62 protein-coding genes, 2 pseudogenes and 1 riboswitch (2 of these 65 only partly in view) are annotated in these 56,336 nt (G+C 43.0%); of the genes and pseudogenes, 43 read left to right on the top strand and 21 right to left on the bottom strand.

Features of this window, described 5'->3' with window-relative positions; translation table 11 throughout:
* The 14 genes in view from P7F88_RS03115 to P7F88_RS03050 are tightly spaced (at most 27 nt apart) and all read left to right on the top strand, a layout consistent with a single transcriptional unit that may run on beyond the window.
* On the top strand, window positions 1-1,438 hold the 3' portion of the coding sequence (locus tag P7F88_RS03115; RefSeq protein WP_277821890.1) for a diol dehydratase reactivase subunit alpha. Its footprint begins 386 nt before the window's first position; 1,438 of the gene's 1,824 nt are visible here — the last part of the coding sequence; its start codon lies beyond the left edge, outside the window; it ends in the stop codon at window positions 1,436-1,438.
* On the top strand, window positions 1,438-1,812 hold the full coding sequence (locus tag P7F88_RS03110; protein ID WP_277821889.1) for a glycerol dehydratase reactivase beta/small subunit family protein: 375 nt from the start codon (window positions 1,438-1,440) through the stop codon (window positions 1,810-1,812). The genes P7F88_RS03115 and P7F88_RS03110 overlap by 1 nt, the downstream gene beginning before the upstream one ends.
* A 2-nt stretch (window positions 1,813-1,814) precedes the next feature.
* Window positions 1,815-2,432, top strand: a complete 618-nt coding sequence (locus P7F88_RS03105; RefSeq protein ID WP_277821888.1) for a BMC domain-containing protein — start codon at window positions 1,815-1,817, stop codon at window positions 2,430-2,432.
* The gene (locus P7F88_RS03100) at window positions 2,429-3,082 is read left to right on the top strand and encodes a phosphate propanoyltransferase (protein WP_277821887.1); all 654 of its coding nucleotides are present in this window, start codon (window positions 2,429-2,431) and stop codon (window positions 3,080-3,082) included. The genes P7F88_RS03105 and P7F88_RS03100 overlap by 4 nt, the downstream gene beginning before the upstream one ends.
* An 11-nt stretch (window positions 3,083-3,093) precedes the next feature.
* A complete protein-coding gene (gene pduM / locus P7F88_RS03095; RefSeq protein WP_277821886.1) occupies window positions 3,094-3,609 on the top strand; it encodes a PduM family microcompartment protein in 516 nt (171 codons plus the stop codon).
* A 3-nt stretch (window positions 3,610-3,612) separates the two neighbouring features.
* A complete protein-coding gene (locus P7F88_RS03090; RefSeq protein WP_277821885.1) occupies window positions 3,613-3,900 on the top strand; it encodes a EutN/CcmL family microcompartment protein in 288 nt (95 codons plus the stop codon).
* A 3-nt stretch (window positions 3,901-3,903) separates the two neighbouring features.
* A complete protein-coding gene (locus P7F88_RS03085) occupies window positions 3,904-4,938 on the top strand; it encodes a cob(I)yrinic acid a,c-diamide adenosyltransferase (RefSeq protein WP_277821884.1) in 1,035 nt (344 codons plus the stop codon).
* Between the two features lie 2 nt (window positions 4,939-4,940).
* Window positions 4,941-6,344: an aldehyde dehydrogenase family protein gene (locus tag P7F88_RS03080; protein ID WP_277821883.1), complete on the top strand. Its 1,404-nt coding sequence runs from the start codon at window positions 4,941-4,943 to the stop codon at window positions 6,342-6,344.
* Window positions 6,345-6,364: 20 nt separating this feature from the next.
* Window positions 6,365-7,480 (top strand): 1-propanol dehydrogenase PduQ, encoded by a 1,116-nt coding sequence (locus tag P7F88_RS03075; protein WP_277821882.1) that lies wholly within the window; start codon window positions 6,365-6,367, stop codon window positions 7,478-7,480.
* Window positions 7,477-7,917: a hypothetical protein gene (locus tag P7F88_RS03070; protein ID WP_277821881.1), complete on the top strand. Its 441-nt coding sequence runs from the start codon at window positions 7,477-7,479 to the stop codon at window positions 7,915-7,917. The genes P7F88_RS03075 and P7F88_RS03070 overlap by 4 nt, the downstream gene beginning before the upstream one ends.
* Window positions 7,851-8,861, top strand: coding sequence for a 4Fe-4S dicluster domain-containing protein (locus P7F88_RS03065; protein ID WP_277821880.1), 1,011 nt, complete (start codon window positions 7,851-7,853; stop codon window positions 8,859-8,861). The genes P7F88_RS03070 and P7F88_RS03065 overlap by 67 nt, the downstream gene beginning before the upstream one ends.
* Before the next feature lie 3 nt (window positions 8,862-8,864).
* Window positions 8,865-9,413, top strand: a complete 549-nt coding sequence (locus P7F88_RS03060) for a BMC domain-containing protein (protein WP_277821879.1) — start codon at window positions 8,865-8,867, stop codon at window positions 9,411-9,413.
* A gap of 13 nt (window positions 9,414-9,426) precedes the next feature.
* Window positions 9,427-9,786 (top strand): BMC domain-containing protein, encoded by a 360-nt coding sequence (locus P7F88_RS03055; RefSeq protein WP_277821878.1) that lies wholly within the window; start codon window positions 9,427-9,429, stop codon window positions 9,784-9,786.
* Window positions 9,787-9,813: 27 nt separating this feature from the next.
* Window positions 9,814-10,248 carry a EutP/PduV family microcompartment system protein gene (locus P7F88_RS03050; protein WP_277821877.1) on the top strand — a complete coding sequence of 145 codons (435 nt, stop codon included), beginning with the start codon at window positions 9,814-9,816 and terminating at the stop codon, window positions 10,246-10,248.
* A 10-nt stretch (window positions 10,249-10,258) separates the two neighbouring features.
* Here the strand turns inward: P7F88_RS03050 and P7F88_RS03045 are convergent, their stop codons facing one another.
* Window positions 10,259-10,561: a hypothetical protein gene (locus P7F88_RS03045; RefSeq protein WP_277821876.1), complete on the bottom strand. Its 303-nt coding sequence runs from the start codon at window positions 10,559-10,561 to the stop codon at window positions 10,259-10,261.
* Between the two features lie 257 nt (window positions 10,562-10,818).
* Between P7F88_RS03045 and P7F88_RS03040 the strand changes: the two genes are divergently transcribed.
* A complete protein-coding gene (locus tag P7F88_RS03040; protein WP_277821875.1) occupies window positions 10,819-11,283 on the top strand; it encodes a GNAT family N-acetyltransferase in 465 nt (154 codons plus the stop codon).
* 9 nt (window positions 11,284-11,292) lie between these two features.
* Window positions 11,293-11,610 carry a MazG nucleotide pyrophosphohydrolase domain-containing protein gene (locus tag P7F88_RS03035; RefSeq protein ID WP_277821874.1) on the top strand — a complete coding sequence of 106 codons (318 nt, stop codon included), beginning with the start codon at window positions 11,293-11,295 and terminating at the stop codon, window positions 11,608-11,610.
* Between the two features lie 33 nt (window positions 11,611-11,643).
* On the opposite strand, the gene P7F88_RS03030 is transcribed toward P7F88_RS03035, so the two are convergent.
* From P7F88_RS03030 to P7F88_RS03020, 3 genes are all read right to left on the bottom strand, one after another.
* Window positions 11,644-12,153, bottom strand: a complete 510-nt coding sequence (locus tag P7F88_RS03030) for a lipocalin family protein (RefSeq protein ID WP_277821873.1) — start codon at window positions 12,151-12,153, stop codon at window positions 11,644-11,646.
* A 115-nt stretch (window positions 12,154-12,268) separates the two neighbouring features.
* Window positions 12,269-12,367: a homocysteine S-methyltransferase family protein gene (locus P7F88_RS03025; RefSeq protein ID WP_277824526.1), complete on the bottom strand. Its 99-nt coding sequence runs from the start codon at window positions 12,365-12,367 to the stop codon at window positions 12,269-12,271.
* Window positions 12,357-13,181, bottom strand: coding sequence for a homocysteine S-methyltransferase family protein (locus P7F88_RS03020; RefSeq protein ID WP_277821872.1), 825 nt, complete (start codon window positions 13,179-13,181; stop codon window positions 12,357-12,359). The genes P7F88_RS03025 and P7F88_RS03020 overlap by 11 nt, the downstream gene beginning before the upstream one ends.
* Before the next feature lie 246 nt (window positions 13,182-13,427).
* Between P7F88_RS03020 and P7F88_RS03015 the strand changes: the two genes are divergently transcribed.
* The 7 genes from P7F88_RS03015 (at window position 13,428) to P7F88_RS02985 (ending at window position 19,062) form a co-directional block, all read left to right on the top strand.
* Window positions 13,428-14,225 (top strand): transporter substrate-binding domain-containing protein, encoded by a 798-nt coding sequence (locus P7F88_RS03015; protein WP_277821871.1) that lies wholly within the window; start codon window positions 13,428-13,430, stop codon window positions 14,223-14,225.
* 48 nt (window positions 14,226-14,273) lie between these two features.
* Window positions 14,274-15,221, top strand: coding sequence for an ABC transporter permease subunit (locus tag P7F88_RS03010; RefSeq protein WP_277821870.1), 948 nt, complete (start codon window positions 14,274-14,276; stop codon window positions 15,219-15,221).
* A gap of 22 nt (window positions 15,222-15,243) precedes the next feature.
* Entirely contained in the window at window positions 15,244-15,969 is a 726-nt protein-coding gene (locus P7F88_RS03005; RefSeq protein ID WP_277824524.1) for an amino acid ABC transporter ATP-binding protein, read from the top strand.
* An 87-nt stretch (window positions 15,970-16,056) separates the two neighbouring features.
* Window positions 16,057-16,818, top strand: coding sequence for a DUF4344 domain-containing metallopeptidase (locus tag P7F88_RS03000; protein WP_277821869.1), 762 nt, complete (start codon window positions 16,057-16,059; stop codon window positions 16,816-16,818).
* A gap of 457 nt (window positions 16,819-17,275) precedes the next feature.
* Window positions 17,276-17,539 (top strand): hypothetical protein, encoded by a 264-nt coding sequence (locus P7F88_RS02995; RefSeq protein ID WP_277821868.1) that lies wholly within the window; start codon window positions 17,276-17,278, stop codon window positions 17,537-17,539.
* A gap of 8 nt (window positions 17,540-17,547) precedes the next feature.
* A complete protein-coding gene (locus tag P7F88_RS02990) occupies window positions 17,548-17,994 on the top strand; it encodes a transporter substrate-binding domain-containing protein (protein ID WP_277821867.1) in 447 nt (148 codons plus the stop codon).
* A gap of 291 nt (window positions 17,995-18,285) precedes the next feature.
* Window positions 18,286-19,062, top strand: coding sequence for an SDR family NAD(P)-dependent oxidoreductase (locus tag P7F88_RS02985; protein ID WP_277821866.1), 777 nt, complete (start codon window positions 18,286-18,288; stop codon window positions 19,060-19,062).
* A 143-nt stretch (window positions 19,063-19,205) separates the two neighbouring features.
* On the opposite strand, the gene P7F88_RS02980 is transcribed toward P7F88_RS02985, so the two are convergent.
* From P7F88_RS02980 to P7F88_RS02965, 4 genes are all read right to left on the bottom strand, one after another.
* Window positions 19,206-20,333 carry an ABC transporter substrate-binding protein gene (locus P7F88_RS02980; RefSeq protein ID WP_277821865.1) on the bottom strand — a complete coding sequence of 376 codons (1,128 nt, stop codon included), beginning with the start codon at window positions 20,331-20,333 and terminating at the stop codon, window positions 19,206-19,208.
* Window positions 20,334-20,456: 123 nt separating this feature from the next.
* Window positions 20,457-20,627: a hypothetical protein gene (locus tag P7F88_RS02975; protein WP_338405524.1), complete on the bottom strand. Its 171-nt coding sequence runs from the start codon at window positions 20,625-20,627 to the stop codon at window positions 20,457-20,459.
* A 257-nt stretch (window positions 20,628-20,884) separates the two neighbouring features.
* Window positions 20,885-21,559 carry an oligogalacturonate-specific porin KdgM family protein gene (locus P7F88_RS02970; protein WP_277821864.1) on the bottom strand — a complete coding sequence of 225 codons (675 nt, stop codon included), beginning with the start codon at window positions 21,557-21,559 and terminating at the stop codon, window positions 20,885-20,887.
* Between the two features lie 13 nt (window positions 21,560-21,572).
* A complete protein-coding gene (locus P7F88_RS02965) occupies window positions 21,573-22,754 on the bottom strand; it encodes an alginate lyase family protein (protein WP_277821863.1) in 1,182 nt (393 codons plus the stop codon).
* Window positions 22,755-23,366: 612 nt separating this feature from the next.
* Between P7F88_RS02965 and P7F88_RS02960 the strand changes: the two genes are divergently transcribed.
* The gene (locus P7F88_RS02960) at window positions 23,367-23,831 is read left to right on the top strand and encodes a NanQ anomerase/TabA/YiaL family protein (RefSeq protein ID WP_277821862.1); all 465 of its coding nucleotides are present in this window, start codon (window positions 23,367-23,369) and stop codon (window positions 23,829-23,831) included.
* A gap of 310 nt (window positions 23,832-24,141) precedes the next feature.
* On the opposite strand, the gene aldA is transcribed toward P7F88_RS02960, so the two are convergent.
* Window positions 24,142-25,575, bottom strand: coding sequence for an aldehyde dehydrogenase (aldA, locus tag P7F88_RS02955; protein ID WP_277821861.1), 1,434 nt, complete (start codon window positions 25,573-25,575; stop codon window positions 24,142-24,144).
* 361 nt (window positions 25,576-25,936) lie between these two features.
* On the opposite strand from aldA, the gene P7F88_RS02950 reads away from it, so the two are divergent.
* Window positions 25,937-26,248 (top strand): NIPSNAP family protein, encoded by a 312-nt coding sequence (locus P7F88_RS02950; RefSeq protein ID WP_277821860.1) that lies wholly within the window; start codon window positions 25,937-25,939, stop codon window positions 26,246-26,248.
* A gap of 276 nt (window positions 26,249-26,524) precedes the next feature.
* On the opposite strand, the gene P7F88_RS02945 is transcribed toward P7F88_RS02950, so the two are convergent.
* On the bottom strand, window positions 26,525-26,728 hold the full coding sequence (locus tag P7F88_RS02945) for a hypothetical protein (RefSeq protein ID WP_277821859.1): 204 nt from the start codon (window positions 26,726-26,728) through the stop codon (window positions 26,525-26,527).
* A gap of 467 nt (window positions 26,729-27,195) precedes the next feature.
* Window positions 27,196-28,380, bottom strand: a complete 1,185-nt coding sequence (locus P7F88_RS02940) for an acetate/propionate family kinase (RefSeq protein WP_277821858.1) — start codon at window positions 28,378-28,380, stop codon at window positions 27,196-27,198.
* A 424-nt stretch (window positions 28,381-28,804) separates the two neighbouring features.
* Window positions 28,805-28,994, top strand: a riboswitch (cobalamin riboswitch).
* A 109-nt stretch (window positions 28,995-29,103) separates the two neighbouring features.
* Here P7F88_RS02940 and P7F88_RS02935 point away from each other — a divergent pair.
* From P7F88_RS02935 to P7F88_RS02905, 7 genes and pseudogenes are all read left to right on the top strand, one after another.
* Window positions 29,104-30,084 carry a sirohydrochlorin cobaltochelatase gene (locus P7F88_RS02935; protein WP_277821857.1) on the top strand — a complete coding sequence of 327 codons (981 nt, stop codon included), beginning with the start codon at window positions 29,104-29,106 and terminating at the stop codon, window positions 30,082-30,084.
* Between the two features lie 40 nt (window positions 30,085-30,124).
* Window positions 30,125-31,012: an ABC transporter ATP-binding protein gene (locus tag P7F88_RS02930; RefSeq protein ID WP_277821856.1), complete on the top strand. Its 888-nt coding sequence runs from the start codon at window positions 30,125-30,127 to the stop codon at window positions 31,010-31,012.
* The gene (locus P7F88_RS02925) at window positions 31,005-31,742 is read left to right on the top strand and encodes an ABC transporter permease (RefSeq protein ID WP_277821855.1); all 738 of its coding nucleotides are present in this window, start codon (window positions 31,005-31,007) and stop codon (window positions 31,740-31,742) included. The genes P7F88_RS02930 and P7F88_RS02925 overlap by 8 nt, the downstream gene beginning before the upstream one ends.
* On the top strand, window positions 31,739-32,689 hold the full coding sequence (locus P7F88_RS02920) for a FecCD family ABC transporter permease (RefSeq protein ID WP_277821854.1): 951 nt from the start codon (window positions 31,739-31,741) through the stop codon (window positions 32,687-32,689). The genes P7F88_RS02925 and P7F88_RS02920 overlap by 4 nt, the downstream gene beginning before the upstream one ends.
* A complete protein-coding gene (locus P7F88_RS02915) occupies window positions 32,682-33,422 on the top strand; it encodes an ABC transporter ATP-binding protein (protein WP_277821853.1) in 741 nt (246 codons plus the stop codon). Before P7F88_RS02920 ends, P7F88_RS02915 begins: the two co-directional genes overlap by 8 nt.
* Entirely contained in the window at window positions 33,373-34,146 is a 774-nt protein-coding gene (locus P7F88_RS02910; RefSeq protein WP_277821852.1) for an ABC transporter substrate-binding protein, read from the top strand. The genes P7F88_RS02915 and P7F88_RS02910 overlap by 50 nt, the downstream gene beginning before the upstream one ends.
* Window positions 34,147-34,246: 100 nt before the next feature.
* Window positions 34,247-35,126: pseudogene (locus tag P7F88_RS02905) on the top strand (sensor domain-containing diguanylate cyclase).
* Window positions 35,127-35,135: 9 nt separating this feature from the next.
* Here P7F88_RS02905 and P7F88_RS02895 read toward each other — a convergent pair.
* Entirely contained in the window at window positions 35,136-36,329 is a 1,194-nt protein-coding gene (locus P7F88_RS02895) for an MFS transporter (RefSeq protein WP_277821849.1), read from the bottom strand.
* 197 nt (window positions 36,330-36,526) lie between these two features.
* On the opposite strand from P7F88_RS02895, the gene P7F88_RS02890 reads away from it, so the two are divergent.
* Window positions 36,527-37,711: an MFS transporter gene (locus tag P7F88_RS02890; RefSeq protein WP_277821848.1), complete on the top strand. Its 1,185-nt coding sequence runs from the start codon at window positions 36,527-36,529 to the stop codon at window positions 37,709-37,711.
* A 34-nt stretch (window positions 37,712-37,745) separates the two neighbouring features.
* Here P7F88_RS02890 and P7F88_RS02885 read toward each other — a convergent pair whose 3' ends face one another.
* The gene (locus P7F88_RS02885; RefSeq protein ID WP_277821847.1) at window positions 37,746-38,510 is read right to left on the bottom strand and encodes a substrate-binding periplasmic protein; all 765 of its coding nucleotides are present in this window, start codon (window positions 38,508-38,510) and stop codon (window positions 37,746-37,748) included.
* Between the two features lie 305 nt (window positions 38,511-38,815).
* On the opposite strand from P7F88_RS02885, the gene P7F88_RS02880 reads away from it, so the two are divergent.
* Entirely contained in the window at window positions 38,816-39,016 is a 201-nt protein-coding gene (locus tag P7F88_RS02880; RefSeq protein WP_277821846.1) for a hypothetical protein, read from the top strand.
* Between the two features lie 47 nt (window positions 39,017-39,063).
* Here the strand turns inward: P7F88_RS02880 and P7F88_RS02875 are convergent, their stop codons facing one another.
* The 6 genes from P7F88_RS02875 to P7F88_RS02850 form a co-directional block, all read right to left on the bottom strand.
* Window positions 39,064-39,495, bottom strand: coding sequence for a GNAT family N-acetyltransferase (locus P7F88_RS02875; protein WP_277821845.1), 432 nt, complete (start codon window positions 39,493-39,495; stop codon window positions 39,064-39,066).
* A 62-nt stretch (window positions 39,496-39,557) separates the two neighbouring features.
* The gene (locus tag P7F88_RS02870) at window positions 39,558-40,166 is read right to left on the bottom strand and encodes a sugar O-acetyltransferase (RefSeq protein WP_277821844.1); all 609 of its coding nucleotides are present in this window, start codon (window positions 40,164-40,166) and stop codon (window positions 39,558-39,560) included.
* A gap of 90 nt (window positions 40,167-40,256) precedes the next feature.
* Entirely contained in the window at window positions 40,257-41,291 is a 1,035-nt protein-coding gene (locus tag P7F88_RS02865) for an FAD-binding oxidoreductase (protein WP_277821843.1), read from the bottom strand.
* A gap of 84 nt (window positions 41,292-41,375) precedes the next feature.
* Complete coding sequence (gene hcp / locus P7F88_RS02860; protein WP_277821842.1) at window positions 41,376-43,037, bottom strand: hydroxylamine reductase; 1,662 nt, start codon at window positions 43,035-43,037, stop codon at window positions 41,376-41,378.
* 194 nt (window positions 43,038-43,231) lie between these two features.
* Window positions 43,232-44,764: a nitric oxide reductase transcriptional regulator NorR gene (norR, locus tag P7F88_RS02855; protein ID WP_277821841.1), complete on the bottom strand. Its 1,533-nt coding sequence runs from the start codon at window positions 44,762-44,764 to the stop codon at window positions 43,232-43,234.
* 57 nt (window positions 44,765-44,821) lie between these two features.
* Entirely contained in the window at window positions 44,822-46,003 is a 1,182-nt protein-coding gene (locus P7F88_RS02850) for an NnrS family protein (RefSeq protein WP_277821840.1), read from the bottom strand.
* A gap of 413 nt (window positions 46,004-46,416) precedes the next feature.
* Here P7F88_RS02850 and P7F88_RS02845 point away from each other — a divergent pair, with 413 nt between their 5' ends.
* The 8 genes and pseudogenes from P7F88_RS02845 (at window position 46,417) to P7F88_RS02810 (ending at window position 52,500) form a co-directional block, all read left to right on the top strand.
* Window positions 46,417-46,869: a hypothetical protein gene (locus P7F88_RS02845; protein WP_277821839.1), complete on the top strand. Its 453-nt coding sequence runs from the start codon at window positions 46,417-46,419 to the stop codon at window positions 46,867-46,869.
* Between the two features lie 6 nt (window positions 46,870-46,875).
* Window positions 46,876-47,118 (top strand): hypothetical protein, encoded by a 243-nt coding sequence (locus tag P7F88_RS02840; protein WP_277821838.1) that lies wholly within the window; start codon window positions 46,876-46,878, stop codon window positions 47,116-47,118.
* Window positions 47,119-47,366: 248 nt separating this feature from the next.
* Window positions 47,367-48,479, top strand: coding sequence for an HD-GYP domain-containing protein (locus P7F88_RS02835; RefSeq protein ID WP_277821837.1), 1,113 nt, complete (start codon window positions 47,367-47,369; stop codon window positions 48,477-48,479).
* A gap of 16 nt (window positions 48,480-48,495) precedes the next feature.
* Window positions 48,496-48,908 (top strand): annotated as a pseudogene (gene arfB, locus P7F88_RS02830) (alternative ribosome rescue aminoacyl-tRNA hydrolase ArfB).
* 82 nt (window positions 48,909-48,990) lie between these two features.
* On the top strand, window positions 48,991-49,806 hold the full coding sequence (locus P7F88_RS02825) for a Cof-type HAD-IIB family hydrolase (RefSeq protein WP_277821836.1): 816 nt from the start codon (window positions 48,991-48,993) through the stop codon (window positions 49,804-49,806).
* Window positions 49,807-49,912: 106 nt separating this feature from the next.
* Entirely contained in the window at window positions 49,913-50,698 is a 786-nt protein-coding gene (locus P7F88_RS02820; RefSeq protein ID WP_277821835.1) for an SDR family NAD(P)-dependent oxidoreductase, read from the top strand.
* A 25-nt stretch (window positions 50,699-50,723) separates the two neighbouring features.
* A complete protein-coding gene (locus P7F88_RS02815; RefSeq protein WP_277821834.1) occupies window positions 50,724-51,719 on the top strand; it encodes an AraC family transcriptional regulator in 996 nt (331 codons plus the stop codon).
* A 100-nt stretch (window positions 51,720-51,819) separates the two neighbouring features.
* On the top strand, window positions 51,820-52,500 hold the full coding sequence (locus P7F88_RS02810; RefSeq protein ID WP_277821833.1) for a haloacid dehalogenase type II: 681 nt from the start codon (window positions 51,820-51,822) through the stop codon (window positions 52,498-52,500).
* A gap of 20 nt (window positions 52,501-52,520) precedes the next feature.
* Here the strand turns inward: P7F88_RS02810 and lpdA are convergent, their stop codons facing one another.
* Entirely contained in the window at window positions 52,521-53,927 is a 1,407-nt protein-coding gene (gene lpdA / locus P7F88_RS02805) for a dihydrolipoyl dehydrogenase (RefSeq protein WP_277821832.1), read from the bottom strand.
* 224 nt (window positions 53,928-54,151) lie between these two features.
* The gene (locus P7F88_RS02800) at window positions 54,152-54,403 is read right to left on the bottom strand and encodes an HPr family phosphocarrier protein (RefSeq protein WP_277821831.1); all 252 of its coding nucleotides are present in this window, start codon (window positions 54,401-54,403) and stop codon (window positions 54,152-54,154) included.
* Between the two features lie 497 nt (window positions 54,404-54,900).
* Here P7F88_RS02800 and P7F88_RS02795 point away from each other — a divergent pair, with 497 nt between their 5' ends.
* Window positions 54,901-56,336, top strand: the 5' portion of a protein-coding gene (locus P7F88_RS02795) for a sucrose-specific PTS transporter subunit IIBC (RefSeq protein ID WP_277821830.1). 10 nt of this gene lie beyond the right edge of the window; only the first 1,436 of its 1,446 coding nucleotides appear in the window; the start codon lies at window positions 54,901-54,903; the stop codon falls past the right edge of the window.

Raw genomic sequence — 56,336 nt, 5'->3', positions numbered from 1 at the left:
ACCATACATTTTGGTCGTGCCAAAAGAGGTCGACTTTGCCGATGTTGCGGCAATGATTAATGCCTCTTCAAACGCTGGCTATCAGATTGTCGGCGCTATCTTACAAAAAGACGATGGTGTACTGGTAAACAACCGCCTGGATAAAGTCATTCCGATTATTGATGAAGTGAGTTATATCGACAAAATTCCAATGGGAATGAATGCTGCGATTGAAGTAGCAGCTCCGGGGCAAGTGATTAAGTCCCTGTCGAACCCATATGGCATAGCTACAATGTTCGACCTAACCTCCGATGAAACCAAAAGTGTTGTTCCTATCGCTCGTGCATTAATTGGTACACGCTCTGCTGTAGTAGTAAAAACACCAGAAGGTGATGTAAAAGCCCGCACTATACCCGCGGGAGCACTGTCTATATTCAGTGAAAATAAAACACTCACTGTAGAGATCACCGCCGGTAGTGACGCAATAATGGATGCTGTCGGCTCTTGCAGCAAGATAGATAACGTAACCGGAGAAACTGGTACTAATATTGGCGGTATGCTGGAAAACGTTCGCCAAACGATGGCTGAGCTTACCAACAAGCCAACCAATGAAGTCTTTATTCAGGACCTTCTTGCTGTAGATACCTTTGTTCCTGTGACTGTAAAAGGCGGTCTTGCGGGTGAGTTCTCGCTGGAACACGCTGTTGGCATCGCATCAATGGTGAAATCAGACCACCTACAAATGGCGCGCATCGCCGAAGAAATACACAACACACTAAACATAGACGTACAAATTGGTGGTGCGGAAGCCGAAGCCGCAATTTTGGGCGCATTAACTACACCAGGAACCGATAAGCCGATGGCGATCCTGGATCTCGGAGCAGGTTCTACCGACGCATCTATTATTAATTCCAGCGGCGATATCATTGCTATCCACCTTGCAGGCGCCGGTGAGATGGTCACCATGATTATCGCCGCTGAACTGGGACTAGAAGACCGTTATCTGGCTGAAGATATAAAGCGTTACCCTCTTGCGAAAGTTGAAAGCCTTTTCCACATTCGCCACGAAGACGGCACGGTACAGTTCTTTGAAAAACCACTTCCCGCAGATGTATTTGCTCGCGTGGTAGTGGTGAAGGAGGACAAGTTTATCCCGCTAAGTGGTGACCTACCGCTAGAGCGAATTAAAGCCATTCGACGTTCAGCTAAGTCCCGTGTTTTCGTGAAAAACTCTATACGTGCACTGAAGTCCGTAAGCCCAACAGGCAATATCCGAGATATTCCGTTTGTGGTTCTGGTTGGTGGTTCATCGCTTGATTTTGAAATACCACAGTTAGTTACCGACTCATTAGCACATTACAACCTGGTAGCAGGACAGGGTAATGTTCGCGGCTGTGAAGGTCCACGTAATGCTGTAGCAACAGGCTTGATCTTGTCTCACATTAAAGGAGACAAATAATGAACCTTTTTGTCGACAATAAACCTTCGATCCACATTCGCTACAACAGTAGTGAGTTTCCCTCTGAGTGGCAGGAAGTACTGTTTGGCATCGAAGAAGAGAGCATCCCTTTTCAACTTGAGGAGATCGCAAACCAAGAGCTCATCAGTCAGGCCTATGAAGCTTCTCAGCTTTCAGCTCTTTCGGTCGGCATTGCATGTACAGAACAAGAGATGGTGATTCATCAAAAGAATCTGCCCGAAGAAGCACCTCTATTTACTGCAAATACAAGAACAATTCATAACAGTGCTGCACTTAGAGCACTTGGGAACAACGCCGCCCGTTTAGTAAAAGGCATTCCATTTAAAAACACATTTGACCAGACAGGAGAATAGACGTGAAAGTTTCTCTAGGTTTATTAGAAGTAAAAGGGCTGGCACTAGCGATTAATACCGCTGATGCAATGGCCAAGTGCGCAGCAATCAACATGGTTGGTATCGATACTGCAAAAGGTGGTGGTTGGATGACCATCAAAGTCACTGGAGATGTTGCGGCAGTTCAAGCTGCGGTTGCAACCGGCGCAGCACTAGCAGAGCAAAGCAACGGGTTTGTCGCACAAAAAGTGCTCTCACGCCCAGACGCAAAACTGCTAGCCACTATTGTCCCACAGGATAAGCCGGATCCAATTTCTGAAGTAGAAGCTCCTATCGCCCCAGAGTCTTCGGAAGAAGAGCAGCCCGAACAAGAAGACGAAGATCCTGAGCCTGAAGCTGTTTTAGAGGAATCTGAATCTGAATCTGAATCTGAATCTGAATCTGAATCTGAATCTGAAGTTAGCGTAGCGGAAGATATCGAAGAAGCACAAGAAGAAACACCTTTCTCAGAGAGCGCTGAACTGCCTTCTGCCCAAGAAGAGCCCAAAAAGGCAACTTGCAACTTATGTCAGGACCCAGAGTGTCCGCGTATGAAAGGCGAACCACACGTAGACTGTATTCACGAAGGTAAGAAAAGATGACCTCAGAAACAACGATCAGCGAACAAAAGGTTCGCGATTCCATAGAAACTGTATTTGAAGAGATGCGTCATCGCCCTATTCCGGTTGGTATTTCTAATCGTCATATCCATCTTTCAGAGCCCGACTTTAAGGCACTGTTTCCTGGTAATGATTTGACGGTAAAGAAAATGCTGCTTCAACCAGGGCACTACGCAGCTGAAGAGACCGTAACAGTAAAAGGTCCTAAAGGACAACTGGAACGTGTACGGGTACTTGGCCCTCTTCGCAGTGCTACTCAAGTAGAGCTTTCTGCAACAGACGCGCGAATTTTGGGTGTAAAAGCGCCACTACGTATGTCCGGGGCACTTGATGGAACTCCAGGTGTAACCTTAATTAGTGAATTTGGTGAGATAGAACTGTCTCAGGGAGCCATCGTTGCAGTAAGACATATCCATATGTCTCCATTAGACGCACTTGTCTACAACGTTAAGCATGGTGATACGGTAAAAGTTTCGATTCAGGGAACCCAACGTAAAACAGTATTTGACGATGTCGCTATTCGTGTTGCTCCCGAATTAGTTCTGGAAATGCACATAGATACCGATGAAGCGAATGCGGCTGATGTAGGAAACAATTCAGCGTTTGCCATATTGCTTAATTCTGTTGAGTAAGGAGCCTGAGTGTGAGTTATAGCCCCGACCAAAGTAAGAATGCTCCCGATATCTCGATGATTGTCGAAGCAGTCATAAAGATGTTGGAAAAGCGAGAAGGTGCCGTTTATAAGACCAATGTCACCACGCTTGGAGAAGGTTTATCGCCATCCATTTTTACCGGATATAGCGTGTTATCCATAACACTTGCTGACCTGTCGTTCCTATGCAAACTCGCCTCTTCAGATGACAGTAATCCAGCGGTTAAAACCGTGATGGATGCAGTTTCGTATGGCATGACTCTTCAAATAAGTATTCACGAAAATTTACTGGCACGCATTCCGATAACCAGTTTGTCAGGGCTGCCCATCGCCTATTTTGACCAGCTAGGGCAAGAGATTAATGTCACTACATCCAAAGTGATTGATTACTCCCTTGCCGTGGTTCTAAAGGGACGTTGGTTGGTAGCCCCTTCCCGCTCTCTGATTACCGCGTTAGCAACTGAAATGCTGAACCAGAGACAAATAAAATTGATCAAGGCGGAGTAAATTATGCAATTAGCAAAAGTAGTTGGGTCCGTTGTTTCCACTCAAAAAACACCATCATTGGTTGGCAAAAAGCTACTGATCATCCGCCCTATTCGTGGTGACGGTTCTTATCCTGAAGATGCACACCTCTCCGATGAAATCGCTGTTGATTCAGTAGGTGCAGGTGAAGGTGAACTGGTTTTTGTTACACGCGGTTCTTCGGCACGCCATGCTATCGATGGCATGGGCGATGCGGTTGATGCTGCCATTGTCGGCATTGTTGACTCGCTAACCTATCAGGAGGAGATGTAAGTCATGGCTATCTACACTAAAAAAGGCGACGCAGGACAAACTTCTCTGATTGGTGGCGTAAGAGTTTCGAAATCTGATGAACGAGTCGATACATACGGCACGATTGACGAATTAAACTCATGCCTTAGTTTCGCTGCTAAAGCGGTAAAAGATGAGTACAACCGCCAGCTTCTTGAAGATATTCAACATCAGCTTTTCTATCTAGGCGCTGAAATCGCAGACTCTGGCAACGGCAAAAACAAACAAGAACGATTTGTAGAAATACAGGACATAGAGGCACTAGAAAAAGCAGTAGATCGCTGTATGTCTGCACTGCCTCCAGTAACGAGTTTTGTATTGCCTGGCGCTACCGAATCAGGTAGCCGTCTGCATCTGGCGAGAACCATCGCTCGTCGAGCTGAACGTCGCCTTGTAGAGCTAAGTCAAACCACTAATGTTCGTTCAGTTGCCCTTAAGTATCTGAATCGAATGTCAGATTTTCTTTATGCAGTATCTAGATTAGAAGATCACATTGCATACAAAGAAGGCATCGTTAAAACCGTTGTCGAAAAATATCAACAAGCGGTTTCCGACAACAGTTCAAAAACAAGTGAAACAAACATGAATACATTAAAAGAAGACCCGTCATCACTTGGGTTTATACGCGTGCACAAAATGTTACAACAGGCTGTTGATGCCGCATTAAAAATTAACGTACCTATGGTTATCTCAGTGATGGATGAACACGGTCACCTCATCATCACTTATCGTATGCCAGATTCTCTGCTAGCTAGCATCGAACTGGCACCTAAGAAAGCATACACAGCTATTGCACTTAAATGTGCGACACACCAGCTACCCGGCTTGATTCAACCAGGCAGCGATCTTTATCAGTTGGAAGCCATCAGCGAAGGACAGCTAGTCACATTCGGTGGGGGTCTTCCTCTTTATCACAACAACAAAATAATTGGTGCAATAGGAATCAGTGGGGGCTCTGTTGAACAAGATATCAATATCGCCACCGCCGCTATTGCCGGATTAGAGTTAGAGGAAAAATAAACATGAATACAACCGAACTAGAGACCATTGTTCGTAACATACTGGTAGAGAAGCTATCATCAGATACTTCAACACCAGCATGTGATGCATCTGAACAAGTGGCGATTTTCAGTGATGTGGACAGTGCAGTTAAAGCAGCACAAAAGGCGTATCAGCGTTATTTCCAAAGTCCTCTAAAAACACGTATGGCAATCATTTCTGCTATACGAAAAGAAGTTGCACCACTCATTCCTAAGCTTTCTGCTGATGCAGCGGCCGAAACAGGAATGGGCAACACAGAACACAAGATCTTGAAAAACACAGCTGCATTGGAAAATACACCTGGCGTTGAAGACTTGACGACAGAAGCCCTAACCGGCGATGATGGTATGGTTTTGTTTGAATACTCTCCATTTGGTGTTATCGGCTCTATCTCGCCAAGTACTAACCCGACAGAGACTATCATCAACAACTCAATCTCAATGCTAGCAGCAGGTAACACCGTTTACTTCTGCCCTCACCCTGGCGCTAAAATGATTTCGATTTGGCTAATCGAAAAGCTGGAAGAGATCGCCTTTAAAGCGAGTGGTATTCGTAACCTGATCGTTACATTAGATAAGCCTACATTTGAGTCTACTCAGGAAATGATGGTCCATCCGGGAATTGCACTTCTTGCAGTAACTGGTGGCCCGGGTATCGTAGACGCAGCAATGAAAACCGGTAAAAAAGTGATCGGTGCCGGTGCTGGTAACCCACCATGTCTGGTTGACGAAACTGCCGAAATCACAACGGCTGCTCAAAGCATCGTTGCAGGCGCATCGCTGGACTACAACGTGCCTTGTATCGCAGAAAAATCTGTTGTTGTTGTAGAAAGCGTCGCTGTTCGTCTTATTGAACAGATGAAAGTGTTTGGCGCGCATCTGCTTACTGATCCGGCTGACATTGAGAAGCTTCGCAACGCTTGCTTCAACGGCACCACTGTTAATAAGAATATGGTTGGTCGTAGCCCTGCAACTATCCTAGAAGCAGCTGGCCTACATGTTCCAGAAAACGAACCAAAACTGATTATTTTCGAAGCAGACAAAGACGACTTGTTTGTTATTGAAGAGCAGCTTATGCCAGTAATTCCTGTTGTGCGAGTTAAAGACTTTGAAGAAGGCCTTGAGCTTTCTCTTAAGATAGAAAACAACCTGCACCACACAGCAATCATGCACTCTCAGAACGTGTCTCGCCTCAACAAAGTGGCCCAGCTAATGCAAACCTCTATTTTTGTTAAGAACGGCCCTTCATATGGCGGTATCGGTGTAGGCGCGGAAAGCTTCAACACATTTACTATCGCAACTCCAACAGGGGAAGGCACAACATCAGCTCGATCGTTCGCACGCACACGACGCTGTGTACTGCATAACGGATTCTCTATCCGTTAACATCAGGACAAGGAAAAGATATGACCCATTTTTCAGTCAAAACAAAGGTATATAGTGGCGTTGGCAGTTTGAGCTACTTAAATAAGTTCAGCGGTAAAAAGATCTGGATAGTGTGCGATGGCTTTTTAGCAAGCAGTCCTCTTTTTGCGCGACTTGAAAATCAGCTTAAAGAAAAAAATGAGGTCTATCTTTTTTCAGATATCTCGCCAGATCCAGACATTGAAACTGTCGTAAAAGGCATTGAGCAACTGCATAAGATAAAACCTCAGGTAATCATCGGGTTTGGGGGTGGTTCAGCTATTGACGCCGCCAAAGCAATGAATTTTATCGCATCACAGCATCAAGATTTAGGTCTTGAGTACTGTATTGCAATTCCGACAACTAGTGGTACAGGCTCTGAAGTCTCATCAGCAACGGTCATAAGTGACAAGCAGCAGGGCAAAAAACATCCGATCTTCCACCCTGATATTTTCCCAGATGTCGCCATACTCGATCCAGAACTGACTGTAACCCTGCCTGACAACATCACGGCAAATACTGGAATGGATGTGCTAACACACGCTATTGAAGCTTATGTATCAACTGGAGCTGATGACTTTACGGATGCTCTGGCAGAGAAAGCAACTTACATTGTCTTTAAGTACCTTCCCATTGCTTTCCGGAATGGGAAGTGTGTTTCTACACGGGAAAAAATGCACAACGCCTCAGCTATGGCGGGCATGGCGTTCACACAGTCAGGTTTGGGTATAAACCACGCACTGGCTCATCAGCTAGGTGCTCAATACCATATGCCACATGGACTGGCGAACGCCCTATTGTTACCCCATACAATTAAGTTAAACGCAAAAGATATCCGTGCTCGTAAACGCTATGCTCGATTGGCTAAATTCTGTCAGTTATGCCCAAAAGGGGTAAACGATAATGTGGCGGTAAACCAGCTTGTTTATCAAATTCGACAACTGCTCAAGGAAATCAACATCAAGGGTACTATGCGTGCCAACGGTGTCGATCATAGGCAATTGAGAGAAAAGCTGCCTGAGATGGTAAAAGCAACGCAAGCTGATAAAACTTTTGAAACTAATCCATACCGGGCTTCCGAAAATGAAATCCGCAAGTTATTTGAGGCAGTAGTATGACTCCATTTTTAGACACGGCAGACCGAAATGTTGAACTGGCAAACCAGACTTTTGTCCAGCATGACAAGCCGACCCTCTTACGGAAAATCCGCGACGCTGGCATCGTGGGAGCAGGTGGCGCGGGTTTTCCAACTTACGTAAAAATGCAGGCAGAAGCAGAGATCTATCTGGTTAACGCGGCTGAATGCGAACCCATGCTCAAAGTCGACCAGCAGCTTATGGCACAAACTCCGGATAAACTAATCCGCGGCCTACTCTATGGCATGATGATGACCAACGCCAAAGAAGGCGTGATAGCACTTAAGCAGAAATACCAGCCAGCGATTGATGCGCTGACTCTCTACTTCCCGAAAACGTTAGAATTCATATTTTGCCTGACGTCTATCCTGCGGGTGATGAAGTTATTACTATCTGGATGGCGACAGGACGCCGAGTAGCCGCAGGCGCGCTACCCGCTTCTGTTGGCGTGATGGTAAACAACGTTCAGACTTTGATTCAGGTTGCTGATGCACTTGAAAGTGAGGCCTCTGTTACTCATCGCACACTAACGATAAACGGTGCCGTCGCTAAACCCGTAACACTGACTGTACCAATCGGTATATCACTGCAGGAAGCACTGGACTTAGCCGGTGGAACGACGATTCTAAATCCGGCATTTATCTCCGGTGGTCCTATGATGGGCAAACTGGTTGAAGACCTTTCGACTCCAGTAACCAAAACAACGGGTGGTCTGTTAGTGTTCCCGGATGACCATATTCTAATAAGAAGACAAAAACAGTCTGACCAAAGCGTCATCAATATGGCGAAAACCGTATGCGAACAATGCCGTCTATGTACTGAGCTTTGTCCTCGTCATTTGGTTGGTCATGAACTTCCACCAAGTGAACTCGTTAAAGCAATCAGCTACGAAAACGTAGCGAAACCGTCGGTGCTTATGTCTGCCCTAACCTGTTCAGAGTGTGGTGTCTGTGAAGCTTATGCCTGCCCAGTAGATATCTCCCCTATGCGAGTAAATAAGATACTAAAGAAAAAACTTCGCGAACAGGGAGCACGATACGAAGGAGAACTTAGACCTGCAGATCCTATGGCAGAGTATCGTATGGTGCCGGTAAAACGCCTGGTTGCTAAGTTGAATATAGAAAACTACGCAAAAGCGGCACCACTAGAACCTCTGGATTGGCAACCAGATCAGATCGTTATTCCGGTTCAACAACATATCGGGGCACCTTCAAAACCGGTTGTATCTATTGGTGATAAGGTCTCTCTCGGACAATGTATTGCCCAGCCAGATGACGAAGCTCTAGGTGTCTCTATTCACGCCAGTATCAATGGCACTGTTAGCAATATCAGCGATTCCGCTATCACAATTATCAGGGAGTAAATTATGTATCACGCAATTGGTCTGGTAGAGCTAACCAGTATTGCCCGCGGCATAGAGGTAAGCGATGTAATGCTTAAAAGTGCCAATGTTAGTCTGCTTGTGACAAAAACAATCTGTCCTGGTAAGTATATTGTGATGATTGGCGGTGAAATTGGTGCAGTAAAACAAGCAGTAGAAAATGGTCGAAAAGCCGGTGAACATATGACGGTGGATCACTTTGTTATCCCGAATGTACACGCCTCCATTCTTCCTGCATTAAGCGGCGTTAACGAGGTACCAAAGAAACAATCTATTGGTGTGGTAGAAACCTACAGTGTTGGTGCGTGTATTACGGCAGCGGATCGTGCAGTTAAATCGGCAAATGTTCAATTGGTTCGCATACATATGGCGTTTGGTATCGGTGGTAAATGTTACATGGTGCTAAACGGTGATATTGCCGATGTGAAAGCCGCGGTAGCTAACGCCTCTCAGGATGCTGGCGAGAAAGGTCTGTTGGTACAGAACAGTGTGATTGCAAAACCAGATGCCGCACTTTGGCAGCAATTGATGTAATCAGAGGTTACACATGCATAGTGATGACAAAGAAAGAGTGATTCAGGAATACGTACCGGGTAAACAGATTACCCTGGTACACCTGATTGCCAACCCTAATAAAAACCTGTTTAAAAAGCTGGGATTAACCACTGAAAATGGCAACTCGGGTAATGCGATTGGCATTATGACCATTACTCCAAGTGAGGCATCCATTATTGCAGGTGATATCGCAACCAAATCAGGTGCCGTTGACCTAGGCTTTGTGGACCGCTTTACAGGCTCAGTGGTTATCACTGGCGATGTATCTGCTGTGGAGTACGCACTTAAACAGGTTATTTATACACTGGGCGATATGATGAAATTTAGCTCTTGTCAGTTAACGAGAACGTAATACGTTTTATTTGGTCACATATAGCCTATGAGTAGTAAGCGCGTCATGTTGGTGGGTCAAAGCGAGTGTGGTAAGACAACGCTCATACAATCCCTAACCCACCAACCTATTCAATATCAAAAAACTCAGTCGCTGGAATTCTGTTTTTCCGCGATTGATACTCCCGGTGAATATCTGGAAAATCCTCGCCTCTACAGTGCACTAATTAACACGTCATACGATTCAGATATTGTGGCTTTGGTGCAAAGTGCTGATACAGACTATAGTATCTTTGCCCCTCTATTTGCACAGGTATTTAACCGCCCGGTTATTGGTGTAGTGACCAAGTCGGACATGCAACAAACCCGTTCAGAAAGAGCTTGCGAGTTCCTCCATGCTGCTGGGGTAAGCGAGATATTTACTACCTCGGCAATCGAAGGAATAGGAATTGAACCTTTAAGATCTTATTTAGGTTGGGAGTAGCGAGTTACCGTTAGCTCGCTGCTTTCACATTCAGATAATATTTGATTTCTTCTAAAGGGAATGCGCGCTCTTTTTTATAACCTTCGTCATCAGTATGTGCTGGTACCCGAACACTAACAACATCTGAGTTTACTAGCGCCATACTCGTTTCCGATACCGGTAATTGATGGTTAAAGTTTTGATTAAACGCTGAAATCGACGTTAAAGTCATGCCATCCTGACTAACATAAGAACCATTAGGAAGTTTCTTTAACTTAAGTGCATACCCTAAATTTGTTTTAAATACAGCGTAGCGTGTTGTAAATTCCTTCATATCTTTAGTACCTATATACACCGACATCCTTTGTCTGGCGGGGGAGAGATTAAAACAATAAACTTATTAAACACAGCTTGTTTATATGTAATAAGCTCAACTTTATTATTTATTTATGGTTCGATAAAAACGATTATTTAGAAGTAACACTTCTATTTTTTCGAAGTTATCGTTTGAGGTAGTTAAGTAAAAAACATATCTTAACGCGTTAATCAGTGGCTATAATGTCGTAAAATAAGCGCTAAAAGGGAGTAAAAGTGAAGATTAAAGTTGACGATCTATCGGGAGGAGAAGTGCTTGCACTTCTTGAAGAGCACCTTGCCGACATGTATGCGACATCACCACCCGAGAGTGTTCATGCTCTAGATATCGATGAACTTAAATCACCTGAGATCACTTTTTTTAGCGCTTGGATGAATGATGAACTAATGGGCTGTGTGGCTATTAAACAACATTCCCAAGAGCTCGCTGAGATCAAATCGATGCGAACCTCTACCAATGCACGAAAAACTGGCGTTGGCAGTAAGCTACTTCAGCATGTTATCAAGGAGTCATCGACGCGAGGTTATAAGCAAATTAGTTTGGAAACAGGCGCAGAAGATTACTTCGGCCCAGCAAGATCTTTATATGAAAAGTTTGGCTTTAGCTACTGCGAACCTTTTGCTGCTTATAAACCAGACCCAAATAGCTGCTTTATGACACTTCAATTAGCTAGTGGATAAGGAATTATTGTGCCTGAGTTAAAGAAAAGCCCCACACTGACTGATTTTCAAAAATACGTCTCAGAGCTAGAAACAGAACGAGGTTTTGCAGATCAAAATGCCAAAGACAAGTGCCTATTACTTGGCGAGGAAGTGGGAGAACTATTTAAAGCCGTCCGAAAAGCCGAAGGGATAGCTATTGACGCAAATTCGAAAGTTGGCGAATTGAGCGGCGAACTCGTTGATATTTTTATCTATCTTTGCTCCATAGCTAATCGATATAATATTGATCTTGAAAAAGCGTTTTTAGCAAAAGAAGAACAGAATAAACAACGTAAGTGGTCTTAGGTATACTAAAGTGACCGCTAAAACTTTAACTAACTAATGCTCTACCCAAATAACATTGTTCACATCAAAACCAAGTACCTTTGATTTGTTTATGAACTTATCTTTAAGTTCGTTATCTACACTTGGAGTTCTGGATAATAGCCACAAATAATCATTATTTGGACCAGAAACAAAAGCGTACTCATACTTCTCTCCTAATTCAAAAACCACATAAGAGCCATAAAAAGGTCCAAAGAACGACACCTTTAGATAGCCTTCTTGCTCAGAGTCGACAAAATAGGCTTTGCCTTCTGCTTGTTTCCATTCGTCCTGCTCAGCTAAATACCCTCTGTTGATAACTGAAATTTTACCGCTTTCCTTAATTGCATACTCAGCTGTGACTTTCGTTAATCCGCGTTCAAAGCTGTGGTCGAGCCTAGCAACCTCATACCATTTCCCCATATAGCGCTGAGCATTAAACTCCCCTACTGGCTGGATGTTTTCTGGCATACCAAGGCAACCCGTTAACACCACAGCCAATACGATCATAAAAAGATTTCTCATGTGGGCGTTGCCTCCAGCAAAAATAAGTTGGTAATGATCCCAAATAGCAGCGAGCTCGCAACATATCTATAAGTCTAGTTACTATTTAAATTATATGTTACCGAGTCTCCATTGTTTATTGAAACTGCTTGGCAAGAGCAGCAATATACTCTGGTCCTATTCCACAACACCCACCAATAATCGTAGCGCCACATTCAGACCACTTAACCGCCATATCCAGTATAGGTAGATAAGTTGAGATCTTCACGCATTTCACTCAAGCCATCATTCGCTGCTTCATCTTGTGTCGTTGGAGGGAATGCATTGGCATATACCCCTAGCTCAACCTCATTATTACCTGACGAACTCAACACCTTTTTAGCCACCTTTAAAGCGCTTTCCATCACCTCAGGTTGACTGCAGTTAAATAGAATAGCTGCAACATTCAACTGCAACATTGCCTCTACCGCCTGCTTAACTGTTTCACCAGAACGCAGTTGAGGTTGAACTGTTGGAACACTGTCTTCAATAGTGAACGCGACCCAAAATGGCTTTTCGTCACCATCAAGTTTACGTACATATTCATGTACAGCGAAGGTTTCAGCCATCAGGCTTTGTGTTTCTGCAAGCCAAATATCTGCGTAGGGTGCCTGGCCTTTAATAAGTGATGTGACCACCTCTTCGGCTCGTTCAGGCTGATAAAGATCCGCGCGATACGAACCAAATAACGGTGGTATCGATGCAGCGACTAGGGTTCCGTTATCTTCAAGTTTTGAAGCTTTTTTTGCCATTTCACCGGCGCTAGCCGCCAGCGATAATCCTTGCTGTTTAAATTTTTCTTCACCTATATGGAAAGGTACTAAGGCGTAGCTGTTGGTAATTATTATTTCAGCTCCACTCTGAATAAAAGCTCTGTGCGCATCACATACAACTTCAGGAGTTTCCATCATGGCCAACGCCGACCACTCTGGTTGACGAAATGGCGCGCCTCGCTTCTCTAGTTCTCTTCCCATCCCACCATCAAGGATTTTGACTTTCTTCTCACTCATTACTTTTCTCGTTTGTATTTTTGTTTTAAGTCTAATTGTTTCGAATCTCTGTAGACAACCGTTAAATTGTTATACCAATGTTAATTTGTACTAATTTTATGCGCCAACTTCGAACATAATTTGCTCTAGTTTTTATTATTCAGAATATAAATATAGCCAAACTGAATTATTATGGCATAATCATGCGGTAAACATGAATTACAATTCAATTCATACAGACTTAAAACAATATGGACGTGTGATCAGATGAAAAAAATGACAGGTAAATTATTAGCAGTAGGTGCAGCAGCATTGCTTTCAGCAAATGTTTCAGCAGGTGAAGTTCTGGATGGTATCGCGGAGTCAGGCGAGCTACGTGCTTGTTTCGATGCAGGTTATATGCCTTTTGAAATGAAGGCTAAAAACGGTAACTACATTGGCTTTGATATCGACCTTGGTAAGGTGATGGCTAAGCAGATGGGCGTTAAGTATGTTCCTGTAAATACTGCATGGGATGGCATTATCCCAGCGTTAGTAACAGGTAAGTGCGACATGATTCTTGCTGGTATGACTATCAATGCTCAACGTAACATGAAAGTGAACTTCTCAGACCCATATATCGTTATAGGTCAGTCATTGATTCTTAACCCTAAACACGAAGGTAAGATCAAAAGCTACAAGGACTTAAACGATCCTAAGTACGTTATCACCAGTAAGCTTGGTACAACAGGCGAACAGGTTGCTAAACGTATGGTTAATAAAGCTCAGTACAACGCATTTGAAACAGAAACCGATGCGGCTATGGAGGTTATTAACGGTAAAGCGGATGCAATGGTATACGACATGCCATATGTTTCAATCTTTACAGCTCAGAACGCAGATAAAACTGCCGCTATTCTGGAACCATTTACTTACGAGCCACTGGGTATTGCCGTTAAACAGGGTGACCTTGATATGGTGAATTTCCTGAATAACTTCCTTCGCCAGATTAAAGGCGACGGTACTTACGATCGCATCTATAACAAGTGGTTCAAGAGCGACGCTTGGCAAAAACAAATTAAGTAATTTCTATTTGGGTCAGGGAGCTTCCCTGACCTCCTTTTTGGTGTGTTTATGCAAAAGAAAACAAATTCGTGGATTTGGCATCTGCTGTTCTGTTTAGCTTTGATTGTCATTGGATATGGTATCTATACCGCTTCCCAGAAAATCAACTACACATGGCAGTGGGGTAGAATTCTCCCTTATATCATCGATAACTCGCCTCTAGAAACATATGCAGAGGGCGACGGTACTGTTGCACTCAACGCTGAAGGCCAACTCGTTATCGAATTTGACGATGGTGATCCTTCCCAGGTTATTGATACGACCAACAAAGTAATGGTAGCCGAAGGCGACCTGTTGTTTGAAGGCGATTTGATCTCTAGCGTGGAACAGCGTAAGCCGGGAGTGTTAATTCAAGGGTTGATAATGACTCTGAAGCTTTCCGTTATCTCTCTGTTTTTTGCCATATTGATTGGCCTTGTCGCTGCCTTGATGAGAATATCGGCCAATCCAATGAGTAAAAACCTTGCTCTGCTTTATGTAGAGATTATCCGGGGCACACCACTGCTGGTGCAGATATTCATTGTTTACTTCTTCCTTGGTACTGTTTTCGATTTAGACCGCTATACGGCTGGTATTGCAGCCCTTTCTATTTTTACCGGTGCCTACATAGCCGAAATTATTCGCTCTGGTATTCAATCTATTCCTCCAGGCCAAATGGAAGCTGCACGCTCTTTGGGTATGACTTATCCGAAAGCGATGATCTACGTTATTTTACCTCAGGCATTTAAACGTACCCTTCCTCCTATGGCCGGGCAGTTAATCAACCTGATTAAAGACTCTTCTCTTGTTTCTGTTATCTCTATTACCGATTTAACGAAAGCAGGTCGTGAAGTCGTGAGTGGAAGCTTCGCGTCATTTGAAGTGTGGTTTGTAGTAGCAGCGCTTTATCTGGTACTTACCTCTACGTTGTCGTTTGGTGTTCAAAAAATCGAGAAGAGGTTAGCAAGCAGTGACTAGACCCGAATTCAGAGGCGATGACATGATCATCGCAACTAATATAGAAAAAATTTATCCAAACCAATGTCATGCACTAAAAAATGTTTCAGCGACAGTAAAACGCGGTGAAGTAGTGGTTATCATTGGTCCATCTGGCTCAGGTAAATCGACCTTTCTTCGTACACTGAACCAACTGGAAGAGATCAGTAGTGGCGATATCATCATCGATGGTATCAACATGTACCACAAAAATACTGATATCAACGTACTGCGTGAAAACGTCGGTATGGTATTCCAGTCGTTTAACCTGTTCCCTCACCTTTCTGTTCGCGACAACGTAATGCTAGCCCCTCAGAAAGTGTCTAACCGTGATAAATCAGAGGTCAAATCGGAAGCCGAAGGTCTGTTAGCTCGCGTTGGACTGGGAGATAAAAAGGAAGTATTTCCGAGCCAGTTATCCGGTGGTCAACAGCAGCGTGTTGCTATCGCTCGTTCACTGGCGATGAAGCCAGACATTATGCTGTTCGATGAACCTACATCAGCACTAGATCCAGAAATGGTGGGCGAGGTACTGGATGTAATGAAGTCTCTCGCTCAGGAAGGGATGACCATGGTGGTTGTTACTCACGAAATGGGTTTCGCTAAAGAAGTTGCTGACAGAGTGTTGTTTATGGAAGACGGTGAACTTCTGGTAGATGACAGCCCGGAAAACTTCTTTGACCAACCTAAGCATCCTCGATTGCAGAAATTTCTTGCCAGCATTCTATAAAACTCAATTGGTTACTTTGCTTATATTGAAGGGGGTTATATAGTTAGTGACTATATAATCCCCTTTTTAATAGCAAGGAGTAAAATAATGAATCGAATACTGTCTCTTCTGCTGACCAGCACCCTTTTTGTCCCCGTGCTCGCTAGTGAAAGCGTGACCGTTGAGTTAGAAAAAGCAAACAATGCCCAACAAAAACAAGCTCGGGACGAAATCATCGAAAGTGGAATCAATCCTATATTTTCTGAGCTGGCAGATAGTGTATTCCCATTCAACAACAAGCTCACAATCATCTATGGTCAAAACGATGGGCCATATTATGACTCTCAACAACACGCCGTTTTTATCCCTTATGATTTCTACCTTCAGGCGAAGGCATATTTTGCTAAAAACAACTACGAAAAAGAACACGGTAGATCGGCTCAATACGCTGCACTAGATACGTTAATGCATACTTTGCTTCATGAAGCAGGACACGCCTATGTAGCAGACCAGGACATTGCAATTCTGGGGAAAGAGGAAGACGCCGTTGATAACTTTGCGACAGTATTGTTATTAGAGTACGTTGATAAAGGGTCTGATGTAGCGATCAGTGCCGCCGATATGTTTGCTTACGAGTCGGAAGACAAACCGGAATATTATGCTATGTCCGAGTATGCAGGTGAACATAGCTTTGACATGCAACGTTACTTCGCTACCCTCTGTCTTGTGTACGGCAGCAACCCGGAGAAGTTCGAGTACTTACTGGATGAAGTAGAAAGCGATTATCTTGATAACAGAAAAGATTACTGCGAATTTAATTACCAGCAAATCAGCAACAACTGGCACCGATATTTAAAGGTTCAAGAGTAGTCATATTCTATCGGTGTCCCAAAACGCGATCAGGAATCGCTAATTCTCCCTTTCTCAAATTGAGTTCTTCCAACAGGACAGATTTGTTCGAGCGGAGGTAACTCGGCAAGCTATCACGGTTGCTTGTGCAGTTTGGCGAGCCTGCACTATACTAACAATAAGACAAATAGCATTAGAAAGTTAAAATGTCAGAGTAATAGCAGTATTCGTAACGATGAAAGATTTCCATAAAGGGATTGACAGTCTTCAAGTTCAGTCATAGGCTTCTCAGAAAAGCTATCTTAATGGGCTTCCCAAGCAAAGCACGTTACTCATATTGTTTTCATGGCTTACTATACGCAGCTAAGAAATAGGATACTCCCTAAACATATAGCCGAGTTGTTGATGTACTTATTTTGCTAATAGGCTACTGATGAAAATTTCTCTATTTTTCATTATCATATCTTTGATGTCGTTCATGGTAAATGCTCAGGTCGACTGGCGAATTGTCAATGTAACCACTGGAGAGTGGGCTCCTTACACTTCACAAAACCTACCGCATGGAGGGTTGGCTAACCATATTGTGTCTGAAGCTTTCTCTGCCGTCGGTATCAAAACAAATTTTGGTTTCTTCCCGTGGCGACGTTCCTACTTATATGTTAAAAATGGACAAGATGACAAAAAAAAGAATGGCATGCATCTACCCTCTGGCTATATTCGGATGAAAGAGCCAAAGAACTAATATATAGCTTGCCCGTTGTCGCAACTGAAAGTGTGGTTTTTCACCTCAAGTCAAACCCTATTGATTTAAGTGACGAACCAAGCAAACAGAAGCTTAATATAGGTGTGAATGAGCTGGCTCCAACCCCACTCTTAGATAAACTTGAGAAAGACGGAGTTATACGTATTGAGCGTGTTGCTGATGATGACGTTTCACTAAACAGGCTTTTATATCGATCACTTGACGGTGTTTTAATAACGAAAAATGTGGGTCTCTACTATTTAAGCAAATTATCAAAAGAAGAACAAAATAAAATCACTTACTCCAATACACCTGTTCGCAGTGTACCTATGTATTTAGTAATATCAAAAAAGATCAAGAATGCTGAAGAGCTAGTTCGTCAATTTAATAACGGCATAAGAAAAATAGAACAAAATGGTAGGTTAGACCAAATCATCAGAGAATATACCTTCTAATACATTGCAACAATATTTGTACTTGTCGTCATTTTGCATCACGTCGACTGACTTTATGTATCCACTAGGAACAATATTACATACGAATGTGTTCTACACCTATCAAACTGGACAGTTACCTATGCGAATCAACCACGTTATTTTCTTGTCATAGTTCACCTCGTTAATGATTTTTCTCAATTTGCTCAGCACTCAAACTTTCCCTAGATAATCAAAACATCATTTCAGTTTATTTGCACCCAAATATCGTATAAAGTGTTCCCAAAGCTTAAATACTAGTGGGGATGGAAATTGTTTAACGATTTAAAAAACAAAAATATTCTGATAACTGGCTCAACCAACGGTATCGGTTTAGCAGCTGCAAAATTCTTGGCCTCTAGCGGTGCACACGTGTCACTCACATCTTATCGTCAGCACGAAAACATTGCTGACACTATTGAAACAATAAATAATTTGGGCGGCTCTGCGAGTTTTCATCAGGTAGATTTCTGTAACGATGAAGCATGTGAAACGTTTGTTGAAAACTTTGTCCGTGAGCGCGGTCGTATCGATGTACTAGTCAATAATGTTGGTGGACTAGTAGAACGAAGACAGACTGAAGATATCGACGCTGAGCTTTTTGATGATGTCGCTTATCTTAATATGCGCTCTGCACATACAATGGTGAGACTGTGCCTACCTTTCCTCAAAGAGTCAGCAAAAAACAAAAACTGGTCAGCTTCAGTCATCAGTGTTGGATCTATTGCTGCATACTCCGGTGGTGGACCTGGTGCATCTTTGTATGCAGCATCTAAAGCTTGGTTACATACGATTAATCGTTCATGGGCAAAGAAGTATGCTGCCGATAATATTAGGTTCAATGTTATTGCTCCAGGCACTGTCGATACAGCATTCCATGCAGACAAAGACGATGAGGCAAAGGAGAGAATGAGCAAGGGTATACCCATGAGCCGTTTAGGTACACCTGATGAGATGGCACCAACATTTGCGTACCTCGCCTCTCACCTGATGTCCGGGTATGTCACTGGGCAAATTCTGCATGTCAATGGTGGTCAGTTCATGTCTTAGCTTTTAGCTAAGGCTAAAGAGTATCCACCTTCATAGCCGGTGTTTTTTCATATACGCCTATATGATTCTTCTACTGGCTGTGTCCTATAGTAATAGGACATTTGCATATAGCAGTGACAACGCTAAAGTAGAAGTATTTGAAGTCAGTTTAGTTGTTCCAAAACCGTCTCTAAGCTGAAATCATATCTCTTCATAGTAGGGTTGTGCTTTTTCGAAAATCTTAAGAAATCTATCCGGCTCCAATCTCGAAACCCAAAGTATTCAATAAAGCTTTCTGCGTTATGCCTCTCAATAGAATGCATATCAGAGTTCATCGTATTCCTAGTAAAGTCATATCCATAATGATAATCGTACAACATCACCAATGACCAAGCACCATCCATAAAGTGCCCTCCGACAGTCGTCGCTAGCACTCCTTCTTTTACTTTGTTAATGCCTTTTTCAGACCAACCGCATCCGGCAAAAATCATATCTTTGCCGGGGACTTTTCCAAATTCTTCAGCAGCTTTTATTGCGCCGAGTGCTATACTGTCGTTCGCACCCCAAACAGCACCAATATGCTTATATCGAGTTAGTAAGCGTTTTGTTTTGTCATAAGCATTTTTTTCACTCCAATCACTTGATACTACTTGAAGTAATTTCGCTCTTTCCGAATAAGCACCGATTACCGCCTCTAATCCTGCTACACGAGCTGAAGACGCGTGTGTATTGCGGCTTCCGGATATAGCAACAATGTGCAAAGTTTTATCAGGAGCGAAAAGGTTCTTTTCAATACCTTGCTTAATAAGCGCCTCTCCCATCTTATAGCCCGCAAAGAAATTATTCACCGAATATTGCCCAATCCACATAACGTATTTATCACGTGGCTGGCCAAAGTGGGCACGATCGCTTTTGCTTACAAATGGATTATTGAAAAGAAATACCTTAACACCAGCAGATTCTGCGACTTCAATAACTCCGCCAGCACTTCCCTTTTCATTTCCTGTAAGTATATAGTCAGGAGGGGTTTCACGGTTAACCACTTCTTTTGCCTGTCGAACAACTTTTTTGTGGTTGCGATTTGAGTAAATAACTTCAAATTCAATACCAAGGTCTTCGGCTGAAGCCTGCATAAAATCAGTTGTCATTGACCAAAACCAATCATTTGGATGTGCTGGGTTTAGAAAAACCACGTGCATTCTGTCGGCTTCATCTGACGCTACACTTACGCATGATATCGTAGTAAAAAGAAAACAAAATAACTTAGTCACGCATTTGTTAAATTTGGTCATCAAATACTACCTTTTGATTGAACGCACAATATTCTGAGGATCACCTTCGGTAACATTGTCAGTTAGCAAAACTTATGACTGAGCTCTACCTTCGTGGAATAATCGCAAAATCTCGGATCCTCGCTACAACTTAAATCGACTAACGATATCGGATAACTCAGAGCTAACGTCTGATATGCTTTCCGCATCGGTCAGCGCGCCTTTACTGTTCCGTTCGAGTTCTAATACAATATCTCTAATTACTGACATGTTACGACTTACTTCCTGAGTGACACTACCCTGCTCTTCTGCCACAGTGGCAATCTGTGTACTTAACTCATTTTGATATATAGAAAAGAACGGTCAAATATTGCAATCATTATAAACAGCCATCAATTTAAGGACTATCCATAGGTATAGCGAATGTGACTTATTGCCTGTTTTAGATAACTGAGTCTGGTAGGTAAAGTTTGATTGGAGCGCCGTCCTATTTATTACGGCTAATAAGCTTGGTGTTGCCTTTTATTCACAGCCTCGTATGAACTAATCATTCACACGAGGCTTTGGGCTAGTTAGAAACTGTAAGTAATGCCAACACGACTGCGTAACTGCCGATCTGCTTTTGTGCCGCTTACCGAGACATTGGCAAACTCAACATATGGTCTCCAGTTCCAATCTTCGCCCTTATAGCCGATTTTTACACCCAGATCCCAATTAGTGTCCCCATTGTCGAAAAACACTTGATCATCATGACCTTTAGTATAGTTACCTTCAAGACCAAACTGGAAATGATCATATTGATAGTCAACGTTAGCAGTGACATAACTGAGTGTTTCGCTATCACGGTCATCAGAGAACTCTCTGAACTGGTGACGATAGCGCAGCTTAGTCACAAGACCTGAATCAAACTTATATTGTACTCGAATCTGGGGTTTGTAGCTTACACTGCCTGGGAAAAAAGTAACTGGCATACCAGGAATTAGCATCCACTTATCATTGATTTTATATTTGTAACCAATGTCAAATTCATTCCCTTTTGATTCCCACTCAGAAAACGGTTTCCCTTTTTGCATTGCTTCGACACCAAAATAAATGTTACCTATTCCGGACCCGATTTTTACACGGCTAGAATAGTCTTCGCTGTCGTGTTTATACTCTTGACGAAAATCAAGAGAAGCGGCTGAAACGGAAGCACTAGCAATTAATACTATTGCTGCTGTAGTCGCTAATTTAAATATTTTAGGCATACATGATTCCCTTTTATTTGAACAGTAGATTGGCTACTTTTTTATTGTTTATTTCTTCTTTTTTTAGCTCTTTGAGAGCATCAGTAAATACTTCTCCTCCATAAGCTTTTTGTGCATACAGCAAATTCACATAAGCTTTTGAACCATCGAAGCCCTTTAGTTCTTTGTATAGCCAACCGTCTGGGTTGTTAGCGAACTTAGCGATATATTGATAGCCTTTTTCGAGAGAGTGTTTGTCGACTTCATAGTTCCAAACATCTACACCTAATCTGTCGCCAAAGTGACCTAAGTGGTTATACGCCTCCAAATTGAAGTTCGAATAGTGCCAGGGACGAGTACGTTCAAGCTCTCCATGCTGACGTCCATTCATATCAAATTGGCTACCAATGCGGCGCATTTGCGCAATCCTGAGACGCTTTTTGGCAATATCATCTTGTCCAACAAAAATAGAAAAAGCCGCTACCTGAGCGTCGTACCATGTTCCATGGTTGTTATGCCAGTTGTCTTCCTCAAAGCCATGATTGCTGGTTAGAAGCCACTCATTAAACTCTGAAAACCACTCTACAATCGCGTTATACTGCTCTGGCTTCATCACTTCTTTCAGAACATTAGCACTATCAAGAACCGGGATTAGCAGCCTGCTTTCGATAATGCCTATACCACGACCATCTACGATGCCAGGAATTGCTTGTGCATACTTCAGGTGTGGATTCATGCGGGTATCAGTATTGACAAGCCATGCATCCAATTGTGCGATCGCTTTTTCTGCGTAGGCTTTATCATCAGTAAAGTAATAGGCAAGACCCAAATTAGTCACATCTTTAGCAAATCGAATAAAACGCTGCTTGTCGGTAGCTGTGCTTTTGGTTGCCATATTGTATTCGCCGTCACGACGAATATATGGTAAACCATCTTTGGTATCTGGGTTAGGCCACCAATAAGGACCAAAACTAAAGTAGTCCTGCTTATTCCCGCTTGCAGGCAGAAGAGTCTTGTTCGTGACTGGATCAACCTCCGCCACTAGTGCCTTATCAGCCAGACTCAATAAGCTTTCAAGAGATGCTTTCTTCTCATCCAAGTGTTGTTTGTTGTGCTCTAACGCTACTTGATCGTAAGAAATAAAATCAACGTCATTCGCGTAAGCACCCCACGACAAAACCATGCTTACCAATATTGTACTTTTTCTAAAAATCATAAAAACCCCCATACAAAACACCGTACTTATAATATTGAAATGCTGGTTCATTAAAGTGATCGATATCAGGAAGTTTCATATAAGTGTCTAATAATATTAATAATGAGACTTTGTATCGCAACTTGAAAAAATAAACTTGACATAAAAATATGAAGATCTTAAGCGTTCATATGAGAGCTGATTTATTGCCGTTGAAATGGCTTAATACGGAATCCAGTAGATCTAAACAATGAACTTACGAGCTAATGGTTGCCAGCTTGTCGCTAAAGAGGCGCGTGCGCTATGGTGTTAAGAGTGCGCTCACTCGTCTGTAACAGACGAACTAGTTTATATAGATGATCCGGCATATTGTTTCAAAAAATCTTAGTCAAAAGTACATATGGTATTGAGAACAACACCATATGGAACGGCATGTTCTTTTTAATGAAACAGTGTTTTACTTATTGCGATATGACGAAAGACCTTGTATATTAAATTTTGCACTTGCTGGTAGTGACTAAAGCCTAACTATTAGCACACCCTTGCCAGTCATTTTGGCTGGCTTTTTTTTTAATTGTATTATGTGTGTAAATAATAATTACTTAAAGTTAATTAAATTGTTAAGGTAACCCCATGTTATTCGGAAATATTACTCAATTGGACCTTCTTCCCTACACTTATACTATGTTAAGGAACGTGATTGACGAGGCGGTAGCAATTGCTGAACGTAATCCAGATGGTGTGTATTCTCTATCAGATGAGCGAATCTTTGTGAACCTAATTTCAGCACTAACAGAGCATAGCAGTCAAAGAGCGGCTGAAATTCATAAAAAATATATAGATGTTCAAGTTCTGCTTGAGGGTTGTGAGAGAATAGGATACTCAAATGTATTAGAGGAAGATATTCAAATAATTGATCAAGTAGAAAACGATTTGCTTATTATCGAAGATGTAGTGAATGAAAATTTTGTTGATTTGAAATCGGGAGATTTTGTACTTTATTTTCCTAATCAGGTGCATCGCCCCCTTTGTGCCGTTGATTCAACAGGTAGGGTCAGAAAGGCGATTATAAAGATACCTGCTGATATCTTCGTTTGACTTAGTTTTGTTTATTGATTAATTGCTACTCTATTAGGAGCCTAGATAATCGATGATTCTAAAGCGAGAATTATTCTGATGAAACTGGGTAACATTGGGGTTTATTAGTTGTCGATATATAACGTAATCAATCGTTTGGACATAGATGCATGAGCTAATTTTTGCATAGCTGGTTCATTTATAGTGAGTTCTATTTGGTCGAAACATTGCTCACAGAACCAGCTTTTAGTCTTCTTCGATTCTTATCCAGATTTCAAGTTAAGTGGGTGTAACTATCCTCGAAAAGAGTATTCACAGTAGTTCATACGACTTATGATTGCATGTATACGACTTGAGTACTTAAAAATTCATATAAGCCATGTTTCCCGTCTGCACCACCAATACCTGATTTTCTAACACCAGCATGGAAGCCTTGCATTGCTTCAAAGTTTTCTCGGTTAATATACGTTTCGCCAAATTCAAGCATTTTTACCGCATGTAGAGCTTTGGAGAGATCTTTGGTATATATGGAAGACGTTAACCCATATTCACAATCATTAGCATAACCAATTGCTTCGTCTAAAGAGTCCACTATCTGAATCGGTAATACTGGGCCAAAAGTTTCCAGCTTCATGATATCCATGGACATATTGCAGCCGCTTAACACTGTCGGTAGGAAATAATAACCTTTTTCGTTATCAGCAACGGTTCCCCCGCACTCCAACTTCGCTCCTTGAGCTAGGGCCGTATTAACCGAATCTTGGACTTTCTGCAAACCTTGACGATTTATGAGTGGTCCCATCTCTATATTTGGGTCAATTAAAGGGTTACCAAAGCGAGTCGATTGCATCTCTTTAGTAATACGCGCAATAAACTCTTCTGCGACCCCTCGCTGCACATAGACCCTCTCAGCACAGTTACATACTTGCCCTGAATTGATGACTCTTGAGTCTCTAATCGCTTTAACCGCTAAACCTACATCAGCATCATCAAGAACTATAGCCGGAGCTTTACCCCCAAGTTCTAGGTTCAGCTTAGTAATATTAGGGGCAGCTGCTGCCATAATATTCTCCCCCGTCTTGACGCTACCAGTAAAACTTATCATATCGACTTTACTGCTCATCGATAACTGTGCACCAACATTACCTCGCCCCGATACTACATTAAACACCCCTTCGGGTAGGTCTGTCTCTGCAACTAACTTGGCAAATTCAAAACAGTTATTGGGAGTCTCTTCACTCGGCTTAATAACAATGGTGTTTCCGGTTACTAATGCAGGAGCCATTTTACGAGCGATGAGGAAAAATGGGAAATTCCAAGGTAGAATACCCGCGACAACACCAATAGGCTTTCTAAATAAAAAGATATTTTCACCGCGTCTGTCACTGGTGATAATTTCACCTTCAATTCTTCTGGCCCACTCTGACATATAGTCAATGTATTCGGCGGTAAAACCCACTTCAACTTTTGCCAAATCAAGAGTTTTACCTTGCTCTTCGCTAATAACTGTAGCTAAATATTCCGTGTTCTCACGCACTTTCTCTGCGATAGCTCGCAAATATTTCGCTCTCTCAACTGCTGGCGTTCCTGCCCACTGACTCTTTGCTTTTGTCGCAGCATTTAAAGCCTGTTCTACTTCACTTTCATTCGAAGCCGGTACAGTAGAAATTAGCTCCTCTGTTGCGGGATTATATACGTCAATACGTTCACTAGTGTCTGTAAAGGCGCCATTGATATAGTTATTGTAATGTCGTTGAGTTTGCATGTAGCGTTCTCCTCTTTATTAGGTGTAGGTGGTTATAAGATGTTGCTTATTTGTTACCACGCATGAATAGTAATGTTACAACACCCACTCTACCTTCGAGTTTTTTCGCTATATCTAAAAATTAACGTCAATATCTAAAGAATCAAACGTTCAAGATCACCAAATGGTAACATTGTGAAAACATTTGGTTGTCATGTTAGTTTTATGCCTTACATCAAAAATTCGTGGTCAAATGCGGTGATTCGAAATAGGTCGGTTAAGTTACTGTCTTCTGCTCGATAGAAACGGTTCAGTGATTTTGCTAAATTAGTTGTTTACTTGATTGATTTAAAATGAATCGAATTAAAAAATGGAAAAATAGTTGAAAATCATAGAATTGCGTGAGTATAAAATTAAACCGGGGAAAACAGAGGAGTGGATTCAGTGGATGAATGATGAACTCCTTCCATATCAGCACTCGAAAGGAATGTTGATTATAGATACGTATCTGCGAACTGATGACAACGGGGTTGACTTTTTTGTGTGGCTTCGAGAATTTGAAAGTGAAGATGCTCGTCAACGTATCTATAAAGAAACTTATAATGATTGGTGGATTACCGTTATTCGACCAAAAGTATTTACATTGATTGATGAACACTCAATTAATGTAAAGCTACTTTACCCTGCCTTGTGAACACACTACCCTTAGCTCACTACATAATTACTACAGCACCCAAGATGATTCGCTAAAGGTAGCAGCAGACAGATACTTCCAACAAATCATCGCTAGAATTCGCGAGTTTTCTATAATCACTACGGAAGAAAACTTAGGAGCGCTTGAGGCAAGGTCTATTACCATACCTTACCAACCTTCACATCGGGTGTTTTGGAATAGATATGCAAGATCGAAAACTGGGATAGATTAATCTGTCAGTCTCCCTCGTTACTTACACAAATCCAGGTATGGACATCACTTCAGTGATGTCCTGCCGTTATAAACTAATCTCGCATACTGTACCTGTTCACGGAAATCACTGTAGTCATAGTTTTTCTCGTAAACCATTCCCAGCCAATCGCCTTCAGGGCCAAACTCTATCTCTCCTGCATAGGTACCGCGAGATTTTAAGTCGTCGACAACTTTTCTAAACTCTTGTCTGGCTTCTGCACCGTTCATTCTCAATCCTCCCTTAACACCACCGCGTTTCTGTATATCCGCGCAGCATCTAGTTGAAATGAAATCGGGATTTTTGATGCAAGAAAAAGGCCCAGGTTGTTCTGAGCCTTTTGGGTGCTTATTTTTCAATAAGATACTGAGATTTGGTCTTAAGAAGCAATATTAAGAACCCAGACGGTCAGCGGCAAGAATTGCCGCTTGTTCGTAAAGCTTCTCTTTATCGGTCTCTTTTACGCCCATTTCAGCCAGGTTAGTTGGTAGAAGCGCGTACTCGTCAAACACGCCACCTTCAGTGTATAGAACTGAAGTACGCTACATGGCGCATCGTTAGACGCGCTAGTAGGTACCATAACAGCTGAAAGTTAAGCGTAGTACGCTACTGTTTTTGCAGTATCCAGAGTCTTACCGCCACCGATACTCAAGGTACTGTACTAATTAACAGCACCTTAAGGCCTCGTGAATAAAAGTTACAGCTTTTGATAGACCTCTCGAGCTATCATTAATTCTTCGTTAGTATTTAGTACCAGCACAGAAACTTTCGACGTATCACTATGAATTAACGTATCGTTCGCCTTGTTTCTTTCGTCATCCATCTCAATGCCCAGGCGAGAAAGTCCTGCTGTGACTTTGCTTCTTACTGTTCGAGAGTTTTCACCAATACCGCCCGTGAAAATCAATGCATCTAGGCCTCCCATTTGAACCATGTAACTGCCGATAAAATGACGAATTCGCTCGACAAACATGTCCAGAGCAAGCTGTGCCTGTAAATTACCAGACTCCATAGCAAGTTCTATTTCTCGGCAATCGTTAGAAAGCTGAGAAATACCCAGCAGACCAGACTCTTTATTATAGATTTCCTGAACTTGTGATGAATCGGTATTCAATTTGTCCTGTAAGTAACCAGATATAGACGGATCGATGTCCCCACATCGGGTACCCATCATTAAGCCAGCCAGTGGCGTAAAGCCCATCGAAGTATTCACAGATTCACCACTATCAATAGCACAAATGCTTGCGCCACTTCCCAGATGACAACTTATGACCTTAAGGTCTGATAGAGGCTTACCCAACTCTTCAGCGCAAAGTTCTGCTACATACGCATGACTGGTTCCGTGGAACCCATATCTACGTACGCCATATTTTTGGTACAACTCATATGGAATCGCATATAAATAATATTCGGGTTTCATTGTCTGATGAAAAGCGGTGTCAAAGACAGCAACATTACACACATCAGGCAGTGTGTTCATAACAGTTTTTATACCTGTCACATTGGCGGGATTATGCAAAGGAGCAAGCTCTGTTTGAGCTACAATTTCTTGCAGGACTTCTTCTGTTACAACCGTCGCCTGGCTAAAACGCTCCCCACCATGAGCTACCCTATGCCCGACACCAATAATCTCACCAAGATCCGAAACAACACCAAGCTCAGTCAACGATGTCAGCAGGTTTTCAATCGCGCTCTTATAATCAGAAATAGGTTCTTCTAGACTGAACTTCTTACCTTCACCATAAGTGATTGAGAATACCGCGTCCTGCTTCCCTATTTTGTCAATTAAACCCTTCGCGACCACCTGTTCTGAAGGCATTTCAAACAGCTGAAATTTAATTGTTGAGCTGCCAGCATTCACAGCCATTACTATATTATTCATCGATCCCTCGAATTAAACCAATCGTTAATAAAGTTATATACTTCTTGTCTAAATATAATATCGAATATATCAGTGATTGATGAAAAAATATCGACAACCATATCTAATTACGGTAGCAATAAATTAATAAACATACGATTTTCTTGTCATCCAAACCAACAAACAAATTGATATAATACTTATTATAAACAATAAGATAAATTAAAATCACACCACCATCAACCACAGTGTATCTTGTAAAAAAACATTGTCAGCAATGGCATCAACAATAATATATTTGAACTACACACTAATGAATTATCTATCAGCTTATATCAAGCAAAAATTTATCTATCAATGACAAAAATTTATCCATTTATGGCAATTTTTTGATAAAGCATCAATTAATTGATTTTAATCACAGTTAATTAATGTTTTATTGGGGCATTATAAATACACTTCAGGTGCAATGATTTTTGCATTCGCTTAATAGGGAATCAAGTTAAATTCTTGAGCTGTGCCCGCAACTGTAATTGGCGAGTCTACAGAACTAAAACCACTGGGTAATACCGGGAAGGGAATCTGTCAGATAGTGACCCAAGAGCCAGGAGACCTGCCTGAATAAATGTGAATAGATTTCACAATACGAGCGGGTTACTCGTGGTACATAAGCTTTCTTTGCTAATACCCGACTATCAACCCCGTAAGTACTTTATTAATGGATATAACTTACGGTACATAACAATGCTAAAACAATTTTCAACCTCTCTTTTAATGTGCGCAATAGCGGCAACTCCTCTGGCACAGGCTTCAGATAATGCCGCTAGCGAAGGAGAAACGGCTATTGTACTTGCTGCTTTCGGAACAACTTACAATACTGCAGTGGGTTCTCTTATCGGTATTCAGGAAGAGGTACAGAACGCCTATCCAGACATTCCGGTTAAGTTTGCGTTTACATCAAACATCATTCGTAAGATCTGGCACGAAAGAGACTCTGATCAGCAGTATAAAGACGCTCACCCGGAGATCCCAGAAAACTTCTACGAAGTGAAGAACATTCTTGGTACTCTCGCAGACCTTCAGAATGAAGGTTACAAAAACATCGTTGTTCAGACGACTTTGTTGACACATGGTGAGGAGTTCATCGACCTTAACGCTTATATCAACGGATTGCGTTCTATTGAAACGATCAAAGAAAAGTGGAAGCCATTCAACACCATCGCTGTAGGTCGTCCACTGATGGGTACCTGGGGAAAAGGTCATGAATACCGTCAGGATCTTGAAAAACTCACTGTTGCCTTAAAAGATGACGTCGAATTGGCTAAGAAAAATAACTCGGCTCTTGTTTACATGGGACATGGCAACGATCACCTTTCAACAGGCTTGTACTACGAGTTAGGCGAATTGATGAACGAAGCCTACCCTGAAGTGAAAACCTACGTAGGTCTGGTTGAAGGCCACCCTGGTTTCGATAAAGTGCTGGCAGATATGAAAAAAGATGGCGTTAATAAAGTAACGGCTAAGCCTCTGATGGTAGTTGCAGGCGACCACGCAACCAATGATATGGCCGGCGATGAAGACGATTCATGGAAGGTAATGCTGACCAAAGAAGGTATTGAAGTAATACCTGTATTAGAAGGCCTGGGAAGCAAAGATGCTATCCAGAAAATCTATCTTCAGCACCTTGTTGACGCGGCAAACGATGCCAAGTTAGCGCTTAAGTAAAGGGTAGTTTCGTGAACGCACCGTTAAATTCAAAAAAGTAGTGGACTCAACTCAAGACGCAGGTTTAAAACAAGACGCGTTTATTGAAGTCCGGTCTCTTACCCGCAGTTTTGGTAAGAGCCGGGCGGTAGATAATATGAGCTTCACCCTGCAAAGAGGGGAAATTTGCGCCTTTCTTGGCCCAAACGGTGCCGGGAAAACAACCACAATTAAAATGTTAACAGGCCTGCTGGAACCGGATTCCGGCCAGATCTTTTACGATAACCTGGAAAATCGATCAGACAGACACGAACTCCGACGTTTAATTGGTGTTGTGCCTCAACACAACAATATCGACAGAGAACTCACCCCCGCCGAAAACCTTCGAGTACATGGTCTTCTGTATAAAATGCGAGGAAAAGCGCTTGAACAGGCGATCGAGGAGAGTCTGGAATTTGCAGGCCTGCAAGAACACAAACAAAAACCTTCGGGAAAATTATCCGGTGGTATGAAGCGCAAGCTGGTTATCGCACGCGCACTTATGCATAAACCGAAAATCCTCTTCCTCGACGAACCAACGGTTGGCCTTGACCCTCATAGCCGACGCAAGATGTGGTCATTCCTGAATAAGATCAATCAGGAACATAAATGTACTATCTTTCTGACTACTCACTATATCGAAGAGGCAGAACGCCTCTCTGAGCGAGTGATTTTTATCGATAGCGGTAAAATAGTAACCGAAGGCACCGCCGAGACGCTAAAACAACAACTTGGACAGTGCGTACTCGATATTGAAACCGAAGAGTTGAAACAGGAATTTTTTGACGACAGAGAGCAAGCTCTGGAAAGGCTTTCTCAAATTACGCATGCACCTGTCAGTATCAGAGAAACAACACTTGAAGATGTATTCCTTCATTTAACAGGAAAGAGGTTAGCAAAAAATGCTTGATGGTGTTGTTGGTATTTATTACCGCGAATGCACAGTTCTTAGAAAAAAACTGGTTCGGGTGGTTCTGGCTGCCGCTGTGCCTCCATTTTTGTATCTGATGGCATTCGGCTATGGTGTAGGGAAAGGAACCAGCGTTGAGGGAATCGACTACCTTACCTTCCTGCTTCCCGGCTTATTAGCCATGTCGAGCATGAATCACAGCTACAATATTGCGACTGAAATTAACATCAGCCGCTTCTATCTCAAGATATTCGAAGAGTACTTATTATCACCAAATCAGCGCTGGCAAATTGTTTTGGGTGAAGTCGCCTATGGCGTGACCAAAGGCATGATTCCCGTGGTGGTCGTTTCTGTTTATAGCGTAATATGCGGTATCTCCCTGCACTTTGGTATCCAGTTTCTGCTTGCTTTAGTGCTACACCTAATTGCTTTTGCGCTTATTGGTTTAATTGTATCTCTTAAGATGAAAAACCATAGAGATCAGGCAACAATGAACTCATTCGTGATTACACCTATGATGTTCTTATCTGGTACATTTTTTCCGGTTGACCAGATGCCAGTGTTTATCCAGTGGCTCGCTAAGCTATCTCCACTGACTTATAGCGCTGATTTGATTCGCTCATCACTGCTGGACGCACCTTACAATTACTCCTCTCTGGGAATATTGTTGGTTCTGAATATTGCTCTGGTATTCATCGCAACAAGAATCGTATATAAGGTTGAAGCATGAAGTGGGGTCTAGTCAGTCTCTTTGTTGTAACGCTTTTGGTTTCCACGCTTATTGGCCCCAACTTAATCAACCCGCTCGATATGTCTCAAATCGAGTACAAAATTCTTACTGAGCTTAGAATACCCCGGGTACTTTTTTCAGCGATTATCGGAGCTATGCTAGGGCTTAGCGGGAGCATATATCAGCTCACCCTGAAAAACCCACTAGCTGACAGTTTTACGACCGGAGCGGCCTCATCCTCAGCGTTAGGTGCGGTTCTGGCAATTTCCCTTGGTATGCCCGTTCACCTTATATCTGTTTTTGCTTTTATTACCGGCATTGGTGGATTGGGGATGGTTTATAAAATGTCACTCACTGGTGGCAAAATTAACCCTATCACTATGATTCTGGCAGGCGTGGTAATGAACGTGGTTTCATCCGCCGTTATTAGTTTTTCCAAATACTATTTTGAAGACTCTCTTAACTCTATCGTCTATTGGCTGATGGGGGGAATATTTATGGTTAATGCGGAAAGGCTCATAGTTTGCTTTGTGCTGTTTGCTATCGTGTTTACCTATTTACATCGCAATGCTATGAAGCTAAATATTCTAGCGTTAGACGAACACTCCGCTCAGAGTCTGGGAGTCAATGTTCACAGACTCCGTTCACTGGTGTTTATCGCTTCAACTCTTTTAGTTTCTGTCGCAGTAAGCTTTTCCGGTATTATCGGGTTTGTTGGCCTGATAGTACCGCACATTTCCAGAAGCCTGTTCGGAAGTGATATGAAACACAACATCTTTTATTCAAGCCTGTTTGGTGCATTTTTGCTTATGACTTCGGACACTCTATCGCGAGTTATCATACCTGGAGGTGCAGAACTGCCCGTCGGTATCATGACCGCTATATTTGGCGGTATGTTCTTCTTCTACCTGCTGAAACATCGTAGGGAGCACTTCTGGAATGGCTGATATAACCATTAAATCTCTTAAATTCAGCCGGGGTGATTTCAGGCTTAATGTTCCTGCCCTTGAGATAAAACACGGCGAGAAAGTAGCCCTGATGGGAGAAAACGGGTGCGGAAAAAGTACCCTGATAAACCTTGCTACAAGTTTGATTGATGTACCCAAAAGCTCTGTTTATTATAACGACAAAGCGATAGAAAAAATCTCACACTCCAAACGGGCAAGGCTGTTTTCAGTACTGGCTCAGTTCTCTGATATTTCTTTCCCGTTCAGCGTGATGGAAGTAGCACTGCTTGGAAGATATGTTCACTTAACAACCAATGAGTTTCAGCAGGAAGACAGAGACAAAACGCTGGAACTTCTGAAGCTGCTTGATATTGAACAATATAAAGAGAAAAGTTATTCAGACCTTTCCGGCGGTGAAAAACGCAGGGTGATGATAGCCAGAGTACTCAATCAGGAAGCTCCCATTATCTTTATGGATGAACCTAACTCCAGTCTGGACATACGCCATACTCTGGAAATATTCGAGCATATGAGCCAGCAACCGCAAACGGTGATCACATCGGTACACGATATCAACCTCGCATACCAGTACTTTGACCGATTCCTGTTTTTTAAGCAGGGCAACCTGATTTACGATGTCCCTAGAAGTGAAGTCACCCCACAACTATTATCCGAGGTCTACGATGTTTCGGTATCTACTGATACTACTAGCTTTAGCTTTTGCCCCAACTAGTTACGCGTACGACAAAATCGTACTGTTAGCCCCTGCCGCCGGAGATATCCTTATTAAGTTGGGAGCTCAGGATAAAGTGGTTGGTGTCACACGCAGTAATCACGATTTTCCTGATGCCCTTAAGATAGGTTCTCATATCAAACCTAACGTAGAACTCATCAAAGGGTTAGAACCTGACCTGCTAATTATTAGTTCTAATCGTTTTTTTTCCGACCAGATGGCAGGTCAAATCGAGGCCGATGTCGTTAAATACGACCCACACACCCTAAAGCAAATCCTGGAAGAGGTAGAGACTCTTGGGCAACTGGTTGATAAGCAAGCAGAAGCAAAACAGCTCGTATCTAAGCTCACCGCTATTCAGCAGCAGATCAAATCGCTGCCAAATAAACCAAAAGTTGTTTTTGAAGTTACCGAAAGCCCATTTATGGTGGCAGGGCAACGCAGTATCGTAAATGGTATTGTTACCGCAGCAGGCGGAGAACTACTCGCTCCCGGAAATAGAAAAGTGGTTAAGTTCAATGTAGAGAGCGTGTTGTTTGAAAATCCTGACTTCTACCTATATCAGGTCGGGCCAATGAATAAAAACCCGACCCCACCACTATCACGCCCCAACTTCAACATTCTTGATAGCAAGATCGTAAAAGTTGATCAGTTAGAGTTTTCAAGAGCAACAACGCATTCTTTTTCTCTCGCACTTGAGATGAACAAAAGGTTTCTAGAGTAAGGTGTAAATCAGTTCAATTTCTTCCGTGTCACCTCACCATTTTGGATTAGACTTATTAATAACTTCTGTAATAAATAATCTAATTATCTGGTGGGTGAACATGGGTGGACAGATTGACTTCAGATGTTTATACGAAAAGTGCTTAGCCGGAATTCTTCTTACTGATAAAGACATGAATATCACACAGGCGAACCAATCCGCTTGTGAACTTCTGGGTTACAGCAACTTCGAAGATATCGACCAACTGCAGATTGATTCCTACCACATCAACTCGTCCCACCAGGAATTATTTAACTTCTATATTGAAAAAAGCCTGCTTAAGGGAAAACCCATCGTTGTGGACTTTCCTTTTTTAAAGAAGGATGGAGACACCGTTTGGTTGAGTATTTCGGCGATAGCGATAGATGCTGGAGAAGAGCCAGATTTAAGCAAAGGGGTTGTCTGGACACTTGTTGATATATCATCAAGGAAGCAGGTAGAAGAAAAACTCACTCAGGAATCTAATACCGACTACCTGACCGGAATCAGCAATCGACGCCACTTCTTCCTTACTGCATCAAAACAAATCAGCTTTCACGCCAGAAACAAAAGAACCTTGTCTGTACTTATGCTGGATATTGATAACTTCAAAGCGGTTAACGATAGTTACGGACATGCGGTTGGCGACCAGTCCATCTGTATGCTTTCAGATATTTGCCAGGACAGCCTGAGACATGAGGATATTCTTGGACGTCTGGGGGGAAGAGTTTGCTATCTTGTTTTCTGAAACCGATATCGAAAATGCCAAAATGATCGCCGAACGTATCCGTGAAAAAGTAGAAAAAATGAGCCAAGAGATGAGCGGCCCGGAGTTTACCGTTAGTATCGGAGCTGCAGAACTACGAGAGAATGACAACATCGACTCGCTATTAAGCCGGGCTGACGGCGCCCTCTACGTTGCAAAACACAGAGGGCGAAATCAGGTGGTTGAGGTTCAGTGATCTTTATCTTTATGACAGTATTTTTTTATCTCGCGCAGCCAGGTTTGCAAAACACATACAAATCAATCCAATCGAAGTGATGAGTAAAAGCGGTACCGTCCACGCGTTTGTCGCGGTATGTAAATAACCTATCAGGGTAGGCCCGGCAGCCGCTAACGCATAACCAATACTCTGAGATAATCCCGAAAGCGCAGCGGCCTGACCCGGATTCTCGGTTCTAAGCCCGATCAAAGACATCCCAATAATAAACGTTGAGCAATTCGCCAGACCGAACAACCCGACCCAGAAAATGGCATATTCAGACAAGACAACTAATCCAAACGCCGCAACGGATACTGAAAGCGCGCAAAGAGATATTAAGCTTCGTTGGTTGTTCGTTTTGGACAATATTGGCAACAAAAGAAGTCCGGGAACCATCGTTGAGAATTGAAGAAAGCCATAAATATAACCCGCATCTATCTCACTGAAATGTAGATCATTCAGCATCTTTGGTAACCAGCCCGCCAGTGAATAGAAAGTAAACGAGTTCAACCCAATACCTAATGTCACTTGCCATGCTACCGGACATCTAAGCAAATCACGCATACGAGTATTGTGTTCAGTATGCTTTTCTTTCCGGATGCCTTGTTTCTCCTTTACAACCTTGGGGAACCAGATCAGCAAAGCCAAGATAGGAAAAATGATATTAAACAACAAAGCTGTCTGCCAGCCGGAGATACTGCCTAGCTGAAGGTTAGAAATAGGCACCATAAGGCTAGAACTCAGTGTAGACCCTATCCCCATAGTAAAAATATAGAGCGAAGTAATCGTTGAAATTCGAGCGGGAAAGTTGACTTTAACCACTACAGGTAACAACACATTACCAGTCGCGATACCCGCCCCAATAAATACCGTTCCAAGGTACAAGAATAATTCAACTCCGGAAGAACGTAGTAGGATACCTCCAGCAATCGAGAACAGTGCAATTAGCAAGCTTGGATATAGACCAAGCCTGTTAGAAAGCCATGCCGCTACAGGAGAAAAAACAGCAAATGAAAGCAGTGGTAAAGCGGTAAGAAAACCCGCAGAAGAAGCTGAAAGTGACAAATCCTCCATTATTTGCCCTAGCACTGGTGCCAGACTGGTGAAAGGACCTCTCAGATTCATCGCTAGGAACAGAACACCTATAAGCGCTACAATTCCAGCACGCCTAGAATTAGTCATACAATATTCTCAATAAAATTTAGCAGCTCAGTATAACCAAATTTCAGATTCGGGCGAATGAGTTCTGAGCTAACATCAAAAATTAAAATTGTATTTTCTGCAAAAGTCATTTGTAAAAAGCACGGTTTTTGCAAAAATCAATTCATGAATAATAGCCCTCGAACTAAATAACATCGCTATTTAAACGAGGGAAATATATGCCTATAGCATTATTCGCATTGACGCTTAGCGCCTTTGCCATTGGTACAACAGAGTTCGTTATTGTTGGATTAATTCCAACAATGGCAGCAGACCTTAATGTCTCACTGCCTTCTGCAGGATTACTAGTGAGCCTGTACGCCTTAGGTGTTGCTATTGGCGCACCCGTTCTAACCGCTTTAACTGGAAACTGGAAACGAAAAACTGTTCTTCTTTCTGTTATGGCTCTTTTTGTTCTTGGAAACCTTCTGGCCTGGCAGGCTCCGGGATATAGCACATTGGTTACCGCCCGAATCCTTACTGGCCTGGCTCATGGCGTGTTCTTTTCCATAGGATCGACTATCGCTACCGGGCTGGTATCTAAAGACAAAGCAGCAAGTGCTATCGCAATCATGTTTACAGGCCTGACGGTAGCTTTGGTTACAGGGGTTCCATTAGGCACCTGGATTGGTCAGTCGTTTGGCTGGCAGGCTACCTTCCTTATCGTTGCTATTCTTGGGCTTATCGCTCTTATTGGTAGTGCATTCCTGGTTCCTGGAAACCTGAAACAGCCGCCAGCAACAAAACTATCTTCTCAGCTGAAAGTCCTGACAAAACCACGCTTGCTCCTTGTATATGCGATTACCGCTCTTGGGTATGGCGGAACATTTACGGCATTTACTTATCTGGCACCGATACTTGAAAACATTACCGGTTTCGAATCGAGTGCCATTAGTCTTATTATGCTTGTATACGGAGTTTCGGTCGCAGTTGGAAACATCTGGGGTGGCAAGATGGCAGACAAAATGGGACCAACTAAAGCTTTAACATTCATATTTTTGGCCCTTGCTATCATCTTGTTGGTTTTCAATGTGACTGCAGTAAGCAAGTTCGCTGCCGTTGCCACTATTTTGATCTGGGGTGCGTTTGCATTTGGTAATGTTCCTGGTTTACAGGTCTATGTAGTAAAACTGGCAGAAAGGTATGCACCTGATGCGGTTGACGTAGCTTCCGGCTTGAACATCGCGGCATTCAATGTAGGTATAGCTCTGGGTTCATGGGGAGGTGGAATAGTAGTACAGGAAGCAGGACTGATGAACACTCCCTGGATTGGTGCAGTTGTCGTGCTTGCCGCATTGCTACTAACTCGACTAAGCGCAAGGCTCGACAAACATAACGCAACTAGTGAGCCGGTTATTGCCTAGCCTGTAGATTCAAGAGGTAGCGTTGCCTGCCTCTCTATTGAATGTATCGATGGATAATCTCTTCTACAGTACCATCATTGATTAACAGGTTGAGGTGGTGATTAAACTCGCTCAAAAATGCACTTCTCTCAACCTCTTCCCACATAGATCCGACAGCCAGATAACCTGCTTCCTCAGCGATCACAGTCGATAAAACCACGTTGTTCACCTTATCTTCGGAAAAGACATTCTTCAAATACCAAAGAACCGTTACTTTATCGTTGATATGACAGTCTTTCCTGCCTGTTAACACCATATTGAGGGCATTTTCCGGTCCGTTAACCTCTTCAGCACTGATTGTTCTGGTTTCAACAGCACTCCAGAACTCGTCTCCTCCCATCTTTACGCCTCGGCTAAGTGCAAAGGAAAGTTGGCGATAATCTGAAGGCCAGGTTGATCCTTTATCCGAGCTGACACCCTTTTCTTCCAATATGTCAGCATTACAAAAAACGGATGCGTATTCCGTCATCATTGCCGCTGAATAATCGATAAGATAAGGCCTCATCTCCGGAAAATAGTGTGGTGGAAATATCGCTTGAGCCTCGCCTCGTTCTACCATGGATAGTGAACGTTTCCAGGGGTAAAGTTCAATGACAGCAGAGCTATCGCTCATGCGACTCAGTGTCTGCTGTACAATTTCCGTGTAAATACCTTTGTTTTCACCATTTTCCAGGTATGAAAAAGGCGGATGCTGGGAATCACCAACGATAAGAATCTTGCTATACCCATAGGGCACCGCACCTATCGAAATAAGCGTCAATAAAAGTATATTCGAAAACCTAAACTGAAACCGTAGCATTAAAGTTACTCAAATTATTCAGCAATCACGGCTTCTATTAGATTCATTATTATTTCCCATCTATATTTTCAATTTAGTCTTTTTTTCCACATTATCATTAGTATAGAACACTCTCTGAGCCTGGTAGGCCTCCTTATTCAAAGGCGCAAATTGTCTTTAAGTGACAAATTTATGAAATTTTATTACGAGACATTGATCACACTTTTGTTTTGATCTATTATACAAACCATAGATTATGTAATTTTATTACAAACAGGAGACATACTATGTTGTCAGTAATTAAAGAATTATTTGTTCCTCAGAAAGACTATGCGGGCCGTAACATCGATAACGTGATTCACCGTTTGGCTCTTCAAACAGGTACCGACACGTTCTCATGGTCTTACCTAAAAGAACTATCTGTGTATGAAAATACTTCAACAGGAATGAGAGTGTACCCTCACGAAGTTGCTAAGCACGCTGCTTAATTGCAAGTAGCGTACTAAAACTTCTAAGTACACGTAGTCGGGCTTAATCAATTGTTATTTTGATAGATACCCGGTTGCCAGATTTGCATGAGCATTTCTGGATTTTCAATGGGTTTAAACCCATAACGGGCGTAGAGATTGTGAGCATCTTTAGTAGCTAACATGACGCGTCGCAACCCTTGCAGATCGGGATGTTGAATAATGGTTTCAACCAGCCATTTACTCAATCCGTGGCCACGATGCTGTTCCAGGATAAATACATCCGCCAGATAAGCAAAGGTTGCTCGGTCGGTAATTAACCGGGCAAAACCAATCTGTTCACCTGATGGGGCAAATACGCCAAAACAAAACGAGTTGGAAACCGCTTTTTCCAACGTTGTTCTTGGGATACCCGCAGCCCAATAACTTTGAGATATGTACGAATAAATTACGTCGAGATCCATATCTTCAAACTTATCGCTAATAGAATAACCTTCCACTTATATTCTTCCTTGTTAAATCTTGATTTCCGTCTTGAAGAAGTTATCGGATTTTCATGCGACTAGGAAGTTGATTTGTTGTCAAATCTCAGATTTTTAAAGTAGAACTCTTTATCTCGCTCATTGATAGGCCTTAACACTTTACATGGATTCCCTACAGCAACCACGTTAGCGGGAATATCCTTGGTCACGACACTTCCTGCGCCTATGACGCTGTTTTCACCTATTGTCACTCCAGGAAGTACGACTGTGTGAGCGCCAAGCCATACGTTTTTGCCGATATGAATGGGGATATTGAACTGAGCAACATCAATGCGCATTTGCGGATCAATTGGGTGTCCGGCTGTTGCCAGTGTTACGTTGGGACCAATCATGACATGGTCACCTATATAGATATGAGTATCATCGACCAGAGTCAGGTTAAAGTTGGCATATACATTCTTGCCAAGATGGGTATGTTTTCCCCAGTTTGCTCGCAAGGGAGGCTCAATATAAGTACCCTCACCTACCTCGGCGAAAATTTGTTGCAGTAACGATTGTCTTCTGTCGGATTCAGAAGGCCGTGTTTGGTTGAAATCGTACAGGTACTCCAGGCACTCATCTTGTGCTTGCTGGATTTCTTCGCTGTGAAAGTAGATTTGTTGGCTATGGAGGTTGTCCAGGTCACTCATTGTTGGCTCGCAATCGTAGAACGTTTCAAACCACTATTCTAACCTCTGATCGTTGGCCCAATCAGAGGTAATTATTAGCTTAAGATCTCATTAATTAAGAGAAACTTCGACATCCGACTTAACGACTGTGGAACAGGCCAATACATAGCCGTCTTCAATCTCTTGTTCTGTTAAGGTTTCTTTGCTGGTTGATTCAACCTCACCCTTTTCAACCTTACATTTACAAGAACCACAGATACCGCTTCGGCAAGCAGCTATAATCGGTAACCCCGCACTTTCTAGTGAATCGACTAATACACTGCCGTGCTCCGCTTCTACACTAGTACCAAATGATGGGACAGATATACCAACATTAGCTGAAGACTTACCTTCTTCTTCAACCTCCACAGAGGCTTTCGGGGTATAGCTTTCCTGATAGAAGCGTCCCAGGTCGAAGTTCTCTTCTGTCAGATACTGTTTGATATCTTCCATAAATCCAACCGGACCACAGAGATAAACTGTCCTTTCCGAAAGATCAGGGCTCAACTTATACAGCCATTCCTTATCAAGACGACCTTGCGGATGCTCGGTTCCGCTGCTGTCTTTAAGCAAAAGGCGCAGATTGAAGTTATCATGTTGCGTAGCAAGCAACTCCAGCTCATCAAAATAAATTGTATTCTCTTTATTTCGAGCCATATGAATAAAATCGATATCCACTTCGCTGTTATGTTCCAGCCAATACTTGACCATAGACATCACCGGCGTAATACCGCAACCAGCGCTGACCATAGTCACTTTTCCATTATGAGCACAATCGATATTATTAAACGCCCCAGTTGGCTTTAGCAACATCACCGATTGATCTACGTTTAGCTCATCCAGGATAAAGTTTGAAACAAGACCATTTTCTACTTTCTTAACCGTAAACTTCAGCGTCGAATCACCTGGAAGTGAATTTATTGAATATGCGCGATATTCTGTTTTACCGTCTATTTCAAACCCTAAAGACGCAAACTGACCTGGCTTAAAGTTAAATTGCAGATCTTCTTGTTCCGCTTCTAGTTCAAAGCTGACTGAGTCTGGTGTTTCAAACCATTTTTTACGACAAATTAGTTGGACTGAATCTGAATGTGTCCACTCAAACATATTCAACACCTTTTCTAAGAATCAAAAAAACTCCGGTCTAAACAATGATTGAGGTATTAGACCGGAGCAAACAGCAGGATGAACTTATGCTGCCAGAATAGTTTTAAGATCAGCTTCAGGTGTTGAGATGCTACGCATATCGAACTGTTCCTGAATGATCTTGATTAGATTGTCTGTCAGGAATGCTGGTGCTGTAGGACCTGTGTAGATACCTTTCACGCCAAGAGCAAACAGAGTCAGCAAGATAACGATCGCTTTCTGCTCGAACCAGCTAAGAACCAGTGTTAGCGGAAGCTCGTTGATGTCACAGTCGAACTCTTTAGATAGAGCAAGTGCCAACTGAATTGCTGAGTACGCATCATTACACTGGCCCACATCAAGAAGACGAGGGATACCGTTGATGTCGCCAAACTCATTCTTGTTGAAACGGAACTTACCACACGCAAGAGTCAGGATTACGCTGTCTTCAGGAGCTTCAGCGGTGAAGTCAGTGTAGTAACTACGTTCCGCTTTATCACCGTCACAACCACCAACAAGGAAGAAGTGCTTGATATTGCCTTCTTTAACCTGCTCAACCACTGCAGGTGCGGCAGCCATTAGCGCGTTGCGACCGAAGCCAACAGTGATCATGTGCTCGATTTCATCGTGCTTAAAGCCTTCTAGTGACTCAGCGCACTTGATTACTTCACTGAAATCATCGCCTTCAATGTGCGATACACCCGGCCAGCCTACGATGCTGCGAGTAAAGATACGATCAGCATACTGACCAACGTTCGGGTTAAGCAGACAGTTAGACGTCATTACTATTGCGCCAGGGAAGTTAGCAAATTCTTTCTGTTGGTTCTGCCATGCGCTACCGTAGTTACCAACAAGGTGCGGGTACTTCTTAAGCTCTGGGTAAGAGTGAGCAGGAAGCATTTCACCGTTGGTGTATACATTGATGCCTTTACCTTCTGTTTGCTGAAGAATCTTTTCAAGGTCGTGAAGATCGTGACCAGATACAAGGATACACTTACCTTTAACTGGCTTAACGTTAACCTGGCTTGGCTCTGGATGACCGAATGTATCAGTTTCACCTTTGTCCAACATCTCCATTACACGGTAGTTCATCAGACCAATCTTCATAGACGTTTCAAGCAGAGCCTGAAGGTCTGTTGGATCCGTACCCAACCAGCTCATGATTTCGTGATACTCGGCATAAACCGCATTATCAGTCTGCTCAAGAACACGCGCATGCTCCATATAAGCTGCCGCACCTTTCAAACCGTACAGGCAAAGAAGGCGAAGACCAATTACATCTTCATTTTCAGTTTCGTGACCACGGTTTACAGCCGCTTGTGGCGCAACGCCTAGTAGCTCAGTTGCGTCTGCAGGAAGTTCAAATTTAGCTGCTGGTGAAAGCTCTGGGATCTCTTTATCAGAAACCAGCGCAGCTGCACGAACCTGCTCTTCAAGACGTTGCTTGAACTCGTTAGAAGTTTTAGTGAACTCAATGATGCGTTCTGGATCGAAGTTAACGTTCGTCAGAGTAGCGAAGAATGCTTTTGGCGCCCACTGATCGATTTCAGAATCGATAACACCAAACTGGCGTCCAAGATTAGCCCAGAAAGAAACACCTTGTAGAGAATATACAAGTACGTCTTGCAAGTCAGACACTTCTGACGTTTTGCCACACATACCCTGAGCAAAGCTACAGCCTTTAGACGCAGGGGTTTGAATTGTTTGTTCACATTGAATACAGAACATATATGAGCTCCAGTTAATTATTCGATATTACAGGTTCATAGCCTGTAACGATTTTCCGGTAGCCATACTGCACTAACCGTGCCAATTTGTATCTTATTGTTTTTAAAGAATATTATATAAGTCAACTGAGATGTCGTGATGTGCATTTAACATCACTTCGTTGTTAAATATACATCACAGCTAAAATTAAATAACTATTTGATCCCTAAACGCTTACCCATCCTGTACAGGTTTCCCCTGTCCATCTGCAAAAACTCAGCAGCCTTAGCCCATACACCATCACATTGATTTAAGGCGTGCTCTATGAGTTCTTTCTGGTATGACTCTACCATTTCTCTCATCGCGACCGGCTCGTCAGGCAGCTTATTAGATTGTTGTTTATCACTTAGTTGCGCTGTTTCTTCGACACCAAGGTGAGACATACGAATCAGGCTCTCTCCTCTTTGAATGACTCTAAGCCCCGCACGCATTAAGGTATGTTCTAGCTCCCGAACATTCCCAGGCCACTGAAGGGACTCCATGGTAGCAAGACAGGTAGGATGGAGATGGAGATCATGGATATTAAACTGACTTCGAACCTGGTCGAGTATATGACCTGCCAGAACTGAGATATCCCCCTCCCTTTCTCGTAGCGGAGGGACGAAGATAGGAAAAACATTCAGGCGATGATAAAGATCGGCCCTAAACCTGCCCTCAATCACCTCTTGCTCTAGGTTCCGGTTGGTAGCAACAATGATTCTGACATCCACCAGCAAGTTTTTGTCCGCACCAACCCGCTGAACCTCACCTTGCTGGATCACTCGAAGCAATTTCGCCTGAAGTAGTAAAGGAAGTTCGCCAATTTCATCCAGAAACAGTGTACCGCCATCAGCCATTTCGAACTTACCGGCACGGTTAGAATTAGCACCAGTAAACGCGCCTTTAACATGACCAAACAGCTCACTTTCTGCGATGCTTTCTGGTAGTGCTGCGCAGTTTACGTAGATCATCGGTTTGTCTGACCGGGCCGATTGCTCATGAAGAGCATGGGCGACAAGCTCTTTACCTGTTCCGGTTTCACCACTAATCAACACCGCGTAGTTTGATTTGGCCACCATAGAGATATTTTCGCGCAGACGATCTATCTGAGGGCTTATTCCAACCAGCTTGCCGCCTTTGGAACGTGCCTGTTCTATCAGCATCTGATTCACGGTTTTTTGCTGTCGATTCGACTCCTGGAGCGCTTCAAACAAGGTATTGTTCCGAAGGGTTGCAGCAGCTAATGCGGCGAAGGTTTCAATAGTGATGGAATCGATTTTGCTGAATGCCTCGATTTCCATAGCATCCAGTGTAAGTAGGCCAACCAGTTTATCTTCAACATAAAGACTGCATCCCATGCAGTCGTGCACATCAATCGCTTCGTTTGGAGCCCCTAAAAGCAAACCATCAAATGGATCTGGAAGCTCTGAATCGGCACTAAATCTGACTGGCTTTTTGCTTTCAAGAATGGTTTTTAGCCGTGGGTGGTTATCTGGATAGAACTTTTGCCCAAGTACCGCACGAGAGAGCCCATTGACCGCAACAGGGGTAAGAAACCCCTGCTCATCCAGTACAAACAGTGCACTCGCATCACAAGGCAGAACCTGCTGCACCGAATCAATCAATTTCTGATAGTGGTGACCTTTAGATAGATCCCTACTTAAATCCAGCGCTATCTGAAGCAGCACTCTTTCAACGGATGCTTTCATATTGTCTCTTTTTAACAACGTATTAATAGAAAATAGTATCTTGTTGTTATTTGCACATCAACCAGGATGACCATCAGCACGGGGAGTTGCAAGCATATAGCCAAACTTCAGTAGATATAGACCAAAAGAGAAAACCCAAAGAGCAGCAGCAACATTCACATAGGCGATCATATTCTCTGGCTGAAAGGCCACTGCAAAGCTACGGATAACGGCTGCCACAAAAAGCGCCGCAAAACCGTACCAAAACGCAGGCCCTTTATAAATCATACGCCCGGTATGACCCATTGTTACGCGAGCAATCATTGCAAGAATCAGGCCACCAAGTGCACCAACAGCAAAAAGGTGAGTCATTGAGTGCTTAATAAAGCCATCGGTTAAACCGCTAACCAACAACCCTACTGGTATACAGCCGTACGATACATGTAGAGACCAGACAAGTGGCTCACTCAATGTCTGCCATGGCTTCCAGCGTACAAAACGAGCAAGCTGTAACGCACCAGCGACCAGCATCAATGGTGTAGAAAACTCCAAAGAGGCTATTGGAAAAAAGCTCAGAGCAAACAGCAGCACAAGAGAGAGATTCACTGCGTAATCTAGCCATAGGATCGGCTGAGGTTTTTCGCTATTAAATCGTCTTGAAGTAAAGAACGGGATAACACGATTTCCCATCACAGACAGCAGTAATACAAACCACCATAACATTGCCTGCCATACTGCAGATGGTGGGAAAGGAGCCATTCCTTTGATGGTCGCGTAGCTGGCGAAATTTGCAATGATCGCCAGAATAAACAAAGGAACAAAAAACAGGTTCTTCCACCCTTTTGATTGGACAACCCTGAAACCAACTTCATAAGTAACAGAAAGGATGAACAGGGACTCTATTATTGACGTGATCCACAAAGGTGTATCCGTCCAAAACAGAACTCGTGGTAATGCCCAGAGCGCGACAATTAAAGCTAAGCGATAACTTTTTGTGCCGTTCACCCCCGTCCAGGTCTGAACCGCTGTCAATACGAAGCCAGCAACAATCGCCATGGCAAAGGCGAAGAACATTTCGTGAACATGCCACCAGATAGCGGGAACACGCAAAGCGGTTGGCTGACCTGCCTGATACGCATAAACCCATATAACGACAGAGATAATGGAATAGAGAGTACCAAAAAGAAAAAATGGCCTGAAGCCTAAACGGAATAGTGGATGAATACGGTCTTCGGCTGCTTTATCGGTAATATTTAGCAAAATATGTTCCTGGAAATTTAATTCGATACTCAGTATTAGCAGTATCTATGCCAGACCGGATCGATCTGAGAACAATTCAAACAACAAAACCAAAAAACAAACATAAGACATTGTAAATGCTGTAATTTAAATCTACATCCCTGGAGTTAATTTAAAGCAATTTAATATTATTTGTTCGCTGTGGAATCTGATGTTGTTAAAACAATAGGCTTAACGATGTCATAATGACATCATAAATATCAAACTGATAAACCAGATTCAATTGCTTCATATACCGAGCGGAGATATATCTGAATTTGTTACTAATGTCCTTTGAGTTATAAAAACATTAGCATATGATGTTTTATATAAATTCTGATTACATAAGCACAAATACATACATCAGAAATATACAGACGTCAGATAGGAACATAATGAGGCTAAGCAAGAAATTATCTCCGGGGATTGTGCTAGTTGTTTTTTCGTCGCTGATAACATTCGCAATGCTCAAGTTACCCCATGTAAAAAACGATGAACTCTATCAGAGCCAGTTAAAACGTTATTACTCTTATATTCTGGCCGATCAGCTCAGGCAGAGCTCTGATGACCTCACCCGAATGGCAAGGACTTACGTCACCACCAACGATGACAAGTACGAGAAAATGTACTGGGATATCTTAGCCATCAGAAATGGTGAAAAGCCCCGCCCTGAGAATATGGAACGAATATACTGGGATCTGGTTCTTGAATATGGGGATAAACCCAAGAAAGATACCCGGGCAGTTCCTCTTCGGGAATTAATGAAACAAGCTGGATTTTCTCAACATGAACTTCTCATGCTCGATCTTGCGCAACGCAATTCGGATGAATTGGTCAAAACGGAATGAATTGCCATGAATGCGGTGAAAGGCCTCTTTAGAGACGAGAAAGGGAACTTCGTTGTCAAAAGAACACCTGATTCAGATTATGCCCTGCGCATTATGCATGATGCTAAGTATCACCATGATAAGGCATCGATAATGAAACCAATCGACGAGTTTTTACATACACTCGATAAACGAACCGCAGCTGAAGTTGCAGAAAAAAAGCAGAAGCCTCCCTATACGAGGAGTTACTCGCGTTTTGTATCACAATGAATTTTATCGGTATATTGATTGGTAGTTTCTTGCTGCATAGAAGTTGGCAGTTTATTAACAAACTGTCTAATGAACAATTACTCGACAATATAAACGATTAGTAATTTGCGTCGATTATGTTCGCCCTTACATACATATTGACTTACTATTTATAAGTATGACCTACAGTATATTCACGCTAACAATGAGTTCGACAGATAGCTTTGCAGCGACATGCACATAAAGCCATCCATAAATGAGAGCAAGGGATGAGTATCTTTACACCGCCAGAACTAGATCAAGATGTGCTAAACGATGTAGTAGATGAAGTAAGCCTTTTATGTGAAGAGAGTGAGGCAACGCTGCCACTCATCGCTAACGATCCGAAAAATCGAGATCTGTTAGACAAACTTTTCAGATACGTTCATACCATCAAGGGCGATGTTGGCATTGCTCAATTTGAGCCGTTGATGCCGCTGTTAATGGCCTTCGAAGACCTACTTCAGATGGTGAGAGAAGGCCAGCTAGAATATACCAGCCCCATATCTGAACTCCTGCTCTCTATTTTCGATCACGTAAAATCCTTTGCTGACGACTGTGCAAGATACGGTAAAGCCCACTACGATGCAGACATGTTCGACAACGCGACAGAGTCTATAGCAAAGGTCAGAACATACAATGTAGCTAAACACAGCAAGTTTTTTAGACAAGCAATAGATGCACTCGATCCACCTTTGGATGCAAGAAATAGTAGCGAACTGTTAGCCTACAACCCCGAGGAACTAAGAGTAGACTGGGCTGACGAGCTGGAACCAGATCTGGTCTTTTTTAATGAAATAGCCCAGACAGTTGAACGCCGTTTAGATAACTGGAACGGCCGTAGCAACCGGCAACTAAAACTCGCATTGTTACTCAATCAGTATGCAGGCAAACCCATAGACGAAAGCCAATTAAGGGCTGCGGTTTATTTACACGATATTGGCATGTCTATCATCCCTATCAGCCTTTTCCGCCAAAAGGGCTCGCTGTTGGAGTCTGAGGTAAACAGAGTCAGAGGACATGTCATCCGAAGCGCGGGATTTCTGCGTGAAATGCCTCATTGGGAACAGGCCCAACTCTTTATTTATCAACATCACGAACAACCTAATGGTCAGGGGTATCCGGAAGGTTTGTCCAATGATGAAATCTCTCATGGAGCAAGAGTCATCGCGATAGTCGACGCTTTTGAGGCAATGACTCACAACAGGCCAAATAGTGACCATACAAAACGTCCAATGACGCTGGCACTTGAAGAAATAAACAGTAAAAGCGGTAGCCAGTTCTGCCCTTATTGGGTTAATGTTCTCAACCATGTTATGAAAGAGATTCTACCCGCCTCCTGATTTAGATTTACAAAAAATGCTTAAAATATCGAATAATGTTGAACTTGCAGACTGGGAAATCCAGCTCACTGCTATCCGTGCTATGGGAAGCGGTGGCCAGAATGTCAATAAAGTCTCCAGCGCCATCCATTTAAGGTTTGATATTAAGCACTCCACCCTTCCAGATATATATAAACAGAAGCTGCTCGCGCTATCTGACAATCGTATATCTAAAGAAGGTGTTATCGTGATCAAAGCCCAGACTTATCGTACGCAGGAACAAAATCGCGAGGACGCACTAAATCGGCTAAAGGAATTAATAGTTTCTTCTATGGTAACGGTAAAAAAACGCAGACCGACTAAGCCAACAAAAGCCTCTCAGCGTCGAAGGGTTGATGCAAAAAAAGAAATGGAGCAACAAAATCGCTTAGAGGCAAAGTTTCCTTTTAAACTATCCCAAATTCCTATATTTTACCCGCAACTTAAGAGTAGCCCTGATACTGCTTCCCCTTCTTATATTCGAGTAAGAGTCATGACATCAGATAGAGTAAAGTTTATTGCCACAGACATGGACGGAACATTGCTGGATACAAACGGTGAGTTGAATCCCGATTTTTTCGACCTGTTTTCAGAAATGGAAAGCAACGACATCATCTTTGCAGCTGCATCCGGACGCCAGTACTACAGCCTGATTAAGACATTTGGACCAGTTCAGGATCGAATGATGTTTATCGCAGAGAACGGCACTATGGTAATGCACCAGGGGAATGAACTATATAGCTGTACCATGGGTAATGAGTCTATCGCCGACATAGTGAACACAGCTCGCTCGATAGAAGGTGCTCATATTGTGCTTTGCGGTAAAAAGTCTGCTTATGTTGAAACTGAAAACCCTCAGGCGCTTGAGGAGTTCGCAAAATATTATGCGCAGTGTCGATATGTAGAAAACCTTCTTGAAGTTGAGGATGAGTTTATTAAGGTCGCAATCTGTCATTTTGATGGCGCAGAAAAACATATCCACTCGGTTGTAGATCCTAAGTTCGGACATAACCACAAAGTTGTGGTGAGTGCCAAGATCTGGCTTGATGTCATGAGTGCGGTGGCGTCTAAAGGGGCAGCGATAAAACATCTTCAGGACTCTCTTGGTTTTACTTTCGAACAAACCATGAGCTTTGGCGACTACTTTAATGATATAGAAATGCTACAGCAGAGTTACCACTCGTACGCGGTAGAAAACGCTCATGAAGAAGTAAAGAAATACGCCCGTCACATCGCCCCATCGAATAAAGATTACGGTGTATTAACTGTTATCCGCAACTATCTGGAAAGCCTCAACCCTATCGATTAAGACTGAATGGCACACTTTGCTAGCATGCTGTCACTATTGGCTAGTGTGTGACACAATCGGATTGCTTAAAATACGCTCATCAAATCAATACGGTGAGGAACTTACAATGGCAACTTCAAACACGGCACTTATTACTGGCGCATCTGGTGGCATCGGTCTTGAACTGGCTCGCATTCACGCAACGAAAGGCGGTGACATGGTTCTTGTTGCTCGTTCTGAAAACAAACTGCTTGAACTAAAGTCTGAGCTGGAATCTCAATACAAAGTCAACGTCACTGTATTGGCTGAAGACCTTTCTCAACCTGAATCCGCAAAGCGCATTTTTGATAAAACTGAACAGCTTGGCTTGCAGATCGACACACTGATTAACAATGCAGGTTTTGGTGGCCATGGCCTGTTTCATGAACGTGAACTTGAAGCAGATCAGTCGATGATGCAGGTAAATATGGTTTCGTTAACCAACCTGACTCACTATTATTTGAAAGGGATGGTGGCGAGAAATAAAGGACAGATCCTGAATGTGTCATCCACAGCTTCGTTTATACCAGGCCCACTACAGGCGGTATACTATGCCACCAAGGCTTATGTAACTTCATTTACCCAAGCTATTGCTGAAGAAGTAAAAGAGTACAACGTTACCGCGACAGCATTATGCCCCGGAGCAGTAGCAACCGGTTTTGTTTCTGCTGGTGATTTGGATGGTGTTGATATCTGGAAGAATGCCAAATCCCCAGAGTCCGTAGCAAAATGTGGTTATCATGCAATGGAAAAAGGCGAACTGGTCGCCTTTAACGAAGGAAGCCTGAAGTTTATGCTTAACTGGGTTATTCCTTTCTTACCAAGAAAAATGGTGTTGAAGATATCTCGTCAGGCAATGGAAAAGTCGGCTTAACTTAAAAAATAATAAGAGGTGCGCGATGAAAAGAGCCAACAGATTTGTATTAGCTCCATCATGGAAGCTGCTACTTACAGATATGCAGATAGACATCAACGCGGTTCTAGCGCACTCCAAACTGCCCGCAGATCTTTTTAACAGAGGACAGCCTACGCTTACTCCGCTGGAATATTTTCAGCTCTGGCAAGGTATTGATAAAGCAGCGGGAGAGCAAAGTACCCCGTTGCTATTCGCAAAGCATATGAAAGCAGAGTCTTTTGACGCACCAATCTTTGCTTCTATCTGTAGCCCGGATCTGAACACAGCATTGGCTCGTTTAAAGCAGTACAAACCGTTAATCGGACCCATGCTGTTAGATATTGAGCAAACAGATAAACAAACTTCTCTTCAGATTAGTTGTTATGGATATCAGGGGAAATTGCCTAGCTCCCTGAGTCTATGTGAGATGGTGTTTTTCACTCAGTTGTCCCGCTTAGCAACGCGCGAACATATAGTACCGCTTGAAGTTCAGTTGACGGAACTACCAGAAAACATAAAAGAATACGAAGAGTATTTTGGCTGTCGTATCAAGTTAGCCAAGCATGTGGGAATGCGCTTTTCAGCAGAGGATGCGAGCAGACCTTTTATGACTCAAAACGCGCCAATGTGGGAGTTTTTCGAGGCCAAGTTAAACCAGAAGTTGGCTGACATGACATCCGGCGCAGACACCTCGGACAGAGTAAGGGCAGTTTTGATCGAAGCGCTGCCGAGTGGCCAGAGCTCCATTGAGTATGTCGCAGAAAAGCTCGCTATGAGTAAGCGAACGCTTCAGAGAAAGCTGACATCAGAAGCAGAAACTTACCAGTCGGTTCTCCAATCCGTGCGGGCAGAACTCGCCGATCACTATCTGGAAAAGTCAGCCATGTCTCTGGCAGAAATCTCATTCCTGCTGGGATTCAGCGAGTCCAATTCTTTTATCCGGGCGTACAGCTCATGGAAAGGTGTTTCTCCTGGTATGTATAGAGAAACCTGTCACTAGATATAAAACTCATCAGCTAGGTTGTTAAAGCTTTGCCCTTTCCATAACAAGCAAGTAAGCTGATTTCTATCAGAGTAAACACCAGTACCCCAGGTGGTTTATGGCTTTAGACACTATCCTTTTTGATATCAACGAAACCGTCTTAAATCTTGATTCATTAAAATCTAAATTTAAAGATGCATTTGGAGATGAGAAAGTTGCCAGTATCTGGTTTTCGACTTTGTTACACAGCTCGACAGTATGTGTCGTTACTGGGGTAGAAACCAACTTTGCAGAACTGGCAAAAATCGCACTCAAAGATGTTGCTTCCCGACTCGGCGTAAACTTGTCAGATGAGAAAAGCCAGAACATTTTGGGGAGCTTTGCTAATTTGCAACCGCACTGTGACATCATAGGCGCACTGAGCAAATTGCGAACAGCTGGTTATAAAACTGTGGCGTTCTCTAATTCATCACAGCGACTTATAACATCGCAGATCAACAATGCGGGTTTAGTTGATTATTTTGATGAAATTGTATCGGTTGAAGCGACGGGGAGCTTCAAGCCCGACCCGAGAGTATATGAGTATGTTGCTAAGAAGTTAGGCCAGCCAAAAGAGCAACTCCGCCTTGTCGCAACACACGACTGGGACATTCACGGTGCGCTTTCTGTCGGACTAAAGGCGGCTTATATCGACCGCCTTAATTCACCATACAACCCGCTCTACATCCAACCTGATATTAAGGCAGATTCCATGCACGATATCGTAGATGAGATCATCAAATTGGGCAAAATGTACTAATAATTTACTGTTTCGCATCATTATCGCCTTCTTTGTGGAAGCATGTCCGTCACCGAACCGTCAACCAATTCAGCCGCCATTGCAACGGTTTCAGCAAGTGTCGGGTGAGCGTGTACTGTGTGAGCCAGAGTTTTCAACGTTGCTCCACTTTCTATCGCAACAGAGATTTCGTGAATCATTTCACCTGCATTAGCACCGCAAATTCCTGCACCAACTATTTTCCCTGAATCTTTATCAAACAACACCTTGGTGACACCATTTTCTGCGCCAACGCTCAGCGCTCTGCCACTCACCATCCAGGGTACTTTGCCAACGTTATACTCTACGCCTTTCGCCTTCGCTTCTTTTTCAGTTAATCCCGTCCATGCCACTTCTGGAGAGGTATAAGCGACCGACGGAATTGAGGATGGTTTGAAGTGAGAATCCAACCCAGAGATAGCTTCCGATGCTACTTTTGCCTCATGTGTCGCTTTGTGGGCTAACATTGGTCCGGCGACAATATCGCCAATAGCAAAGATATTCGAAACAGCCGTTTTCATCTGACTATCAACAGCGATCAAACCTTTCTCATCAACGGCAATATCTAAAGCTTCGAGACCAATATTTTGCGTATTAGGAGTACGGCCGATTGCCACCAGCACAGCATCAAATGTATCGGATTCTGGTGCTTTGGAACCTTCGAAACAGACTTTAACTCCTGAATCATCTGACTCCATATCTGTAACAAGCGTTTTGGTGTAGATCTGGTATTTTTTCTTTAGCGTTTTATTCAGCGGCATAACAACATCTTTATCTGCCGGAGGAATCACTTGCTCTAAAGCTTCGACGATTGTGATGTCAGAGCCCAGTGCCGAATAAACCTGCGCCATTTCCATTCCGATGATACCGCCGCCAATAATGAGCAATTTGCTTGGAATTTCTTTTAACGCCAAAGCATCGGTAGAGTTCCAGATTCGCTTATCTTCAGGAGCAAAAGGAAGGGATACAGGACGAGAACCAGTCGCGATAATCGCATGCTTAAACTCGATCGTCTGTTCGCCATTATTAACCGTAAGTGTATTCCTGTCCCTGAATTCTCCGCGTCCCTGAACACGAACAACCTTACGCGCTTTACATAGTGAAGCTAGCCCTGATGTCAGTTTGCTAACAGTTTGCTCTTTATGAGATCGTAGTTGTTCAATATCGATATCAACCTCACCAACAGAGATGCCCATCTTATTCGATTCTTTAGCCTCTTCGATAAAGCTGCTGGCATGCAGAAGTGTTTTTGACGGGATACACCCAACATTGACACAAACACCGCCTAATGTAGCTTGTTGCTCGATAAGGCAAACACTCATCCCTAAATCTGCTGCTCTAAACGCCGCTGTATAGCCACCTGGCCCACCGCCAAGTACGGATACATCTACACTAATTAATTCTGTCATTATTTGTCCTTAAATTTAATACGCTACGTATACTCGCGCATATATAGTTTCCTATACGAAACTTTATCTACAAATAACAAGAGATACAACGATAAATTTTATTGAAACAAGGAAGAATGGTTAGCAGAATGCTGTATAGGGGTGTTTACTATTGGAAACAGAAATTAAAAAAGTGCAGGAGGAACTGCACTTTTTCAGAAATAACTCAAAATGTATTAGCTTGATTAGCCTTCAACATTCTCTAGGAATTTAGCTAGCTCATTAACCGCTTGCTGGTTAGGAGACTGAACCGTTACTTCAGTTCCTTTAACTAGACCTAATGTTTGAAGTTTAAACAAGCTTTTTGCAGACGCAGCTTTACCACCAGATACAACTTCTACATCTTCCGCAAACTTCTTCGCTTCTTTAACGAACTGTGCAGCAGGACGAGTGTGTAGACCATTTTCAGCTGTGATTACTGCAGTTTTTTTATACATATTTTTTACCCCTTGAATTAATTGCCTCCATTTTTACCTATTATTCTTCCTAACTTCTGAGATCTGTGCCCGATTTATTGAACTAATCACCATTCTATTTGTAACATGTGATGTCCATATTTCTTCTCCGGCTCATCATTTCCAATTTATCTCAATTTCATTCTGTTCTAGTTCGATCTAACCATCTCGCCCTACAAGCGGGAACGTTCTCAATTAAAATAGAAAATATCATCTAAACATAACGCATTGAACTCTGTGCTTTTTCAAGTGCTTATTGGCCGTTTCTCTTCATACCTCCCCCAGAAACCTGTAATAAAACCTCACAACACCCTTATTACAAGGCTCTTAATCGATACAGAAATACTGAGCGCTCCATCACACTTTACCGCACCGCCTTTTGACTAATTATAAAATAAATAGAGAATTCGGTTTGCAAACGTTCCCGATACACTTAAGATTGAATTCGAATACTCGATAAAAGACAACCGGAGTAAGATATGAATTACCCTGCTGTAGCAAAAGAACTGTTATCGCTGATTGGCGGTAAAGATAACATCCAAGCGCTGGCTCACTGTGCAACGCGTCTGCGCCTGGCTCTTAAAGATGAATCTCTAGTCGATGAAAAGGCAATCGAAGATCTAGAAGGCGTGAAAGGTCAGTTCAAGGTTGCCGGGCAGTACCAAATTATTTTTGGTTCAGGCATCGTGAATCAGGTTCATGCAGAGCTGGCCAAACTTACTGGCCTAGCCGACATGTCTACCCGTGACGTAGCAGCTGCGGGCGCGGAAAAGCAGAACGTGGTTCAACGTGCAGTTAAAGGTTTGTCAGATATCTTCGTACCTATTATTCCTGCTATCGTTGCGGGTGGCCTGTTGATGGGTATCTTCAACCTACTAACGGCTTCTGGACTGTTTATTGAAGGTCAATCGCTGATCGAAGCATACCCAGGTATGGCAGATCTAGCGAGCATGATCAACACATTTGCTAATGCCCCATTTGTTTATCTACCTGTTCTGTTAGCCTTCTCTGCTTCTAAAAAATTCGGCGGTAACCCATTCCTTGGTGCAGCGCTGGGGATGTTGATGGTTCACCCAGACCTGTTGAACGGTTGGGGCTTCGGTGGCGCAAGTGTTGCTGGAACCATTCCTACCTGGAACATCTTCGGGTTTGAGATTCAAAAAGTCGGTTACCAGGGCTCTGTACTACCAGTACTTGTATCAGCATTTATTCTGGCTAAAGTCGAAAACGGCCTTCGCAAGTTTATCCCATCGGTACTGGATAACCTATTGACTCCAATGCTGGCAATCTTTATCACTGGCTTCCTGACGTTTACACTTGTTGGCCCGGCTACACGTGATATCGGCTTCCTGCTTGGTGACGGTCTGAACTGGCTATACGATTCAGCTGGCTTCGTTGGTGGCGCACTGTTTGGCTTTATCTACGCTCCGTTCGTAATTACAGGCATGCACCACAGCTTCATTGCTATCGAAACTCAGCTACTGGCAGACATCGCAATCACAGGTGGTACTTTCATCTTCCCTATTGCTGCAATGTCTAACATTGCTCAGGGTGGTGCAGCGCTAGCGGTTGGCTTTACAACCAAAGACCTTAAAACCAAAGGTGTTGCGATGCCATCAGGTGTCACTGCCCTACTAGGTATTACTGAGCCAGCAATGTTCGGTGTAAACCTTAAGCTACGATACCCGTTCATCGCAGCAATCTGTGCAGCAGCGGTATCAAGTGCGTTCCTGACAATGTTCAATGTTAAAGCTCAAGCACTGGGTGCAGCAGGTCTGCCGGGTATTATCTCTATCCGCCCTGACAGCATTAGCGTTTACGTGATTGGCATGCTGGTTTCATTCGCGCTTTCTTTTGGTCTGACTATTGTGCTTGGCGCTCGTCAGAAAACTAAAGAAGCAAAACTTCAAAAAGC

It is taken from the genome of Vibrio hannami, assembly GCF_029589055.1.
Taxonomy (GTDB): domain Bacteria; phylum Pseudomonadota; class Gammaproteobacteria; order Enterobacterales; family Vibrionaceae; genus Vibrio; species Vibrio hannami.
Note: the sequence above shows the minus strand (reverse complement) of the source record. Positions and strands in the feature narration are given on the sequence as shown.

What these genes read in the sequence shown, in the direction of transcription:
- P7F88_RS03110 (WP_277821889.1), top strand. Translation starts at nt 1,438, where the DNA reads ATGAACCTTTTTGTCGACAATAAACCTTCGATCCACATTCGCTACAAC.
- P7F88_RS03100 (WP_277821887.1), top strand. Translation starts at nt 2,429, where the DNA reads ATGACCTCAGAAACAACGATCAGCGAACAAAAGGTTCGCGATTCCATA.
- P7F88_RS03090 (WP_277821885.1), top strand. Translation starts at nt 3,613, where the DNA reads ATGCAATTAGCAAAAGTAGTTGGGTCCGTTGTTTCCACTCAAAAAACA.
- P7F88_RS03085 (WP_277821884.1), top strand. Translation starts at nt 3,904, where the DNA reads ATGGCTATCTACACTAAAAAAGGCGACGCAGGACAAACTTCTCTGATT.
- P7F88_RS03080 (WP_277821883.1), top strand. Translation starts at nt 4,941, where the DNA reads ATGAATACAACCGAACTAGAGACCATTGTTCGTAACATACTGGTAGAG.
- P7F88_RS03075 (WP_277821882.1), top strand. Translation starts at nt 6,365, where the DNA reads ATGACCCATTTTTCAGTCAAAACAAAGGTATATAGTGGCGTTGGCAGT.
- P7F88_RS03070 (WP_277821881.1), top strand. Translation starts at nt 7,477, where the DNA reads ATGACTCCATTTTTAGACACGGCAGACCGAAATGTTGAACTGGCAAAC.
- P7F88_RS03060 (WP_277821879.1), top strand. Translation starts at nt 8,865, where the DNA reads ATGTATCACGCAATTGGTCTGGTAGAGCTAACCAGTATTGCCCGCGGC.
- P7F88_RS03055 (WP_277821878.1), top strand. Translation starts at nt 9,427, where the DNA reads ATGCATAGTGATGACAAAGAAAGAGTGATTCAGGAATACGTACCGGGT.
- P7F88_RS03050 (WP_277821877.1), top strand. Translation starts at nt 9,814, where the DNA reads ATGAGTAGTAAGCGCGTCATGTTGGTGGGTCAAAGCGAGTGTGGTAAG.
- P7F88_RS03045 (WP_277821876.1), bottom strand. Translation starts at nt 10,561, where the DNA reads ATGAAGGAATTTACAACACGCTACGCTGTATTTAAAACAAATTTAGGG.
- P7F88_RS03030 (WP_277821873.1), bottom strand. Translation starts at nt 12,153, where the DNA reads ATGAGAAATCTTTTTATGATCGTATTGGCTGTGGTGTTAACGGGTTGC.
- P7F88_RS03025 (WP_277824526.1), bottom strand. Translation starts at nt 12,367, where the DNA reads ATGGCGGTTAAGTGGTCTGAATGTGGCGCTACGATTATTGGTGGGTGT.
- P7F88_RS03020 (WP_277821872.1), bottom strand. Translation starts at nt 13,181, where the DNA reads ATGAGTGAGAAGAAAGTCAAAATCCTTGATGGTGGGATGGGAAGAGAA.
- P7F88_RS03015 (WP_277821871.1), top strand. Translation starts at nt 13,428, where the DNA reads ATGAAAAAAATGACAGGTAAATTATTAGCAGTAGGTGCAGCAGCATTG.
- P7F88_RS03010 (WP_277821870.1), top strand. Translation starts at nt 14,274, where the DNA reads ATGCAAAAGAAAACAAATTCGTGGATTTGGCATCTGCTGTTCTGTTTA.
- P7F88_RS03005 (WP_277824524.1), top strand. Translation starts at nt 15,244, where the DNA reads ATGATCATCGCAACTAATATAGAAAAAATTTATCCAAACCAATGTCAT.
- P7F88_RS03000 (WP_277821869.1), top strand. Translation starts at nt 16,057, where the DNA reads ATGAATCGAATACTGTCTCTTCTGCTGACCAGCACCCTTTTTGTCCCC.
- P7F88_RS02995 (WP_277821868.1), top strand. Translation starts at nt 17,276, where the DNA reads ATGGTAAATGCTCAGGTCGACTGGCGAATTGTCAATGTAACCACTGGA.
- P7F88_RS02980 (WP_277821865.1), bottom strand. Translation starts at nt 20,333, where the DNA reads ATGACCAAATTTAACAAATGCGTGACTAAGTTATTTTGTTTTCTTTTT.
- P7F88_RS02970 (WP_277821864.1), bottom strand. Translation starts at nt 21,559, where the DNA reads ATGCCTAAAATATTTAAATTAGCGACTACAGCAGCAATAGTATTAATT.
- P7F88_RS02965 (WP_277821863.1), bottom strand. Translation starts at nt 22,754, where the DNA reads ATGATTTTTAGAAAAAGTACAATATTGGTAAGCATGGTTTTGTCGTGG.
- P7F88_RS02960 (WP_277821862.1), top strand. Translation starts at nt 23,367, where the DNA reads ATGTTATTCGGAAATATTACTCAATTGGACCTTCTTCCCTACACTTAT.
- aldA (WP_277821861.1), bottom strand. Translation starts at nt 25,575, where the DNA reads ATGCAAACTCAACGACATTACAATAACTATATCAATGGCGCCTTTACA.
- P7F88_RS02945 (WP_277821859.1), bottom strand. Translation starts at nt 26,728, where the DNA reads ATGAACGGTGCAGAAGCCAGACAAGAGTTTAGAAAAGTTGTCGACGAC.
- P7F88_RS02940 (WP_277821858.1), bottom strand. Translation starts at nt 28,380, where the DNA reads ATGAATAATATAGTAATGGCTGTGAATGCTGGCAGCTCAACAATTAAA.
- P7F88_RS02935 (WP_277821857.1), top strand. Translation starts at nt 29,104, where the DNA reads ATGCTAAAACAATTTTCAACCTCTCTTTTAATGTGCGCAATAGCGGCA.
- P7F88_RS02925 (WP_277821855.1), top strand. Translation starts at nt 31,005, where the DNA reads ATGCTTGATGGTGTTGTTGGTATTTATTACCGCGAATGCACAGTTCTT.
- P7F88_RS02920 (WP_277821854.1), top strand. Translation starts at nt 31,739, where the DNA reads ATGAAGTGGGGTCTAGTCAGTCTCTTTGTTGTAACGCTTTTGGTTTCC.
- P7F88_RS02915 (WP_277821853.1), top strand. Translation starts at nt 32,682, where the DNA reads ATGGCTGATATAACCATTAAATCTCTTAAATTCAGCCGGGGTGATTTC.
- P7F88_RS02910 (WP_277821852.1), top strand. Translation starts at nt 33,373, where the DNA reads ATGTTTCGGTATCTACTGATACTACTAGCTTTAGCTTTTGCCCCAACT.
- P7F88_RS02895 (WP_277821849.1), bottom strand. Translation starts at nt 36,329, where the DNA reads ATGACTAATTCTAGGCGTGCTGGAATTGTAGCGCTTATAGGTGTTCTG.
- P7F88_RS02890 (WP_277821848.1), top strand. Translation starts at nt 36,527, where the DNA reads ATGCCTATAGCATTATTCGCATTGACGCTTAGCGCCTTTGCCATTGGT.
- P7F88_RS02880 (WP_277821846.1), top strand. Translation starts at nt 38,816, where the DNA reads ATGTTGTCAGTAATTAAAGAATTATTTGTTCCTCAGAAAGACTATGCG.
- P7F88_RS02870 (WP_277821844.1), bottom strand. Translation starts at nt 40,166, where the DNA reads ATGAGTGACCTGGACAACCTCCATAGCCAACAAATCTACTTTCACAGC.
- P7F88_RS02865 (WP_277821843.1), bottom strand. Translation starts at nt 41,291, where the DNA reads ATGTTTGAGTGGACACATTCAGATTCAGTCCAACTAATTTGTCGTAAA.
- hcp (WP_277821842.1), bottom strand. Translation starts at nt 43,037, where the DNA reads ATGTTCTGTATTCAATGTGAACAAACAATTCAAACCCCTGCGTCTAAA.
- norR (WP_277821841.1), bottom strand. Translation starts at nt 44,764, where the DNA reads ATGAAAGCATCCGTTGAAAGAGTGCTGCTTCAGATAGCGCTGGATTTA.
- P7F88_RS02845 (WP_277821839.1), top strand. Translation starts at nt 46,417, where the DNA reads ATGAGGCTAAGCAAGAAATTATCTCCGGGGATTGTGCTAGTTGTTTTT.
- P7F88_RS02840 (WP_277821838.1), top strand. Translation starts at nt 46,876, where the DNA reads ATGAATGCGGTGAAAGGCCTCTTTAGAGACGAGAAAGGGAACTTCGTT.
- P7F88_RS02835 (WP_277821837.1), top strand. Translation starts at nt 47,367, where the DNA reads ATGAGTATCTTTACACCGCCAGAACTAGATCAAGATGTGCTAAACGAT.
- P7F88_RS02825 (WP_277821836.1), top strand. Translation starts at nt 48,991, where the DNA reads ATGACATCAGATAGAGTAAAGTTTATTGCCACAGACATGGACGGAACA.
- P7F88_RS02820 (WP_277821835.1), top strand. Translation starts at nt 49,913, where the DNA reads ATGGCAACTTCAAACACGGCACTTATTACTGGCGCATCTGGTGGCATC.
- P7F88_RS02815 (WP_277821834.1), top strand. Translation starts at nt 50,724, where the DNA reads ATGAAAAGAGCCAACAGATTTGTATTAGCTCCATCATGGAAGCTGCTA.
- P7F88_RS02810 (WP_277821833.1), top strand. Translation starts at nt 51,820, where the DNA reads ATGGCTTTAGACACTATCCTTTTTGATATCAACGAAACCGTCTTAAAT.
- lpdA (WP_277821832.1), bottom strand. Translation starts at nt 53,927, where the DNA reads ATGACAGAATTAATTAGTGTAGATGTATCCGTACTTGGCGGTGGGCCA.
- P7F88_RS02800 (WP_277821831.1), bottom strand. Translation starts at nt 54,403, where the DNA reads ATGTATAAAAAAACTGCAGTAATCACAGCTGAAAATGGTCTACACACT.